Below are 57,671 nucleotides of genomic sequence, written 5' to 3'. Positions count from 1 at the left end.
CGGTCGGGGCATGGGCGCGCGCGTCGTAGGGGGTCCTGATGAGCACGAGCCCGGCCGGATCCGGGCAGCGCCACAGCAGCCCGCGCAGCACCGTGCCGTCCCGGGCGGGGCATTCGTGGTCGAGCGGTCCGTCGGCGGTCACGGCCGTGCGCCCGTCCCGGTGTGCGGATCGAAGGGCTCGGGGTAGCCGAGGACGGTGTGCTCGGTGGCGGTTCCGGAGGCGGAGACGTACTTCCACAGGGTGGTCCGCAGCCGCGTCAGCTCGTCCGTCTCCTGCGCCCAGGCCAGCGCGGCCGTGAGCATCCGGCCGACGACCAGGGTGCGGGCGGCGGCGGGCAGCGGTGCGGGGGCGGCGGTCGCCGAGCGCTGCCAGGCGGCGAGTTCGCGCGGGACCGGGCTGGCCGCCAGGCGCCGCCGGTGCACCTGCCGGGCGGTGGGGTCCTCGGCCGTCAGGGCGATCGGGTCGACGAAGCAGGTGGCGCCCTCCCGGTAGCCGCGGAGCCAGGCGGCCCCGTGCTCGGGGAGGCGGTCGAGCGCGGCCCATCCCTCCCGCTCGGCGGGCGTCTCGGCGAACGCGACCACGAGCCGCGGCGTGCCCGGTCCCGGGTCGGCGGCGTCCTGCGCGCCGCCCGGGTGGCGCGTGACGTCGGCGCCGAGCCCGGCGAGGGCCTCGGCGAGCGCCTCGGTGACCGGGCCGCCGCCGACGAGGGCGACGTCGCGCCGGTGGGCGGGCCACCGGCGTTCGGCGTCGTCGCGCTCGCGGGCGGACATCGTCCGGGTGAGCCGGTCGACATAGGCGGACGACGCCTCGTCCCCGGCGCCCCCGGTGAGAGCGTCGAAGAGTCCGGGCGGCGGTGACTGCAGGCGGAGGAAGCGCCCTGACGCGGTGCGGACGGCCCCCGTGCCGTCGCCGTCGATGAGGACGTCCGTGCCGGTCCCGGGAAGGCGGGCGAGGCGAGGGGGCCCGGTCATGGTGGCTCTCCCTTTCTCCGTGGGGGCGCTGTGGCCGTTCGTCGGGGGTTCGTAGGGGCGGGTGGAGCCGGGACCGGGCCCGGCGATCGCGCGCGGTGGAATCACGGTGGGTCCTGGGCTCGGCCGGTCCGGGACCGGCCGGTCAGAGCAGGAACGGGCCGCACCGCCCCGGGGGTGTGCCCCTCCGATTCCGACCTGCTGGGGCGCCACGGTGCGCCGCCGGCCCGACCGGGGCGGAGAACGGCGTTCGGACCGGGCCCTGCGCCGCGGTCGCGGTGACCCGCATGGTGCATGCCCCGGCCACCCGGGCCTGCGCCGAGCGGCGACGGGTCCGGGGGCGCACCGCCGAAGAGGTCCGGCGCTGCGCCGCCGCGCTCGATGCGTGCAGGGGAGGCGACCGTCCTGCGGTACGCCTCTGTCGCCGGACGCGGGGAAGCCGGCGGGGCGCCCAGACGACTCCGTTCCGGCGCACACGGCCGGGACCGGAGGCCCGTCCGGGCGGCCGGGGCCGCCCGGACGGGGATCAGCGGCGTCTGCCGAAGCGTTCGCCGATCCGGTCAGTCGAAGGGGTTCTCGACGAGAGCGTTGGAGTGCGAGGCCGACAGGTGGGCCAGCTGCTCGGTCTCCTCGATCTCGGCGACGATCTCCTCGTTCGCGGCGAGCTCCTGGTTGTCCATGGGGGACTCCTTCCATCTCGGACGACCGCGCCGGACACGACGGCCACGCCGAACGCGTCGCGTGCACCGGACGCGCCGGACACGGGTTCGCAGGGGAGCGAACGCGGATCACCGTACTTGATAACGATTTTCATTTCCAGTACTTTTCTCGCGTGCCCCACGAACAGCTCGTCGTCGCCGATTACCGCGCCGCCCGTACCTACGCCCTCGCCGGCGGCTCCGTCCGCGAACTCGGCGGCGGCGTCCTCGCCGAACACGCCGGGTTCCTGGCGCTGCCGCCCGGCGGCGCCTCCGGCGCGCGGCACGCGCGGTGGGCCTACGCCGACGACCGCGCGGGCGCCCTGGTGGTGGGCGGGCCCGCCGGTGAGCGGCGCCACCCGATCGCCATCCCGGCCGAACACCTCGCCTGCGACCCGGCCGGCCGCCACGTCGCCGTCACCACCGGCGCCGGGGCCAACGCCGAACCGTGGAGCGACGTGGTCACCCTGGTCGACCTGGACGACGGGGAGCCCGTCCGGTTCCGCGTGCGTACCGGCGAGCCCGGCGTGATGATCGTCCCCGACCGGCGCAGCGGCGAGGCCGTCCTGCTGATCCGCCACCGGGAGCCCGGGGCGATCGAGGCGGTCCCGCTCGAGCGCGCCGCCGCGGCGGGACCGCACGTGCCCGAGGTGCGGGGCGCGACCACCCACGACATCGCCGACGACGGCCACGGGGACGTCGTCGACCAGCGCACCGGCACCGCCGCCACGGCGACCCGGCGCGGACTCGAACGCTTCGCCGTCGAGGACGGCCTGCCGCGCCCCCTGGGCGCCGTCCCCTGGCCGGTGGCCGGGCGGGCCTACTACCTGCGGTTCGATCCGGCCACGGGGTGCGCCCTCGGGGTCGTCCGTGGCCCAGGGGCGCCGGACGCATGGACCTCCTGGACCAACGCCCTGGTGGAGATCGACCTGGAAACCGGGCGGACACGGCACGCGGACCTCCCGCCGGGCCTGGCGTTCCGCTTCGCCCTCGGCGGCGGGCGGGCCGCGGTGGCGACCATCCACCCCGACGGGGACCGGCTGACCCTCATCGACCGGAGCGGGCCGCGGATGCGGCCCCTGTGGCAGACCGCGCTTCCGGCGATGTCGCACCCGCCCGCACCCGGGCGACTGCCCTGGGAGCCCGTCGGCGGCGCCCCCGCCCAGCGGCGCGCCGTGGCCCTCGACCCGTCCGGCACCACGGCCGCCGTCACACGCGGCGGGGACGGCGAGATCCACCTCGTCCGGGAGGAGGGGACCGAGACCGTCGCCCTCCCGAGCCCGCTCCACGAAGGCGGACACCTGCTCTGGCCGTCCTCCTCGCCCGACGCCGGCACCGACCCGGTCGGGCGCTGATGGCGACGAAGGCGAACGGACCGCCCCACCCGCCCTACCCGGCCTCACCGGCCGTCGACGCCGCGCTCTCCCGCTGGGAGCGGCACGCCCGCCTGGGGCTGCCCGACACCGGGTACGCGCTCGCCCGGCCCGCCGGCCGCACCCGGTACGGGATCTACCGGTTCTGTGACGGGACCGCCGTGTTCGAGCCCGACGGGCACATCCTGAAGATGGCGCCGTCCCCGGACGGGGGCCGCATCGCGGTCCAGCTCGCCGACGGAGCCGACGAGGACGCCGTGCTGGTCCTGGTCGACACCGCCACCGGTGCGTCGCACCGCCACCCGGCCGTCCGCTGCCGCTACGACGAGGTTCTGTGGCGGGAGGACTCCTCGCGCTTGGAGGTCGCCGCTGCCGGGTCGCGGCGGCTCGTCGAACTGGACGCGGAGAGCGGGAAGCGCCGGGAGTCCGACCTCCCTTCGGACATCCGCGTGCGGCTGTTCCCCGGCGGACGGCGCGGACTCGCCGCGGAGAGCCGTGCGGGCCGCCCGACCAGGCTGATCGACCGTGCCACCGGGCGCGAGCTCGGCGCCTTCCCCGGCATCGTGCGCGTCGTGGCGCCGGAGGACGCGGCCGATGAGGTCGTCGTTCAGGACGGCGGCGGCCTCCACGCCCTCGATGCGGAGAGCGGGGCCGTTCGGTGGCGCTGGTCCGACGCCGGCGTGCGCATCACCTCGTTCGCGGCGCACGGCGACCAGGTGCTGGTCGCTGGGGTGTGCGAGGGGCGCAGCGTCCTCGTCCGGCTGGACGGAGGACGACCGGCCGAGCACCGCACGGTCCATTGGGACGGTGAACCGGCGGTCGTGACGGGCGTGGCCTACGACGCCCGAGAGTTCCATGCCCTGCTGGAGGGGCCGGCACTGCCGCCGCGGCCGGTCCCCGCCGGGGACCTCCTCGGCGGCACGGAAGGCTCCGGCGCACCCGCGCCTGTTCAGCGCACCGCCGCCGCGCGCACGGAGCACGTCACCATCACCGCCGACGACCGCGCGGACATCACGGTCGTCCTCACCTCCCCGGAGGACGCCGACGGTCCGGCGCCGCTCATCCTCACCTGCTACGGAGGGTTCGGGGTGCCGAGCCTGCCGGTGTTCGAGCCCACCGTGCCCGCCTGGACCGAACAGGGCGGCCGGTACGCGGTCGCGCAGATCCGCGGGGGAGGGGAGCACGGGAGCGCCTGGCGCGAGGCGGGCCGCGGGCGCAACAAGCAGCGCGGCATCGCCGACCTCGCCGCCGCGGCGCGCGGCCTCGTCGATGCCGGTCTCACCCGCCCCGACCTGCTCGTCCTCGCGGGCGCCTCGCACGGGGGCGTGGTCGTCACCGCCTGCGCGCTCGCCGAACCCGGGCTGTGCGCCGGCGTCGTCAGCACCGCGGCGCCCCTCGACCTGCTCGACCTCGACGCCCACCCGTTGGGCCGCCGGTGGGTCGGCGAGTTCGGCGATCCCCGAACCGCCGAGGGGCGCGCGCAGCTCGAGGCGGTCTCGCCCCTGCGTCGCGCGGAGGAGCTCGCCCACGCCGCCGACCACCCCGCCTTCCTCGGGATCGTGCTCGACGAGGACTCCCGGGTCGCCGCCGACGACACGGTCCGGATGGTCGCCGCCCTGCGCCGCAAGGGCGTTTCCGCCGAGCTCTGGCGCGCCCCCGGGACCGGGCACGGCGGCAACCACCTGGACCGCCTGCACCGGTTGGGCGCGGCCGTCCTCGGCTTCGCCGAACACGCCACCAGGGCGGGCCTCCCCCGCCCGGCACCCGCGGCAAGCACCGGCCCTGCCGGCCCACCTGGAGCACACGGACCACCCGAACCATCCGGACCACCTCGCGCGGACGAGACGAAGCGGACATGACACCCACACACGACACGCCCCCTGCCCGATCGAACGGGCACGCCGGCGGGAGCACCGCCACGGCGACCCGCACACCCCCGGAACCGGACGCGGCCCCCGGGCGCGCTCGGAGGACGCCCACCCGGCGCCGCGGACGCCGCGGAGCGCTCGCGGCCCGCGTGCTCGTGCCGGCGCTCACGGCCGCGCTGCTCACCGTCCTCCTGCTGTCCGCGAGCACCGGCACCATCGCGGTCTCCACGGCCGACGCGCTGAAGATCGTCCTGGGCCACCTGCTGCCGGGCATGCCCTGGATGTCGGACGGCTCGCTCACCACGGTGCAGGACAACGCGGTCTGGCAGTTCCGGCTGCCCCGCGCCCTGCTCGCCGCGCTGGCGGGCGCCGGGCTCGCGCTCGCCGGGGCGCTGATGCAGGCGGTGGTCCACAACTCCCTCGCCGAGCCCTACATCCTCGGCGTCTCCGCCGGAGCGGGGGTCGGCGCGGTCTCCTTCATCGTGCTCGGGATCGGAGCCGGCTCCCTGGGGATCGGGGCCGCGGCCTTCGCGGGCGCGCTCGCGGCGACGGCCGCCGTGTACCTGCTCGCCCGCAAGAACGGGCGGATCGCACCTCAGCGGCTCATCCTGGCCGGGGTCGCCCTCGGCGCCCTCTTCAGCGCCGTGACCAGCTACCTCACGATCACCACCGACGCACAGAACGTCTTCAGCATCATGTTCTTCCTGCTCGGCTCCGTCTCCGCCGCCACGCCCGGGCACCTCGCGCTGCCCGCCGCCGCCCTGCTGGCCGCCGGGATCTTCACGGCGTTCCGGGCGCGGGCGCTCAACGCGCTCCTCGTCGGCGACGACGCGGCCGCCACGCTCGGCGTCAACGTGAACCGGCTGCGCAGCAGCATCCTGGTCACCGCCGCCCTGCTGACCGGGGCGGTCGTGGCGGTCTCGGGCGGCATCGGGTTCGTCGGGCTGATCATCCCCCACATCGCCCGCATCACCGTCGGGTCGGACCACCGCAGGATGCTGCCGGTGGCGGTCCTCGGCGGCGCCGTCTTCCTCGCCCTGTGCGACCTCCTGGCGCGCACGCTCGCCGCGCCCGCGGAGATCCCGCTCGGCGTGCTGACCGCGATGGTGGGGGCGCCCTTCTTCCTGTGGCTGTTGCGGCGGGACCGCGCCGAGAGCACGGGGGGCCGGCGATGAGGGTCGACATCGACGGGCTCGACGTGCACCGGGGCGGTCGGCGGGTGGTCGCCGACGTGAGCATCGCGGTGCCCTCGGGCACGGTCCTGGGGCTGCTCGGGCCCAACGGGAGCGGCAAGTCCACGCTGCTGCGCGCCGTGTCGGGCATCGCGGCCCCGTCCGCGGGACGGGTGCGCATCGACGGCACTGACACCGCCTCCTTGAGCCGCAGGGAGCTGGCCCGGCGCGTGGCGGTCATGGCCCAGGAGCACAGCGAGGAGTTCGAGATCCCCGTGCTCGACCTCGTCCTGCTCGGGCGCATTCCGCACGGCAAGGGGTTCGGCCGCGACTCCGACCACGACATCGCCGTCGCGGAGGACGCCCTCGACCGGGTGGGCGCGGGGCACCTGGCCGACCGCTCCTTCTCCGCCCTGTCGGGAGGGGAGCGCCAGCGCGTGCTGTTCGCCCGCGCGCTGACCCAGGACACACCCGTCCTCGTCCTGGACGAGCCCACCAACCACCTCGACATCGCCCACCAGCTGGAACTCGTCGACCTCGTCAGGGGCACCGGCCGCACGGCCATGGTCGCGCTGCACGACCTCAACCTGGCCGCGCGCTACTGCGACGCGGTCGGGGTGCTGGACGGCGGGCGGCTGCGCACCCTCGGGCCGCCGGAGGACGTCCTGGGCACGGACCTGATCCGCTCGGTGTTCGGGGTGGAGTCGACCGCCGTGGCCCATCCGGGGTCCGGCCGCCGGCACTTCGTCTTCGACGCCCGCACCCCCTCCGACACCCCGGACCCGAGCACCCCCGCTCCCGATACCGACCACCCGGTCCCGACCGAGGAAGGAATCTCCACCCCGTGAACAGCAATCCCCTCCGCACCCCCGCCCGCCCCCTCCGAAAGCGACCGCTGCCGCCGGCCGGCCCGCGCAGGCCCGCCTCCGTCCTCGCGGCGCTGAGCGCGATCCCCCTCGCCCTGACGGCCTGCGGCACGGGGGTCACCGGCGGTCCGGACGGTTCCTCGGCCGCCGACGGCGCGGAAGAGACCGTGAACGTCACGAACTGCGGACGGGAGCTCACCTTCGACGCCACCCCGGCGAACGTCGTCGGCATGATGCCGTCGCAGACCGAGATGCTCATCCGGCTCGGCCTCCAGGACTCCCTGGTGGGCCAGGCGCAGACCGAGGTCTCGGCGCTGCCGGACGACATCGCCGACGCGGCCGAGGACGTCCCCGAGCTCAGCACCGACGCGCCGCCGGCGCGCGAAGACCTCCTCGCCGCCGGACCCGACCTCGTGGTCTCGCCCACGGAGTACGAGTTCACCGCGGAGCAAGGGTTCGCCGGCATCGACCAGCTGAAGGAGAACGGGGCCCAGGCCTACGTCGCGACGGGAGGGTGCGCGGACCGCCGCAACACCGCCGAAGTCACCGACGTCGTGACCGACATCGAGAACCTCGGCGTGATCATGCGCGTCCCGGACGAGGCCGAGAAGCTGTCGGCGGACGCCGAGGAGCGGCTGGCGGCCGTCGAGGAGGCGATCGAGGGGGAGGAGCGCCCGACCGTCGCCCAGGTCTTCGTCGAGGGCGAGTCCCTCACGGCGATCGGCGCCGGCGTGGAGGCCGACATCATCGCCACGGCAGGGGGAGAGAACGTCTTCGACCCGGACGCCCCGGAGTTCGAGGACTTCTTCGCGGCCGAGATCAACCCTGAGGAGATCATCAGCCGCGACCCCGAGGCCATCGTCTTCGGAGTCTCGGGCCCGGACCAGGCGGAGAAGACCCGGGAGTACATCCAGAGCACGTTCCCGGACGTCGCCGCCGTAGAGAACGACACCCTCATCGCCGTCCCCCAAGCCGACCTCCACCCCGGAACCCTCGGCAACATCGACGCCGTGGAGAGGATCGCGAAGGCCCTCTACCCCGACGCGTTCTAAAAGCGCCCCGACAAGGGTGCCCGGTCGGCACGACCGGGGCCGACCGGGCACCCGCCCCCGCGACACCAACCCGCGCACCCGCCCCGCACAGGGGCGGGTGCGCTGTTCGTATCCGGCCGTAGCGGCGCCGAGCTTGCGAAAAGGACCGCAGGACGGGGACAAAGTGGCTGCCGTGCGGGAGGCGGCGGTCAGGGACGAAGAACTTTTTCGCCGGCCACCAATCCGGCCGTGCCGGGGCGCCGAACCCCTGGTGTGAAAGGCACGGGAGAAGCAGACGCAAGGCGGGGCCCTCGCTTCGCCGCGACCGGGGCAGCCACCGGGATCCTCGCGGCGGGCGCGGCCCTGGGGGCCGGGGAGCTGGCCGCCGGTGTGCTGGGGACGGCCTCCCCGGTCATCGTCGTGGGCGACGCCCTGGTGGACAACAGCCCCGCCTGGGCCAAAGAGTTCGCCATCGCGGTGTTCGGGGTCTACGACAAGATCGCGCTGCTGGCCGGGATGTACGCCGCGATCGTTCTCCTCGCGGCCGTGCTCGGTCTCCTCGCGCTGCGCCGCCCCGTCATCGGTTACATCGGACTCGCCGTCTTCGCGGTGGTCGGAGCCGTGGCCGTGGCGGCGCGCCGCGCCGATGAGCCGCTGGCTCTCGTGCCCGTCGTCGTCGGCGCGCTGGCCGGTGAGGCGGCCCTGCTGCTGCTCCTGCGCGCGGCCCGGCGTCCGGGCCCTGCCCGGCCCGAAGCGGGCGCTTCCGGTGAGCCCGGCGACGCCGACGCACAGAGCGTCTCTGCGGACGCGGCGGCCGGCGGACCGCGGAGGGGGCGGTCCGCCGGTATCCCGCAGGCCGCCTCCTCCCGGCGGAGCTTCCTCGTCGCCGGCGCCGGTGTGCTGGCGTTCGCGGGTGCGGCCGGCGGCCTCGGGCGCTACCTGGCCTCCGGCGTCGGCATCGCCGAGAAGCGGGCCGCGCTCCGGCTGCCCCCGGCGGCCGATCCGCTGCCGTCCCTGCCGCGCGGTGCCGACCTGGGCATCCGCGGGCTGCCGCCCTTCACCACCCCCAACCGGGACTTCTACCGCATCGACACCGCCCTGTCGGTCCCCCGGGTCGACCCCGACCGGTGGCTGCTGCGCATCCACGGCCTGGTCGACCGGCCCCTCGAACTCGACTACGACGCCCTGCTGCGGCGCCGCCTGGTCGAGTCCGACACCACCCTGACCTGCGTGTCCAACCAGGTCGGCGGCGACCTGGTCGGCAACACCCGCTGGCTCGGCGTGCGCCTGGACGACCTGCTGCGCGAAGCCGGGGTGCACAGCGGGGCCGACCAGATCCTGAGCACCTCCCAGGACGGCTGGACCTGCGGCACCCCGACCGAGGCGGTCCTGGACGGGCGCGACGCCCTCCTGGCGATCGCCATGGACGGCGAGCCGCTCCCCTTCGCGCACGGCTTCCCGGTGCGCATGGTGGTGCCCGGCCTCTACGGGTTCGTCAGCGCCACCAAATGGGTCACCGACATCCGCCTCACCCGCTTCTCCGACGCCCGCGCCTACTGGGCGCAGCGCGGCTGGGCGGTCAAGGCCCCGATCAAGACCATGTCCCGCATCGACGTTCCCGGGCCGCTGGCCGAGGTCGACGCCGGGCCCACCACCGTCGCCGGCGCGGCCTGGGCGCAGCGCCGCGGGATCGAGGCGGTGGAGGTGCGCGCCGACGGCGGCCCCTGGCGCGAGGCCGACCTCGCCGACGTGCCCGGGATCGACACCTGGGTGCAGTGGAGCGCGGAGTTCGACCTGGAGCCCGGGCGGCACACCTTCGAGGTCCGGGCCACCGACAACAGCGGATACACGCAGACCGAAGAACGTGCCGAGCCCATCCCCGACGGGGCCACGGGCTGGCATTCGGTGCAGATCACCACGGTGTGAGCACGGCGCGCCGCGCCGCTCGGGCCCTGGTCCGCACCCCCACCAGAGCACAACGGAACACGAGCGAAAGATCAGAAGGAAGAAGAGGATGACCATGAGCACCGACTACATCCGCAGGTTCGGGATCGCCTCCGCCGCCGCCGTGCTCGCCTTCGGGCTCGCCGCCTGCGGCGACATGTCCGGCGGCGGCGAGGAGGAGTCCGGGGGCAACGGCGGTGACGCCGGTGCCACCGAGGAGCAGACCGAGAACGGGGGGACCGACATGGCGATGGACGAGCCGTTCGGCCCGGCCTGCGCCGACGTCCCCGAGGACGGGGCCGGCAGCTTCTCCGGCATGGCCGAGGACCCCGTCGCCACCGCCGCGTCCAACAACCCGGCGCTGTCCACCCTGGTCGAGGCCGTGACCCAGGCCGAACTGGGCGACACGCTCAACGGCGCCGAGGACATCACCGTCTTCGCGCCGGCCAACGCGGCCTTCGACAAGATCCCGGAGGAGGACCTGAACGCCCTGCTGGAGGACAAGGACCAGCTCACCGACGTGCTGACCTACCACGTCGTCGAGGGCAAGCAGGCGCCCTCGGACCTGGAGGAGGGCTCCTTCACCTCGCTGCAGGGCGAGAAGGTGGAGACCTCCGGCTCCGGGGAGGAGTACACGGTCAACGGAGACGCCAACGTGGTCTGCGGAAACGTGCAGACCTCCAACGCCACGGTCTACATCATCGACGGCGTGCTGATGCCCCAGGGCTAGGCGCCGCAGGCCGAGGTGTTCAGGCGCCCGGGCGGGTCGGCGGTGGACAGGGCCCGCCCGGGTTCGGCCTTGGGACAGGAACGAGGACGATGAACGAGGACTCCGCACGGCACCTGGCCGGCGTCCCCGAAGGCGGCGCGGCGCCCCAGGAGGACCTGACCGGTCTCCTGCACCGCGTCGCCCGCGGCGACGAGCGCGCCTTCGAGCAGGTGTACGACCGCATGAGCCCGTCGGTGTACGGGCTGGTCCGGCGCATCCTGCGCGACCCCGCCCAATCGGAGGAGGTCGCCCAGGAGGTGATGGTCGAGGTGTGGCGCTCGGCTTGCCGCTACGACGAGCACCGGGGCAGCCCGCAGGCGTGGATGATGACGCTCGCCCACCGGCGCGCCGTCGACCGGGTCCGCAGCGACCAGGCCGGACGCGACCGTGAGGCGCGCGCCGCGACGGTGGGCGACGGTCCCCCGTTCGACGAGGTGGAGGAGGAGGCGACGGGCCGGCTGGAACGCGAGCGCGTCCGCCGGTGCCTGGAGACGCTGACCGAGCTGCAGCGCCAGGCGGTGCGTCTGGCCTACTACGGCGGATACACCTATCGCGAGGTGGCGAAGCTGCTGTCCTCGCCGCTCGGCACGGTCAAGACGAGGATGCGCGACGGCCTGATCCGCCTGCGCGACTGCCTGGGGGTGGAATGGTGATGCCCCGACTTCGCCAGGATCTGCACACGCTCGCCGGAGCCTACGCCCTCAACGCCCTTCCCGAGGAGGATCTGCGCCGCTTCGAGGAGCACCTCGCGCGCTGCGAGTCCTGCGTCCAGGAAGTGCGCGGGATGACGGAGACGGCGGCCCTGATGGGGCAGGCAGCCGCTCACACGCCGCCGGAGCGGATGCGCGCCCGCGTACTGGAGGAGGTCGCCCGCACCCGGCAGCTCGCCCCGGCCGAGACCCGCATGGCCTCACCGCGCTCCTGGTGGTCCCGCTGGGGCGGGGCATGGGCGCTCGCCGCATGCCTGGCCGTGGTGCTGGTGCTGGGCGGGGCCGTGGCCTGGCAGCAGAACCGGATCAACGAGCTGGAGGAGAACGAGCGGCAGATCGCCGCGGTGCTCTCGGCGCCCGACGCCGAGGTGGCCGGGGCCCAGCCGACCGAAGGGGTGGCGGTGACGGCCGTCTCCTCGCAGAGCCGCGAAGCCCTCGTCTTCAGCGCTCAAGGACTGGAACCGCTCAGCGGAGAGGACTACCAGCTCTGGCTGGCCGACCCGGACGGCTCGGTGCGCTCGGCCGGACTGCTGCAGGTCGCCGCCGACGGCGAGGTCGATCCGGTCCTGGCCGGCGGCATCGGGGACGCGGAGGGCATCGCGGTCACCGTCGAGCCCGAAGGGGGATCCGACCAGCCCACGAGCGAGCCCATGATGGAGATGCCGCTGGAGGGCTGACCCTCCCCCGCATCTCTCCCCGGTCCGGGGGCGGCGCCTGGGGAAGCCGCCCCCGGACCTTCTCGTGATCGGTGCCGCAGGGCGCCTCGAGAACGGACCAATCCACCCCGCCGTCGTGCACCGAACCCCTGACGAGGCTCCGGAGAACCCGGACGCCGACAGGACGGACAAGGGGAGCGACGACCCATGGCCCATTCGCCCGGACGGGAACCGGAGCGCCGGATCGCCGTTGTGGGAAGCGGGGTCAGCGGCCTCACCGCCGCCTACCTTCTGCAGCGCGGCGGCGCGCAGGTCACCCTCTTCGAGGCGGACGACCGCCTCGGCGGGCACGCCCACACCCACGACGTCCCCGCCCCCGAGGGCGCCCCGCTCGCCGTCGACAGCGGGTTCATCGTGCACAACCGCCGGACCTACCCGGAACTGACGGCGCTCTTCGACGAGCTGGGCGTCGCCACCCGGCCCACCGGGATGAGCCTGTCCGTCCAGTGCCGCGGCTGCGGCCTGGAGTACGCCGGCTCCCGCGGGCTGCGCGGCCTGGCGCCGGGGCCCGGCGTGCTCGCGCGCCCCCGGTACCTGCGCATGCTCACCGAGGTGCCGCGCTTCCACCGGGCCGCACGCGCCCTGCTCGACCGCGGGCCCGCCGGCGCCCCGGACGACGAACCCACCCTCGCCGGCTTCGCCCGAGGGGCGGGGCACTCGTCCTACTTCGTCGCGCACTACCTCGTCCCCCTGGTGTCGGCGGTGTGGTCCTGCCCCGCGGGCACCGCCCTGGAGTACCCCGCGCGCTACCTGTTCGCGTTCCTGGACCACCACGGCATGCTCTCCTTCGGAGGCGCGCCCCAGTGGCGGACGGTCGTCGGGGGGTCCCGGACCTACGTCGAGCGCATCGCCAAGCCGCTGGCCTCCGTGCGGACCTCCACCCCCGTGCGCGCGGTCGTGCGCACCGGCGGCGGCGTCGAGGTGCACACCGACGACGGCGACGCCGCCCGCTTCGACGGGTGCGTCGTGGCCGCCCACGCCGACCAGGCTCTTGCCCTGCTGGACCGGCCCACCCGCGAGGAGCGCGCCGTGCTGGGCGCCTTCGGGTACTCCCGCAACCGCGTGCGTCTGCACACCGACACCGCGCTCATGCCGCGCCGCAAAGGGGCTTGGGCCGCGTGGAACCACCGCCTGGAGTCCTGCCTGCCCGGCCGCTCCCCGGTGCGGGTGACCTACCACATGAACCGCCTGCAGGGGCTGGGAGCCGGGTCCGACTACCTGGTCAGCCTCAACGCCGACGGCGCGGTCGCGCCCGAGAGGGTCATCGCGGAGACGGTCTACGAGCACCCCGTGTACACCGGCGAGTCCGTGGCCGCACAGGCACGGCTCGACGGCCTCGGCGACGACCGCCTCGTCTTCGCCGGCGCCTACCACGGCTGGGGCTTCCACGAGGACGGATGCCGCTCCGGGGTGCGGGCGGCCGAACGCCTGGGGGCGCGGCGATGACCGGCCTGACCACGGCACCGGCGCTCTACGAGGCGACGGTGCGCCACACGCGCACCGAGCCCCTCCACCACGCCTTCGCCTACCGCGGCTACTACTGGCTGGTGGACCTGGACGCGCCGCCCCGCCTGCCCGCCCCGCTCCGTCCCCTGGCACGCTTCCGCGCGCAGGACCACTGCGGCGACCCCTCCGGCACCCTGCGCGGGAACGTCGACGCCTACCTGGCCGAGCACGGCATCGACCTGCAGGGCGGCCGCGTGCTGATGCTCGCCCACGCCCGCGTCCTGGGCCACGTGTTCAACCCGCTCACCGTCTACTGGTGCCACGGCGCCGACGGCGGCCCCGTGTGCGTGGTCGCCGAAGTGCACAACACCTACCGGCAGCGGCACCGCTACCTGCTCCGCACCGACCGGCAGGGCCGGGCCCGAACGGACAAGGCGTTCTACGTCTCTCCGTTCAACCCGGTCGACGGCCACTACCGGATCAGCGTTCCCGAGCCGGACCGCGCGCTCCGGCTGGCGATCAGCCTGGTCCGCGGCGGACGCACCGTCTTCGCCGCCTCCCTGCGCGGCGAGCGCCGCCCGGCGACCCCCCGCTCCGTGCTGCGCCTGGCCCTGCGCCACCCCGTGACCCCCCTCATGGGGGCCCTGCGCATCCGGGCCCAGGGCATCCGGCTCCTGCTGCGCGGGCTGCGCATCGTCCCGCGCCCCGCAGCGCACCCCCCGACCGAACCCGCGACGGAACAGACAGACCACACAGAACAGGCAGTGGAACAGCGATGAGCACCATCCGTCCTCCCCAGCAGGAGCGCTCCGAAGGGCGGCCCGATCCGGCCGTCGGCCCCGGGGCCCCGGTCGACCCGGTGCGCTGGCCGGACGTGGCCCGCGTGCCGCGCGCCCCCGTACGGGGGCGGGCCGCGCGGCTCCTGGCCGAGCACGCCTTCGCGCGGCTCCCGATCCGCGTCCGGACACCGGCCGGCCCCCTGCCCGCCGGGGGCGGGCCGGAGGCCCCGCTGCTCGACCTGCACCGGCCCGCGGACTTCTACGCCAGGCTCGGGGCCGCGGGGCTGATCGGGTTCGGTGAGTCCCGCATGGCCGGGGACTGGTCCTCACCGGAACCGGTGCGCTTGCTCACGGTCCTCGCCGAGCACTACTCCGACCTGGCCCCGCGCCCCCTGCTCCCGCTCCGCCACGCGGTGCTGCCGCGCCGGTCCGGGCGCGACGACAACACCCGGGACGGGGCACGGCGCAACATCCGGCACCACTACGACCGGTCCAACGAGCTCTTCGCGCTGTTCCTCGACGCGACCATGACCTACTCCGCCGCGCTGTTCGACGACGGTTCCGGAGCCGCCGGAGGCCGCGCCGCCCAGGCCGGCCCCGCGGAACTGGCCGAGGCCCAGCGCCGCAAGATCGACCGCCTGCTGGACCGCACCCGGGTGGGCGAGGGCACCCGCGTGCTGGAGATCGGGACCGGCTGGGGGGAACTGGCCGTGCGCGCGGCCCGGCGTGGTGCGCAGGTCACCTCGGTCACCCTGTCGGCGGAGCAGCGGGCCTGGGCGGCCCAGCGGGCCCTGCGCGCCGGGGTGGCCGACCGAACCGACATCCGGCTGTGCGACTACCGCCAGGTCACCGGCTCCTATGACGCCGTGCTGAGCGTGGAGATGATCGAGGCGGTGGGGGAGCGGTACTGGCCGGTCTACGCCACCGCCCTCGACCGGCTCACCGCCCCCGGCGGGCGGGTCGGCCTCCAGGCCATCACCATGGAGGACTCCCTGATGCGGGCCTCGCGCGGCTCCTACACCTGGATGCACAAGTACATCTTCCCCGGCGGGCTCATCCCATCGGTGCCCGCGATCGAGGAGCAGCTGCGCACCCGCACGGCGCTGCGCATCACCGACCGCCACGCCTTCGGCGGCGACTACGCCGAGACCCTGCGCATCTGGCGCGCGAGCTTCGAGGCCGCCGATGCGCAGGTGGCCGAACTCGGCTTCGACCCCGTCTTCCGCACCATGTGGTCCTTCTACCTGGCCTACTGCGAAGCGGGGTTCCGCGCCGGAATGATCGACGTCGAACAGATCACCATGGAGCGTGACTGAACATGGCCGTACCGACCGCCACCCCCGCACCGCCCGTGACCCGCATCGCCCACGGTGTCCGCCCCGACCGCCCCTTCCTCGGCCCCCGAGGGGCCGCGCACATGATCGTGTCGGCCGTGGAGGGCCTGTTCGGCGGGGAGTCTCCCGTCCGCGTCCGCGCCTGGGACGGCAGCGAGGCCGGGCCCGACGGCGCGGCCGCCCTCGTGCTGCACGACCCGGCCGCACTGCGGCGCGTCATAGCGCGGCCGGACGAGCTGGGATTCGCACGGGCCTATGTCGCCGGGGAGATCGACGCCGAGGGCGACCTCACAGATGCACTTCGCCGCGTCTTCGCTGCGCTGGCGGACCGCGGCCCGTTCCGTCCCTCGCCCCTGGCCGTCGCGCGGGCTGTGCACACGGCGGTGGTGCTGGGCGCCGTGGGGCCGGTGCCCCCACCGCCCGAGGCCGAGGCGCGGATGAGCGGGCGCCTGCACAGCCGCCGGCGCGACTCGGCGGCCATCGCCCACCACTACGACGCGGGCAACGACCTCTACCGGATGCTGCTCGATCCTTCGATGGCCTACTCCTGCGCCTACTGGACCACTGACGCCGAGGACCTCGCACAGGCGCAGCACGCCAAACTCGACCTGGTCTGCCGCAAGCTCGCGCTGCGCCCCGGGGCCCGGCTGCTCGACCTGGGCTGCGGCTGGGGCTCCCTTGCCCTGTACGCGGCCGAGCACCACGGGGCCCACGTCACCGCCCTCACCCTCTCCACCGAGCAGGCCGGCTTCGTCCGCTCCCGCGTCGCCGAACGCGGGCTGGAGGACCTGGTCGAGGTCCGGCTCGGCCACTACCGCGACCTCCGGGCCGATGACGCCGGCGCCCCCGGCGGGTTCGACGCCGTCGCCGTGGTCGAGATGGGCGAGCACGTCGGCCGCCGCGAGTACGGCCCGTTCGCCGAGCGCCTGCGGGCGCTGCTCGCCCCGGAGGGCCGACTCCTCGTCCAGCAGATGTCCCGGCGCGGGCGCCATCCCGGGGGAGGGCCGTTCATCGAGACCTACATCGCCCCCGATATGCACATGCGCCCCCTGGGGCGGACCATCGAGCACCTGGAGAGCGCGGGTCTGGAGGTGCGCGACGTGCACGCCATGCGCGAGCACTACGTGCGCACCGCCCGCGCGTGGTCGGCCGAGCTCGAACGGCGCTGGGACGAGATCACCGCCCTCATGGGCGTGGAGACGGTCCGTGTATGGCGCCTCTACCTGGCCGGCGGGGCCCTCGCCTTCGAGGAGGGGCGCATGGGCGTCGACCAGATCGTGGCCGTACGCCCAGCAGGTGCAGGCGTCCGTGCCGATGTCCGCGCCGGCACGGAGAGGGTGCGCTGACCGGTGTCCCCTCTCCTCCCCTTCTCCAACAGCGCATCGGCCGCCTTCGGCGCCAACCTGGCGATCACCGTCGCGGCGGTGGCGCTGCTCATGGGCGTGACGTTCCTGCTCGCGCGCCGCCAAGGGCGCCACGACCTGGTCGACGTGGCCTGGGGATCGGGCTTCGCCCTGGTCGCCCTGGTGTCGGCGGTGCTGTCCACGGGCCACGGCGACCCGCTCAGGACCTGGGCCGCTGCGGTCCTCACGGTGGTCTGGGGCCTGCGCCTGTCCCTGCACATCGGCCGCCGTGGCCGGGGAGCCGCAGAGGACCCCCGCTACACCGACCTGCTCTCCGGCGACCAGGGAGGACGCGACGCCCGCGCACTGCGCATGGTGTACCTGCCTCAGGGGGCGCTGGTCTGGGCGATCTCCCTCCCGGTCCAGGCCGCCGCCTACACGCCCGGCCCCGCCGGAGGACTGCTCTTCGCGGGGGTCGCCGTGTGGCTGACCGGGTTCCTGTTCGAGGCGATCGGCGACGCCCAGCTGTCACGCTTCAAGGCCGACCCCGCCAACCGGGGCCGCATCATGGACCGCGGCCTCTGGTCCTGGACGCGTCACCCCAACTACTTCGGAGACGCGTGCGTGTGGTGGGGCCTTTACCTCATCGCCGCCGACACCTGGCAGGGGGCGCTCACCCTGCCGGCGCCGGTGGCGATGACCCTTCTGCTGACCGTGGGATCCGGAAAGCGCCTCCTGGAGAACCGCATGAGCACCCGCCCAGACTGGGACGCCTACGCCCGCCGCACGAGCGGCTTCCTGCCCCTGCCGCCCCGACGCTGAACCGTCAGGAGTCGAAGCACGGGGAACGCGCACCCGGGCATCCGGCCCGCCAGAGCAGGTGACGCCGGCGGCGGTGAGTCCGACGGCGTCGGCGGTGCCGACCGGGAGGGGCCGCCCGGCGCCGAGGCATCCGCACGGTGCGCGTCCGCGGCGCCGTCCCGTGCCGCCACAGACGGCCGGGGCCGGATCGTCGTACCGCCCCGCCGGTCACCCATCCGTCGGGAGCCGGCGGGGCGGTATGCCCGTCATCGGGTCATCTGCGTCGATCGCCCCGCCTCAGGCGAGCGCACCGCAGGCGGCCGGATGGGTGGCCTCCATGGGCAGGTTCGGGTCCAGCTCGCTGGCGCCCAGGGCGTCCCCATAGGTGCCGTCGTCGTCGTAGTCGATCCCGTGGACCACGACCACGGCATTGCCCTCCCGGACGGCGTCCGCCGCGGCCTGGGACAGTTCGAAGGTGCGGTCGTAGTCGACCATGCCGTCCGGGGCGGTCGGGAACCTGTCGACCGCCAGGGTGCTGTCGGCCGAGGTGTCGCCCTCGGTCGTCAGGGAGGTCTCCACACCACCGTAGGCGTCCAGGCCGTCCAGAGTGCTCAGGGCGGGCATGCCGTTGTGCTCTCCCGCCTCGTAGTCGGTGGGGCACTCCCCGCGGCCTCCGATGTGGATGTGCTGGGCGTGCGGGTGGTCCGCCAGGAGGCCGTCCACAGTGATGCGGACGTGGGCCTCGTTTCCGTCCAGCAAGACGGTGGCGGTGCCCGCGGCCTGCGACCGGTTGACGGTGATGGGCCGGAGGTCGGCGGTGTACTCCTCGACCCCCGGGTAGCCGGGGACGTCGGCGGCGTGGGCACTCACAGCGCTCAGCGGGGTGAGGGCGAAGGCCGTCAGGGCGGCACAGGCGAAGCCACTGCGGATCTGCATGGGTACTTCCTCCGAAGGATGCGGGCAGGGCCGATCATGTGATTACCAATTGTAATCACTTTGAAACCCTGTGTGGTCACCCGGGGGTGGCCGTTCGGCTGCCGGGTGTCCGCCCGCTCCGCCTTCGAACCGCCGTTCGCCGGGCGCGTCTCCCGTGGCATCCGAGGCGCCCCCTGCTCCGGGGTGATGTCGGCGCTGAGTCGCCCGAGCCGGTCATGGGGCTGGTGCACAGGTCTTCGTTGTTCCTGTGCGGGCAGCCCCCGGTTCCAGCGTCTCCGCCGAGGCGCACCGCATTGCTCGGGCCGTGCGGCGTGCGGCGCCGGACCAGAAGGGCGGGGCGGACGTGGGCCGACAGGTCCCCGAACCTCGGGCCGGTACTGCAGGCGCCGCAACGATCGTCGAGCCACCCGTGTCGGACGGCCGGTGCCGGTCACGGCCAGGGTCGCCGACCCGCCGAGTTCGGGCCCCTGTGCTCCGTGTGCGGACCGACCGGCTTCGTCGTGGCGGTGGCCGAAGGCGGGCGCCCCCCCCGCACAAGGGGACGGGCGCTCGGCGGCTCCCCGCCGGTCGTCGGGTGCTGCTGCTCCTGATGGGCGCGGTCTCTGGGCCGAGTCGGCCTTCCTCCTGTTCGGGCCGCCTCTGCGAGTGATTTCGAAGATCGGCGAAACGTGGGGGCGCGCCGGTGTTCTCCTGTGATGCTTCCTGCTGTGCGCAACCGGGGCACCGACCCGTCCCGGAAGCGCCGAACGGTTCGACGGGGGAAGCGGGGGCGCCGGGTCGGAGACGGAGACCGGGCGCGGCGACGGCTCCGCGGCAACGCGGACGTCCTCGGGCGCGCGGTTCCGGCCGGTGCCCGTCCCCATGAAGAAGGAAGGAAGAGGCCATGCCTGCGAACGACCTGCTGCGCGTCAGCTTCACCGATTCCGACTCCGGGCACCCGATCGGCCCGGTGGAGCTGGGGGACGAGGAGCTGACCGCCGCCCAAGGGGGCAGCCCCACCCTGGGACCGATCTGCACGGTGATCATGTCCGAGTTCTGCGGGATCACCAGCACCGGCCCGGCCACGGCCGACACCTGCCAGAACACCATCTGCAACTGCGCCTGAGCGCGGACGCGGAACCCCGGGCCGGGCGTGCCCCGGCCCGGGGCCCGGTCACCGCCGTCCGGCCCGGCCGCGTCGGCCGTCCTCGATCACCCCGGGAGGAAACGCCCATGCCCCGCGTGCGCGCGCTCATGCAGACGTCACCGCGCGACTGCGGCGCCGTCTGCCTGTCCATGGTGCTGCGGGCCCGCGGGATCCCCGCCTTCCCGTTCGCCGTCGCCGCCGTACTGCCCAGCCGCACCCGGGGAGCCAGCGCCTACGACCTCGTCCAGGCCGCCCGCCGGTCCGGTGCCGCCGCCCGCGGCTTCCGGGCCTCCGCGGCGCAGCTGGGCGCTCTGCCGCTTCCGCTGATCGCGCACTACGGCAGCGGACACTACGTCGTGGTCGAGTCGGTCTCTCCACGGCGCGGGCGCCTCACGGTGGTCGACCCCTCGTCGGGGCGCAGGAGGCTCTCCACCGCCGAGTTCGAGCGGGAGTTCAGCGGGGTGGTGATCGGTGTCGAGCCGCCGGGGGCGCCGCTGCCCCGACGCGCCGCCCTCCTGCGCGACCAGCACCGGCTCCTGTTCGACGCGGGGGACGGGACGGCCGGCCCCTGGCGCCGGCTTCTGCCGGTGCTGCTGCTCGCAGCCGCCGCCGTCTTCCTCCCGGCCGCGGCGACCCAGTACTTCTACCGCCGGCTGATGGCCGACGCCCCGATCGCCGACGGCGTCCTGGTCGCTGCGGGACTGCTCCTCGCGATCGGGCTGTTCGCGGCGTTCACGGTCGTCCGCGAGTCGGCCGCCAGGCGTGCGCAGGACCGGGCCCAGGCCGGGCGGATCGCCTACCTCTCCGGTCTGCTGCGCACTCTGGACCCCTTCTACCTGTCCCAGCGCTCACCGCACGAGGTGTCGCACGAACTCGTGGAGGGCCCCGCAGCGCACGAGGCCGCCACCACCGCCGCCCTGTCGGCGATCGGCTCCTTCATGACCGCGGGGCTGGGCCTCGGCTTCCTGCTCGCGTTCGAGCCCGCGTACTTCTCGGCCGCCGCGGTGATGTCCGTGCTCGCGTTCCTCTCGGCGGTAGGGGTGGGGCGGCGCCAGTCCGACGCCTCGCAGGGAGAGATGGAGGAGTTCCGGGCCTTCGGCGCGCAGACCGGTGTGGTGGTCGAGTCGCTGGAGGACCACCGGGGGATCGGGGCGGACGCCTGGCTCCTGGAGCGGTGGCGCTCCACCGGCACCGACTGGCTGGCCCGCGCCTCCCACCGCCGCCGGTTCACCGCCGCGGGGACCGCCGTGCAACGGGTGGCCACGCTCCTCGTCCCGTTGGTGATGCTGGCGCTGACGCACGACCGGATCACGTCCGGAGAGCTGTCGCTGCCGCTGGCCCTGGGCCTGAACATGGTCGCCATCGTCACGGTCGGGGCGTTCGTCCCGCTCGCCAACGACCTGCAGCGCTACACCGCGATGGCGCCGACCGCCGTGAAATGGGAAGCGGGCGCCCGGCTGCAGCCGCCGCCCTGGCGCCGCCACGGCGGCGCGACCAGGCAGACCTCCGACCACGCGGCCCGGGGAGCGGCCGTCGAGGCCCGGGGGCTGGCCTGCGCGCCGCCCGGTGCGGCGGGCCCCGTGGTCGGCCCCCTCGATCTGCGCGTCGAACCCGGCGAGCTGATCGCGGTCACCGGTCCGTCCGGGTGCGGCAAGACCACGCTGCTGCGCACCTTGGCGGGGCTGGTCCCGCCCGCCACCGGCTCGGTGGTCCACGGTTCCGTGCCAGAGGACGCGGACGCCACCGCATTCGTCTCCCAGGAGCCGGTCCTGCCGGGTGGGCCCCTGGGTGCGATGGTCGCCGCCGGCCTTCCGCTCGGCGACGGCGAGATCCGGGAGGCCTTCGCCGCCCTCGGCGCCGAGGACATCATCGACGGGCTGCCCGACGGCCTCGCGTCCGCCCTGTCCCCCCGCTGCCCCGAGCTCTCCGCCGGACAGAGGCGCAGGGTCGCGCTGGCGCGGGCGCTGCTGCGGCGGTCGGCCGTGCTTCTCCTGGACGAGCCCACGGCCGGGCTCGACCGGGATTCCGCCGCCGCCGTGGTGGACCGGCTGCGGTCGCACCCAGGGGCCGTCGTCGTCGCCACGCATGACGAACGCCTCGCGGAGGAGGCCGACCGGGTGGTCGACCTGAGCCGGGCCCCGCTCACCACCCGGTCGGCCTGACCGGCCGACCACGCCATCGAACTCGGAGGTCCGACCATGCCACCGCTTCGCCGTTCCGAAACGGACACGGCCCTGGAGGCCGCCGCGCCGGCACTCGCCACCCTCGCCCGGACCCCGGACGCCTTCGCCGCGCCCGAGCGGATCGCCGGGCTCTCCCTCGCCGACCTGACCTGGTTCGCCGACCGGATCGAGGCCGAGGAGTGGGCGGACGCGATCCTGAGCACGGCCCCGCCCGCGTCCGGACCGGCGGCCCCCGCACCCGCCGCCTCCCGCGTGCCCGCCGCGTCGGCGGCGGCCCCGGCGGAGCTCCCGCAGCTCACCGACGTCGCTCTCACTCCGGAGACCGCTCTGCTGCCGTGGTTCCTCACGCTGGCACTCGGAGACCGCCCGCTCGGCGACCTGGTGCCGGCGGGTGCACCGGAACACGAACCCCTGGCCGAGGCCACCCGGCTCTGCGCCGAGGCGACGTCGCGCGCCGTGGTGCTCCACGTGCACCTGCGGCTGCGCGAGGTGGAGGAGGCCCAGTGCCCCGCGCGGCAGGCGGAGATCCTCTCCGGACTGCGGACGCCCGAGGGCATCGCCGCCCTGCTCGCGGAGTACCCGCGCCTGGAGCCCTACTGCAGGACACTGGCGGCCGACTGGGCGGACGCCCGAGCGGAGCTGCTCGACCGGCTGGCCGCCGACCGCGGACTGCTGTCCGACACCTTCTCCCTGGCCCCGGACACCCGTGTGGCATCGCTGACCGGGGCGCTCGGCGACCGGCACGGCGGCGGCCGCACCACGCACCGGGTCGCGTTCGCCGACGGCACCGTCCTGATGTACAAGCCGCGCCCCGCCGGCATCGACCAGTGGTGGGCCGAGCTGTGCTCCCTGCTGGGAGAACACGGCGTCGCCGACATCCGCTGCGCCCTGACGCTGGACCGCGGCGAGTACGGGTGGCAGGAGTTCCTCGCCAACGACCAGGAGGCCGACCCGGTCCGCTACTACCGGAACCTGGGCGCCCTGGCCGCCGTGACGACGCTGATCTGCTCCATCGACCTGCACTACGAGAACATCGTGGCGGTCGGCGACCGGCCGGCCGTCATCGACTGCGAGACCCTGCTGACGGGCGCCCTGATGCCGCCGGCGACCGAGGGCGGACCGGAGGGCGGCCACCCTCCCGATGCGGCGGCCGTCCGCGACTCGGTCGCGAACCTGCTGATCCTGCCCGGTGTCGACCCGGGGGCGCGCGCCGTCGAGATCAGCGCCCTGACCGGTGGGATCGAGTCCGCGAGCATGCGCGCACGGCGGCTGGTGGACGACGGCAGGGGGCCACGCTACGAGATGCGCGACCTCGACCTGCCGGCGCACGGCGCCAACGCCCCGAAGGGGACCCGGGACCGGGGGGCGGTGCTGGCGTACGAGGACGACTTCACCGACGGGTACCGCACCGCCTACCGGGGCATGCTCACGCTCTGGCGCACCGGCCGCCTTTCCCACCTGCTCGAGCGCGCCGAGACGGTGACCCTGCGGTACGTCCCGCGCCCGACCCGCACCTACGGCGCCAAGCTGAGCGGAAGCACCCACCCCAACGTCCTGCGGGACCCGCTCGGGCCGGACGTCGTCCTCTCCAGCCTGTGGACGATGGCGAAGACCTACCCCGCCCTCGCCCGGCTGATGGCGCACGAACACGGCGACCTGCTGCGCGGAGACATCCCCTACTTCCAGCACACCGGGGGCGGCCGAGACGTGCGCGCCGCGAACGGGGCGGTGGTCGCCGACTACTTCGCGGACGACGCCGTCAGCCGGATCCGGCGCCGGATGGAGCGCGCCGGTGACGCGGACCTGGAGTTCCAGTGCACCGTCATCGGCCTCTCCTTCGCCTGCGACCGGGCGCGCGGCACCACCGCGAGCACGCCGGTCAACGGCTATGCCGCGCCCCCGTCCCGGGCGGACGAGCCCGCGGCCGCGGCGGCGGAGGGGCGCGAACCGGGGACGGCGACCCCCGCGGCCCCGCTGACATGGTCCGCGGCCGCGGAGCGGCGCCTGGCCCTGCGGCTCGCCGAGCACGTCCGCCGCGGCGTCCACGCCCGGGAGGGCGAGTTCATCACCTTCGGCGTCACGACACGCGACCCGCTGCGCTGGATCATGCACACGCAGGGACCGGCGCTGTACGACGGACTCTCCGGGATCGCCGTCGCCCTGGCCGAGCTCGGTGCCGCGTTCGACCTCCCGGAGCACCGTGCGTTCGCCGCGGAGGTCCACGCCTCGGCGGTGCGGCAGGTGCTGCGCTACGGGACGCCCTCGCACGGCGCGCACGGGGGCATCGCGGGCGTGCTGTGGGCGGGTGCGGTTCTGGCGGCGCGCCACGGGGCGGACTTCGGCGCCTCGTCCGCGCAGCGGCTGCTCGACCTGGTCGAGCGCGCCCAGGACGCGCCGATGGACGTGGTCGGCGGAGCCGCGGGCACGGTGCTGGCGGCGACCGGCGCGCTGGAGCTGGTGCCCGGAGCCCCCTGGGCGCCGCGCCTGCGGGCCGTCGCTGGCGCCGCGGTCGGCACCCTGAGGGCGCGGGCGCAGGAGACCGGAGGGGGAGTCCACTGGCCGATGGCCGATGGGGAGCCCTCCCTGCTCGGCTTCGCCCACGGTTCGGCCGGTGCGCTCTACGCCCTGGCGCGCGCCGGTGAGCACGGCCTGGCCGGCGCGCCGGGCGGGCCAGGAGGGGGCGGGGGCGGCGGCACCGACGCGGACCTCGCCGCGGCCACGTTCCGCTGGGACGACGCCCGCCGCCGCGGTGGCGTCTGGCCCGACCTGCGGGCCGAGGAGGACGAGGCCGCCGCAACGATGTCGGCCTGGTGCCACGGCGCCCCGGGCATCGCGCTCGCCCGCGCCGCGTGGCGGTCCGTGGACGGCGGCGCGGGCCTCGAAGCCGCGCTCGGCCTGATGGAACGGAGCGCGCCCGGCGCCTCGCTGAACCTCTGCCACGGCCTGCTGGGCAATGCACAGGTCGCCGAGCGCCTCCGGCGCCGGGGGGCGGCGTCCGACGGACAGGCACGCGAGGCACGCGACCGCGTGCACCGCCTGGTCAGTGGCCTTGGGGGCCCGGACGCACTCCTGCTCGGCCCGCGGCCGGAGTTCGAGACCGGCATGGCGCCTTCGGCCCCGCTGCCCGGTCTGATGACCGGTCTCGGGGGCTTCGCGCACTGGCTCGCCGCCGTGCGCGACCCCTCGGTTCCCGACGTGCTGACCCTGGAGGCCTGAACGGGGCCGGCCGACGCGCGCCGTCGGCCGACCCCTGTGAGCGGTCTCTGTGCGGTTCGGGCCCTGCGGAGTTCGGGCTCAGAGGGCCACCGAATAGGTGTCGAGGAGCGAATCGCCCCGTGAACTGCGTGCGATGTTCACGATGCGGCCCCGCTGGCGCCGCTCGATCAGCCCCGCCTTGACGAGTTGGGCGCAGTGGTAGGTGGCGGTCGCCGGGCTGCACATCAGAAGGCTCGCCACCTCATGCATCGGTAGTTCGCGGTCCAAACGGCGCAGCAACCGCGCCCGGACCGGCGTCAATAGGGCGTCGAGGGCGGCGGAGGCTCCGGAGGCTCCGCCGTCGCCGAGGGCACGGGGCAGGGGGTAGCCGAACCACAGCGTGTCGGGGGCGTCCAGGTTGCACACGGACGTGTGCGGGCTGCCGATCATCGGCGTCAGCACGACGCATCGGCCGGCGGCATCGAGCTCGACCGGCTCAGCGTCGGGAAAGACCAGGCAGGTGCCGCTCAGGTGCCCTCGCGGATGGGAGAGCGCGAGCGCGACGTCGGTGGCGCCGCGGGCCACCGCGGTACCGATGCGCTGGGCTTCCTGCTCACGCTGTGCGGCGCTGCGCCGCCACGCCCGCTCGAGGTGGCGGCCGATCTGGTCGAAGGCGGCCACCACCCCGTCGACCCACTCGCGGGGAGAGGCCCAGACCGGTTTCCAGTGAGCGGGCAGCCCCGTTTCGGCGAAGGTCCGTTCGAGGTCGGCGCGCACGTCGTCGCCGCTCAGCGAGCCGAGGCGGTCGAGCTCCTCGGCCAGGGTGGCGTCGCGGCCCGGGTCGCCGGGGCTGAGGCAGTCGGGGGAGAGGGAGTGCCCGGGGGCCACGATCGGCCATAGGGCGCGGTGCGCCTTGGCGGGCAGGCAGGCGGCCAGCTCGGCCGCGTAGCCGGAACCCCGTTGTGTCCGGGCCCTCGCGGCATCGCAGGCCAAAGCGAACGTGCCGGCGTAGTGGCTGAAGGTCACCCGGACGCGGATATCGGCGGCGGAACCGAAGTCGACACGGGTACGGCCGACCGGTGATGCCATGATGACGGCCTCCTGTGGCGCTCGGGCTCTGGCGACGGCGTGCGGCAGCGCTCCGGCGTCGGACGGGAGCAGGGCCGGCGCATGAGAACAGCGGGACCGCTGCGGCGAACCGTGTTCCGGGTGATCGGCTCCATGATCACGTTCTGAGGCTGCAATGGGGTTGTGACCTGGTTGGATCCCGTTCGTGAGACCGAGGGGGCAAAAGCCCCCGGCGCACTGCGGCGACGTCGCGGACGGCGCCGCGTTCCGCCCGGACCGGTTCACCACCGTCGCGAAGGGAGAGGACCTGTGGGCCAGTGGAACATCGACGTCTACGGCGTCTCTGCTGCCCTGACCAATTTCGGGGACAAGCTCGGTCTCGAGGGTGGTGGATTTTCATCGGACATCGACTCCACCGCCGCCTGCATCGAAACAGCTCTGAACAATGCCAAGAGCCCTCCGGCAGAGGCGGCGCTGGGGGCCTCCTCGACCACTTCACCGGCGAGGCCGACGCCATGTTCACCCGCAGGCTGCCCTGTCTCCTGGGCTCGAACAACGCCACCCTTTCCTACAGCCGGGGCCAGGAGGGGAGGGCGGCCGAATCCCAGAAGTAGGCAGGCAGCGGAGACAACCTTGGCCTGTGACCTGGCGCCCCTGGAAGGCTCCTGGTGAGTTTCGAACCCACCCAACTCCAGCTCGGCGTGGATCCGAACATGTTCACGCTGATCGGCCCAGACGCCATCCCCTACCGCCTCACCGACGTGGAGTCGCTCACCTCCGCGGTGGAGACACTGCGCAATGGCGGTGAGGATCTCCTCGACGGGGCTGAGGACCTGTGCTCGACCTGGCAGGGCTTGGAGGTCCAATACGAGGCTCCCTGAGAGCGGAACGCTCTTTTCCAATATGGACCCGGTCGCGACCCGGGGCCAGGACATCGAGAGCGATCTGTCCACTTCGGCCCCCTTCTTGCCCCGGTCGCCAGGCTTCGGGCCCGTTGGCTCCCCTTTTTCAGTGCCCGCATGTTGACCGGGTCTATCGCGCACCGCGACCGGTCCGGCTCGCCGTGCGAGCCGGACCCGTCCAGGATCAGGCGGTGCATCTTGGCCCATGCGCGTGCCCGGTTCCATTCGGTGAAGCGGCGGTGTTCGGTCGAACCTGAGGGGGCGAAGACCGGCGGGAGCCGGCCCCGAGTGCAACCCGTGGTCGCCTCGAAGACGATCGCGGTACCAGCCGCGCGGCCGCCGCCCTGAGGGCGGACGGGCGCCTCGGGCACCATCTGCTGGAGCAGCTCTCGCACTTCGTCCGGGACCAGGCGCGCGACGATCGAAACGCCGCCGGGCTACCGAGAAGCCAATGAATCGAGCTCTAACTCCGTACGCCGACACCAGGTCATAGGGGGAGTAATTCGCGACCTGGTCGACGCTGCGGAGCAAGTAGCGGTGTAGGGCGGGTGCCGGGCACGCAGGGCACACCGGATAGCGCCCCGCAGGCTGCATCATGTGGACAAGTGTCCCTCCCACTCCGATTAGCCATTCACAAAAGCGCAAGCTTTCAACTCGTTCACACATCTGGAGACGAGAATCCCTTTCTCCGGGCCGCACCGAGGGGTCCCATAGAAGAAGCGGCTGGTACGGGCCCGCCCCGTCTCGGCACATGTCTGGATAGCAGGAGAGAGGTGTGTGATGGCGGGATCGGCGCCGGTCGTGCAGTCACTGGAGCAAACGGGGCGCGGACTACTGGAGCAGGCCCAGGCCCGGGTGCGGCCCCGGCTGCGGCACCATGTCGAAGCGCGGCTGCTCCAGAACCGGCAGGAGGTCGGGTACCACTTGGGCTGGCTGGACGAGCAGGGCCGCCCCTCCGCAGCCGGGGCGGGGAAGGCCGTGCGCCCGGCGCTGTGCTTCGCTGCGGCCCAAGCCGTTGGCAGCACCGCCGAGGTGGCGGGCGCCGCCGCCGCGGCAGTGCAAATGGTGCACGATTTCTCCCTGGCGCATGACGACATCATCGACGGTGACCGAACGCGGCGTCACCGCCCGGCGGTGTGGGCCGCGTTCGGCACACCGGCCGGGGTGTTGGCCGGGGACGCGCTGCTGGGGCTGGCTTTCACCACCCTGGCCGACGCGGGCTACGACCCCGCGGCCCTGGCCCAGCTGGCGAAGACGGTGGTGGAGCTGATCGAAGGCGAGGCACAGGATGTGGCCTTCGAACGGCGCGAGACCGTGCAACCGGGTGAGTACACCGCGATGGCCACGTCCAAGACCGGGGCGCTGATGGAGTGTGCCTGCGCGCTGGGTGCACTGGCCGGCGGCGCCGATGACTCTCGCGCCCGGCTGTTGGGAGCCTTCGGCCGGCATCTGGGGGTGGCCTTCCAGATCACCGATGACCTGCTCGGTATCTACGGCCGGGAAGAGGTGACCGGTAAGCCCGTGGGCAGCGACATCGCTACCCGCAAGAAGACGCTGCCCGTCCTCGCCGCCCTCGCCTCCGCAACACCGGCAGGCCGGGAACTGGCCGCCCTCTACTCCTGGACGGGCGGGTTGACGCCGACCGAAGTAGAGCGTGCGGCGGAGCTGGTTGCGCAGGCCGGCGGGGCGCATGCGGCCCGCCGGGCAGTGGAGGAGGAGCTGGAGTTGGCGCACGCCGCCCTGGCCGAAGCCGCCCCCAGCCCGGTCGGGCACCGCGAACTGCTCGCGCTGGCCCACCTGCTCACCCACCGCGAGCACTGATCAAGGAGCTGACGATGTCTCCCGCACACATACGGCGAGCCCCGTCCCCACGCGGGCCCCAGCAAGAGCACGACGCTACGGGCGCAGAAGGAGCCGTCCGCTCCCGCCGGGTGCTGCTGGCCTCCCCGCGCTCCTTCTGCGCCGGAGTGGAGCGGGCGATCGAGGTGGTCGAGCGGCTGTTGGCGCAGCGTGGCAGCCCGGTCTACGTACGCAAGCAGATCGTCCACAACGCCCATGTCGTGCGAGGGCTGGAACAGCGCGGGGCCGTCTTCGTCAACGAGCTGGACCAGGTTCCGGAGGGGAGTCTGGTGGTCTTCTCCGCGCACGGTGTCTCTCCCGCCGTGCGCAGAGAAGCCGCCGAGCGCGGCCTTGAGGTGGTGGATGCGACCTGTCCGCTGGTGACCAAGGTGCATTCCGAGGCGCGGCGGTTCGCCGCCCGTGGGGAGACGGTGGTGCTGATCGGCCACGTTGGGCACGAGGAGGTCGAGGGCACCTTCGGCGAGGCACCTGAGTCCACGGTCGTCGTCGAGACGGCCATGGATGTGGCCGAGCTGGAGGTGGCGGACCCCGCACGGGTGTCGTACCTGACCCAGACCACGCTGGCAGTGCAGGAGACCCGTGACGTCATCGAGGCGCTGCGCGCACGGTTTCCAGCGCTGAAGGACCCGCCGTCGGAGGACATCTGTTACGCGACCACCAACCGGCAGCTGTCGCTGGAAGCCGTCGCCGGGCAAGCCGACTTCGTACTCGTCGTCGGCTCGGACAACTCCTCCAATTCGGTGCGGTTGGTGGAGGTCTGCCGCCGTCTGGGCACCCCGGCGCACCTGATCGAGGACGCCGGCGCCATCCGCCCCGAGTGGCTGCGCGAGGCGGAGACGATCGGACTGACCGCCGGAGCCTCCGCCCCCGAAGGACTGGTCGAGGAAGTCGTCGAGCATCTTCGCACCTTCGGTCCGCTTGCCGTCACCGAGCACGCCACCACCGTCGAGGACGTCTACTTCGCCCCGCCCGCCGCTGTGAGGAACCGACGATGACCACGACCACCGACGCCCGCCGACTTTTGGACGAGGCCGCTGATCCCAAGGCACTGCGGGAGCTGTCCGGTGAGGAGCTGGACGCGTTGGCGCAACAGATCAGGGGGTTCCTGATCGAGAAGGTGTCCGCCGTGGGCGGCCACCTGGGCCCCAACCTGGGGGTGGTGGAGCTGACACTGGCGCTGCACCGGATCTTCGACTCCCCGCACGACACGCTGCTCTTCGACATCGGCCACCAGGCGTACGTGCACAAGCTGCTCACCGGCCGCGTCGAAGATTTCGGCACCCTGCGCCAGAAGGACGGCCTGTCGGGCTACCCCTCGCGAGCCGAGTCCGAACACGACGTGATCGAGAATTCGCACGCCTCGACCGCCTTGGCCTATGCGGACGGCCTGGCCAAAGCCCGACAGCTGAGCGGCGAGCACGACCGCGCGGTGGTGGCGGTGATCGGGGACGGCGCCATGAGCGGCGGCATGGCCTGGGAGGCCCTCAACAACCTCGGCGGCGCTCCGGAACGGCCCGTGATCGTGGTCCTCAACGACAACGAGCGCTCCTACGCACCCACCATCGGCGGCCTCGCCGACCACCTGCAACAGCTGCGCGGGCAGAGCGACGACCACATCGACTGGCTGGTGAAGACCGGTCCCCGCGCCGGCGCCGACGAGGGAACCGGCGGACCGCTGCCGGTCGCTCAGAACCTCTTCGAACTGCTCGGCTTCGCCTACTTCGGTCCCGTCGACGGCCACCACCGCCCCTCGCTGGAGGAAGCGTTCCGCTTGGCGCGAGAACTGGAGCGGCCGGTGGTGGTACACGCGGTCACCGCCAAAGGCAGGGGATACGAGCCGGCAGAGAGTGAGCCGGATGACCGGATGCACACCTGCGGCGTCCTCGACCCGGCCACCGGAGCGCCCGCCAAGAAGGCCTCCGCGCCCAGTTGGACCAGTGTCTTCGCCGACGAAATGTGTGCGTTGGGGGACGAGCACAAGGAACTGGTCGCGCTCACGGCCGCCATGCCGGGCCCCACGGGACTGGCGAAATTCGGTGAGCGCTTCCCCGATCGGTTCTTCGATGTCGGCATCGCCGAACAGCACGCCGTCACCAGCGCAGCCGGCCTGGCGACCGGAGGGCTGCATCCGGTGGTGGGCGTATACGCCACCTTCCTGGGCCGCGCCTTCGACCAGGTCCTGATGGACGCGGCCCTCCACCGGCTGCCGGTGACCTTCGTCTTGGACCGGGCGGGCATCACCGGCCCCGACGGCCCCTCCCACCACGGTATGTGGGACCTGACACTGCTGGGGGCCGTCCCCGGCATGCACGTATCGGCCCCACGTGACGCCGCGCAGCTGCGCGAGCTGCTGGCCGAAGCCGTCGCCTACGACGGCGGTCCCACCGCTCTGCGCTTTCCCAAAGCGAGTGCCGGGGAGGACATTCCGGCTCTGGAACGTATCGGCCCGGTCGATGTCCTGCACCGTTCCGGTATCGCCGACGTCCTCATCGTCGCCGCCGGGCCGCTGGCCGCCCCCGCCATCGAGGCCGCCGAAGCCCTCCAGGCGCAAGGCATCGGGGTCACCGTCGCCGACCCGCGCTGGGCACTTCCCATCTCGCCTGAGCTGACCCGACTCGCCGCACGCCACCAACTGGTGGTCACCGTCGAGGACAACACCCGCCACGGAGGCCTCGGCGCCGCCCTGACCCGCGCCCTCGCCGATACCGGCAACGCCACGCCTCTGCGGGCCCTGGGCCTGCCCGGACGCTTCATCTCCCACGGCAATCGCAACGACCTGCTCTCCCAAGCCGGTCTCGACGCCGAAGGCATCACCCAGGCCATCCTGCGTGCCCGTGCCCAAGAGCCCTTCCAGCCCGCCAAGGAGCGCTGAGAGATGACCACCACAGACCTCGGCATGCCCTCTCCCGGCGCCCCGGGCACGGCCCGGGCCCCGCAACTTCCGGTGCGCCGCCGCACACGAAAGCTGATGGTCGGCGATGTCCCCGTGGGCGGCGACGCGCCGGTCTCCGTACAGACGATGACCACCACCAGGACCGCCGACGTGGACGCCACGCTGCAGCAGATCGCCGAAGTCACCGCTGCGGGCTGCGACATCATCCGTGTCGCCGTGCCCACCAACGACGATGCGGCGGCCATGCCCGCCATCGCCGCCAAGTCGCCGGTCCCGGTCATCGCGGACATCCACTTCCAGCCCCGCTACGTCTTCGCCGCCCTGGAGGCCGGGTGCGCCGCCGTGCGCGTCAACCCCGGCAACATCAAGCAGTTCGACGACCGTGTCGGTGACATCGCCTCCGCCGCCTCGGCTGTCGGTGTGCCGATCCGGATCGGCGTGAACGCCGGTTCCCTCGACAAGCGGCTGCTGGCCAAACACGGCGGCCCCACCCCCGAAGCCCTCGCCGAGTCCGCCCTGTGGGAAGCCTCCCTGTTCGAAGAACACGGCTTCCGGGACCTGAAGATCGCGGTCAAACACCACGACCCGCTCACCGTGGTCGCCGCCAACCGCCTCCTTGCCGAACGCTGCGATTACCCTCTCCACCTGGGAGTGACCGAGGCCGGCCCCGCCTTCCAGGGCTCCATCAAATCCGCCACCGCCTTCAGCATCCTTCTGGGCGAGGGCATCGGCGACACCATCCGCGTCTCCCTCTCCGCCCCGCCCGTCGAGCAGATCAAGGCCGGCTGCCACATCCTCTCCTCACTGAATCTGCGCCCCCGCAAGCTGGAGATCGTCTCCTGCCCCGGCTGCGGCCGCCTCCAGGTCGACATCCACAAACTCGCCGGCCAGGTCGAGGCCGCCTTCGACGGCTTCCCCCACCCCCTGCGCATCGCGGTAATGGGCTGCGTCGTCAACGGCCCAGGCGAAGCCAAAGAGGCCGACCTCGGCGTCTCCTGCGGCAACGGAAAAGGGCAGATATTCCACAAGGGCCACGTCATCAAGACCGTCCCCGAATCGAAAATCGTCGAAGCCCTCCTCGACGAGGCCCAGTCGCTGGTGGAAACGACCGACCCGACCGAGGAGACGCAGTCATGACGGGAGAAACGATGACCGCGACGGCCCTGCTCCACGCAGTCTCATTCCCTGCATTCAGCAATCCGCATACTCCCGTGCTCTCCCTGCCCCAGGAGAGCTGGCTGCGCCGATGGGTTCCCGGCCAATGTTGGGGCGGCGTCTCAACTCTCCGTCCGCCGCACCGTGCTGCCCCTCGTGGCGCCCAGCCGCACCATGCTGAGGGAGACCATGCACCCCTCATGACTATCGTCCTTTCTGCATTGCAGTCCGAACAGCGCCTGCAACCACCGAAATTCGACAGCGATGAAGGATCAATCAGTGCGTACAGGTAGGAAAAGCAGTCCGACCAGTACGCGCCTCCCCGAGGGAAGCGCCCGGATATTCGGATAGGAGTCCATCGATGTTCGTGAACAATACCTCCCCCGACCTCCGGGGCGTCCCGAATACCGACTACCGGTCCATGGTCGGAGATGTCATCCGCTCCGGCCTCTTCGGTGAGGCCGCTGAAATGGGTCGGCAGTATACACCTCAGGTGAACAGTGTGCAGATCGCCCGGGAGGTAGAAGTCCTCAGTGCCGAGTTCCGGGCGTACGAAATCAATGTACCCATGGCGCTGATCAAGGACCTCGTCCTCATGCGCGGTATACAGCTTCCCGCCTCTGATGATGAGCTGGCACTGGCACTGAGCCGGGCCTACGTATTTGGAACGTACGCTGACGACATCTGCTGCCGGAGTCGGAACGACTCTTTCGCTCTTCTTTGGGGAAGCGGCGCCAGGGATCCGGGCGAGACATCGAAGCTCGGCGCTTACGCGGATATGATGCTGAATGAGCTGGGGGAATTCGGTGACAATGAATTCATGGGCGCCTTCGGGGTATTCTTTCGCATGGGAGTGCTCGGATGTGTTGTTGAGAACGAGTTCGCCGAGGATGCGACCGACGACATCGACACCCAGTACGTCCGCAGCCTCACAGGGTTCTGTGAGATGTGGTTCACCTCGCTCCAGTTCCTGGATCCATGCCTTTCCTTCACCGGTAACATGGGGTTCTGGGCTCCGGCGCTTTCATCCATGGTCAAGTTTCTGAATGACTTCAACGACCTTCTGTCGTTCTACAAAGAGGCAATCGACGAGCATGACTTCGCCGTAAGCCGGATCTACCGGAACGCCGTCCGCCACGGGGAACCGTATGTCGATTGTTACAGGAGTACGCTCGATTCCGGGATCGACGCCTACCGCCGCATCATGGATCTCGGCGACGAGAGGCAGCGGCCTTTCCTGGAGAATTACATGCGAGGATTCATCTACTGGCATCTCCATGTGAAGCGATACCGTTGGTGGGAAGTCTATCCAGATATTTACCCGGTTACAGACATAGTCGAGAAGGCTCTTCGGCAGTAGGTGGCACTGGCGCGGGTGGTCTCCGGTAACAGGGCGGCCATCCGGTATCGGAGCGAGCGGGTGAACGCGCCCGTGTGGCCCGGGCCTTGGGGCGCACGGTGTGGCTTTCCGCTGTCCACGACCACGCCTCACGTGGTGCTGGCATTGTTGATCGCTCGGGGGGCTGGCTCAACTTCTGTGATGCGCCCACTCTGAGCCCTTTCGATCGTGACCGGATCGGGGATGGGGCAGCCCGTGATGGACGGCATGCTCGTGCCGGCCTGGCCACGAAGGCCAGCCCGGCGCCGGTCTACAGCGGCAGGCACGATGACCACGGCGTGAACGTCCAGGGCCTGACCGCCGCCCGTGCCGACGGCATCGTCGATCCGTCACCTGTGCCGAGATGGAGACCAGCGCAGACTCCGGCTACCAGGGTGCCGACGGCACCGTGCGCCCCCGTCAAGCGCCCGGGGGGCGGACGCCGAGTGGGTGGCACTCCGCTGTCCGAGCCGTTTCCGTAAGGATGCCGTGCGGGAATCACAAGTGCACAACCGTTCAACGCGTTCACGCACCTCCCGTATCTGCGCTATTCCTTTTCTGGGCTTGGCGTGGTCGAGTGGGAGAGCGTTGACCGGGACGTCGGTCGACCCGGTGACGCTAGGGACGCCCGGCAGCGATTGCGGCGGGAGTCCGTCCGTGCGGCCCCTTCCGGGAGATCACCACCATGAGTGAACCGAAGACGCGGCAGCCCCCGTTCGTCCCTGATGCGCTTCCTGTTGTGGGCCACGCGGTACAGATCCTCCGGGACCCCCTGGGGTTTCTGGCCTCCCTCCCCGAACATGGCGACCTGGTTCGGATCAAGATCGGACGGCAGCAAGCATACGTCGTGTGCCATCCCGAGTTGGTGGAACAGGTCCTGCTCGATGACCGGAGCTTCGATAAAGGTGGGGCATTTATCGAGAAGGCCCGTGAATTCCTAGGAAACGGACTGGTCGCCTGCCCTCACCGAGAACACCGGCGGCAGCGGCGCCTCGTCCAGCCAGCTTTTCATCGTGGCCGCCTTCCCGCGTATGCAGCGGTGATGAGCGAGCATACCGATGCGATGACCTCCTCATGGCGCAACGGTCAGGAGATCTTTCCTGCCGAGGAAATGTACAGGGTGACTGTCAACGTCGCCGCTGCCACCTTGTTCGGTACCAGAATGACCGATGCGGAAGTAACCGAGATTCGCCGGTCCATCGGCGTACTCGTAACGAACGGGTTCCGGCAGATGCTCACTCCGGGTCCGCTTGCCAAACTCCCCACTCCGGCGAATCAGCGATACGTGCACGCGAAGAGGACTCTGTCCGCCGCGGTTCGCCGCATCATCGAAAGGCAGCGGAATGCGAGGAACGACGGCAGTATTCTGGCCACGCTCCTTGCGACCCGAGACGAAGATGACGCTCTGCGTGAAACCGAAATATACGATCAGGTCCTCTCCCTGCTCGTGGCCGGCGTTGAGACCACGGCGTCTGCCCTTGCCTGGTCCTGCCTGCTGCTCGCGCACCATCCCCAATGCCAGGAGCGCCTGCACGTGGAGTCCCGCGCCGTCCTCGGCGGGAGGGCGGCTACGTGGGAAGACCTGCCCCGGCTGAAATCAGCGGACCGGGTTCTGACCGAGGCACTGCGCATACGCCCGCCGGGATGGCTGCTCACCCGAACGGTCACCAGAGACACGAGGCTTGCCGGACATCTCATCCCCTCCGGCTCCACCATCGTCTTCAGCCAGCAGATCATCCATCAACGGGCCGATCTGTTCGCCCATCCCGAGGACTTCGCCCCTGACCGGTGGCTGGACCCCTCTACGCCCCGCCGCCCTCGCGATGGATTCCTCCCGTTCAGCGGAGGCGCACGTCAATGTATTGGGAATGACTTCGCCTTCACCGAGGCCACGCTTGTACTGGCGACCATAGCCGATCGCTGGCATCTGCAGGACTGTGATCCGCAGAGCCCGGTCCGCCCTGTCGCCAGAATGGCTCTGGCTCCGTCCAAGCGGCCACTGCGCGTCCTTCGGCGCCCCGGTATCGGGGTTTCGGGGCGCCACAGCCCAGACGACTCCATAACATGACCGACACCTGGAGAGACGACACGAAACGCCCGAGCTCAGACTCTCATTCTCCTCATTGAGTCTGTTCCACCGTGATGCGCGGTTCTGTAGGGCCAGTACAGCCCGGGCGTCCTCTCGTTCCTATGGCGGCCTTCGCCAGTGACGCCGGGGCGGCCTGTGATCGTCGGCGTCTCTGAGCCCACGCTCGCCCTCCGCTCCGATGCCATGGAGCACGTTGCCACCAGCCGCACTCGCGCTGTGATCCCGGTTCACCCGCACGGCCACACGGCGCACATGCCCGGCATCAACCGGATCGCCCGTCGGTACGTCCTCGCGGTCATCGAGGACTGCGCCCAGGCCCACCAGGCCGGCCTGAACGGCGAGGGTCGGCACACGCACCACATGCGAGGTCACCGTGCCCGTCTCGGTGAGGCCAACCGGTATCGTCACCACGCAATTCGCACTGCTGCCGACCCGGGCCGGGCGCCACGTCTCCGCCCAACCTGCGGGAGCCAGGCACCGGCTTGTGCCTTCAGGCCCATCCGCAGCTCACCGACACCGAGGTCGAGCAGGTCGTGCGGGTGGTGAAAGCGTGCTCTGCCGACAGGTAGGACGCCCCCACCCCTCAGGGCCGGGCCTCGGGCGCAGGCCTTGAGGAGGCAGGACCGCTGCTGATGGTGAACGAGCATGACCGGCTTCAGCCCGCTCTTTCTCCCAGGACCGCGAGGCCGGTAGGGCCGCTTGTTCCAGGGCCCCGGCGTGGGGATCCCTGCATGCGGAACGTCGCTTATTCACAGAGGGCGCGACACGCCGATGCTCCGAACATTTCCGCAGGGGAGCGGCACGTTAAACTCGTGGCATGGACGATCCCTTTGCGTTTGAAAAGCTTCTTCCGCTTTCCGAACTGCCCGAACTTCCTTTGGGCAGTCATGCAGAGGCGCAGCCCTCTGATGGCGAGGCCGAGACGCGAGTGCGGAACGAAGCGGCTCCCCCTGCTGACGCTCGACAATCTCGTTCCTGACAGCTCGAATGGCTGGCGCCACCGCCACCAGAGGCTCCCGGTGTGCAAAACTGTGCACACCTGTCCGTGTACAGGATCACGCTGGCACGTCATATTCTCTTGTGGCTGATTTGCCTGCTTCCAGGACAGCGGCGGCCTGTGGGTGGGAGGCGAAGGGAAAGAGGGAGTTGTGGAGACGAGCCAATGAGTGGTCCACAACTCCGGAAAGTAAATGTGGATAATGGCTGAGGAAGGCGGTCCAGTGTCGGCAGGAGTCTTCTAACAAACCGTCCCGCAGGAAGCTTTCGGCGAGGCGGCTGTGAGTGAGGGCGTTCGGCCTGTGGTGGTGGTCAGGGCGACCGGACAGCGAGATGGTCAGCGCCCGCCGCGCATCCGCTCGTCGCCCGAGCGCCAGCAGGGCCTCTCCGCGCAGATAGTCCAGGCCGGCACGAGGGTAGATGCCGAACGGGTCGTGTCCTGTACGGTCAAGAGGCAGGCGCTCCTCGGCATCCTTCAACGCGGCAAGGGCCCCGTCTTCGTCGTTGCTCCGCGCCTGTATCAGGGCGTACTGCGCGAACAGGTAGGCGAGTTGCACCGGGGCGGCGTTCGAGGGAGCGGTTTCGAGAGCGGTGGCGGCCAGTCGTTGGGCGAGTCGGAAGTGCTCCAGCCCCAGAGCCTGACTGCTCATTGCTCGCAGGGTGACCGCATACTGGCCTTGGTCGCCGCTTCGCCGGGACATGCCCAGAGCCGTATGGAAATAGCGCTCGGCCAACCCCGCGTAGCCTGCATCCGCGCTCATGGTGGCGAGAACGTGGACCAGGCGCGCCGCTTCGGCGAGGACGGTGCGCCGCACGGTGGAGGAGAGTGGCATGGCGAGCAGTCGCCCGACATCGTCGGCGATGAAGCCGGCCAGCGCAGAACGGGCATATTTGCCGCCTCGGCATCGGAAGAGCGAGGCGTAGAGCCGTGTCATCTCGCGCACCATCGCGGGCTCGGGTGCCGTTGAGGGAGCGCTGTCCACGGGCGGTGCGGTGTCGGCCTGCCATGCCGACAGCTCCAGGGCTGCGGCGCTATAGACGAGGCCGGTGAGCGAGGGTCGGGTGGATCTGTCTAGGTCCTGGCGGCACAGGGCGATCAAGGACTCTTCGGTCCCTGCCTCCCCGGCTGCCACCGTGTGGGGGAACTGTGCGGCGGGCGTCGAGGGCACGAGCCCCGTTTCCGAGGGAGGGACCAGCCGCTGCAGCCGTCGGCTCAGTGCGGCGGCGGCGAGGGACGGCAACGGGTGCCGCGGGCGAGAGCCGGACAGCCAGTGGGCGACCGAGGTGCGGTCGCACCGCACGGCCCTTCCCTGGCCCCTGACCTGTGAGTTCACGGCTCGTGCCAGCTCACTGCGACTCCAATCCGCCTCCTCGAGCAGTGCGGCCAGCCGGTGGTTCGGTTCCCGGCCCACTATGCCTCCTCCGGTACATCGCGAGCGCACGACCTGTCCGGGCGTGCACGCCTCCGGCGCACCCAGGGTTTCTCATTCTCGGTGAAATGAGCATTGGTGGATATATCCCCTCTCGTGGGCGAGGCCAATACCAGAAACTGGATCCGTGTTCTGCTTGAGGCGTTGACGAACATGCATGCCGCACTTTTCGGATGTGTTCGCGCACGTCGCGCGACCGGTGCCTCTTTGGGGAAATCCGAATGCCCTGGATTGGTCGTGTCCTGAATCGTTTGATCGCGAGTGAAGCCCATCTCGACAAGCCCGGGGTAGGTGATGATAAGCAACATACCAAGACATTGTGGATCTTCAACGTATTTCAGATGGTGTATTGCCGTCCCCGCTGTCCGAGGACATGCGTTCAGGGTCATACAGTGCTGTGCACGGGTGTACTCGGGCCGCGGAGGTGAGATTCGGGATGCGGCTCGGTGGGTGGGCCACCACTTGGTGGAACGGGGTCTGTGGATCGGCTGGATACCCGGCCTGGTCGGCGAGGCGTTGCTAGGCAGCGCCAAGAGCGCTGCGGAGTTCGGCCCAGGGGCAGCTTGGAAAGTCCCCCTCCGGACTCTGTATGGTGGCGCCCCATGCCCCATATGGCCTGATCAGCGCGCCTTCGGTGTGCCCTGGTTCCGTCGCGGCGCCGCCGGTGAAATGCCTTTGGTGGCGGGGCCCTGCTCGGCCGCTCCTCGCGACCCTCCCCCGGACAGTCCCAGACGGCGGAGTTCACACCCGCAGGTATGGTGACGTTTTGGTTGCTTTTGTCTACGAACAGTGACCTGCCTCGGGGTGCGTCCCTGGGGCCCCTCCCATCGTCCCTACCTCCATGAGGAGAGCCGTTGAGCTACGACGTGGTGGCCTTGGTCGCTGGGATGCCCGACGAGCGGTCGATCGCCGAAGCCCTCGACGGTGTGGATCCCGACCTGTGGCTGTACCGGCACGGCGACACCGACGTCCTGCAGATCCGCGACGGCGATGGTCGTCTGCTGGCCACGCTCGAACCCGGGCAGCGGGTAGAGCACGCGGACGCCGTCACCGGCCTGCTCGGCGAGGAGGTCGTGGCCGGTCTGCCGGACTGCTTCTGGTGGGTGGAGTCACGCGCCCGTCCCGATGCGCTGGGCCGCAAGGTCGCGCACCGGTTCGCGGACGGGCTCGCACTGCGGCTCGGGGGAGCGGTGTGGACATCGGGGCAGGCGGACTTCGGGCTGTGGAAGGAGCCAGAGCACCCGGCGGTGGAGCTCACCGCGGATAGGGCGCTCCTGGTCGCCCAGGACCGGGACGTGGTCCCCTTTTCGTCCTGGTTCAGTGACGCGGTCGCCACCCATGGGAGCGAGAGGATGCTCCAACTGCTCACCCCGCCTGGCGCGCGGTTGACCTACGCGATGCGCACCTTCGCGGCCGGCTCGCTGGGGCGCTGGGTCGTGCAGGGGTTCGACGGCGGCTACTTCGATGGCATCACCGGCCTGCCCGTGTACTGGGACGACGAGTACGGGTTCCGCGCCGAGGACGAACCTGTCGGGCAGGCCTGGGCGGAGGGCAAGCCGAACGCCGAGCCGGTCCCGGGCTTCCTCGCGGACTTCGCCGAGGAGAGCGGGACGCAGTTGGTGGTGGAAGCCTCTGTGCTCCACTCCGACCCGTTCGTTGTGGAGCCGGGACGCGCAGCGGAGATCGTCGCCGAGCACCTGGCGGGGACAACGCTCTCCTCGTGGGGGCCGCACGAACCCGCGCTCAGGCCCTGGGACCGCGACCGGATGGGCAGATTCGTCCGCGAGCGCGCGCCCAAGCCCTCGATCCTGTACCTGTCCGGCCCCTTGGGGAAGGGAAGTGGGTTCTCCGGGCAGATCCATATGGCCCGACGCGGCCCCCGGTTCCTGGAGCGGGTGTCGATGGCGATCGGGTACGCGGGCGAGGACGCAGCGCCCTTCAGTGCGCTGCCCGACCTGGTGAAGGCGCTGGCAGCGGAAGGCGGGCTGGAAGCGCTGCGGGTGCGCCGCATCCCGGGCCGCAGGGACGTGACCTACATGCCCGTGTGGGCGGGGCCGGCGGTCCCCGTCGGGCTGGCGATCGGGCCGGAGCGCCTGCGGCGGATCGGGGCCGACCGAGCCCAAGCGGGACCGATCGCCGGCACGCTCCTCGGCCATGGCGGCGACCAGGCCGTCTGGTACCCGGTGATGGGGGAGGCCGATGCTCCCCTGCGGGCACTGGAGCTCCTGCATCGGCACATCGAATATCTGGCCGCGGCGTCCGCGAGGTGAAATGGCCGGTTCCGGTCCGCCGGGGCCGGGCCTTCCTCGTACCGAAAAGTGGCACACGCCACCGCTGTAGCTCTGGCCTGCGGCTTTCCGCTCGTCACCCTCGGAACTGTTGCCCTGATTCCGCATGCGGTCGGCCCTGTCGGCGAACCGAAACCATTCGCGAAATGTCACCCCGTATGCGCATGCTGCTACAACTGTGCCGCGAACGTGTGCGGAGTAGACGAAACCGATCGGGAGGTGCCGCCGGTGAAGTTCGAGAGGGTCGATCCTCCAGGCGAGACCGCCGACGCGGGGCCCCGTCCCGCTGTACCCGCCGGTGATGGGAATGCGGGGGAGGGTGCGTCCAGTACAGGCGCACCGGACCAGGCAGCGGCCCGCCCCGTGGGCGAGCGTATGGCCACGACCCTCGACGGGGTTCGTGCCTCGTTGAACCTGCTCGCGGCCCAGGCCGCCGAGCGGTGTGCGGCCGAGGCCGACCGCCTGGCCGATGCCGGCACGCCGGCCGCCTCCGAGGCGGTGTTCCGCCCCGACCGCTTCTCCGCCGCGAAGGGGGAGCGCCGGTGAGCCGATGGAACATCGACGTCTACGGCGTCTCGGTGGTCCTGACCAATCTCGGGGACAAGCTCGGTATCGAGGGCGGGGGGCTCTCTTCCACCATCGATTCGGCGGCCGACGGCATCGAGACGGCGTTGAACAACGCCAAGAGCCCGCCGGTGGAGGGCGCCCTGGGGGGCTTCTTCGACCACTTCTTCGATGAGACCGACGCCATGTTCGTCCGCAGCATGTCCTGCCTCCAGGGCGCCAGCGACGCCACCCTCGCCTACAACCAGGGCCAGGAGGAGATGGCGGCCCAGGCCCAAAAGGAGGCGGGCAGCGGCGAAAACCTCGACCTGTGACCTGCCCCACCCCCACGGAAGGCCTCTGGTGAGTTTCGAACCCACCCAGCCCCAGAGCGGCGTGGATCCGAACATGTACACGCTCATCGATCCCGACGCCATCCCCTACCCCCTGACCGATGTGGAGTCGCTGGCCTCCGCGGCCGAGACGCTTCGGACCAAGGGGCAGGACCTGCTCGACGGGGCCGAGGACCTGCGCTCGACCTGGAAGGGCTTGGACGCCCACTACGAGGCGCCGGAGAGCGAGAAGCTCTTCTCCAAGATGGATCCCGTGGCGACCCGGGGCGAGGACCTCCAAAGCGACCTGTCCACCGTCGCCGACGCGCTGGAGGAGCTGGCCGAAGCCGCCAAGACCGCGCGCCGGTCGCTCAACAACCTGCGGATCGACGCTCAGGGGCTGTGGAACCGCAACCACGACAAGGCGATCTGGTGGCTCACCAAGGACGAGCAGACCGACGAGTGGGCCCTGCTGGAGAACATCCGCATCAAGGACGCGGTCAACAGCGCCTGGTCCACCTTCAACCAGGCCGAGAACGACTGCGCCAACAAGATCTCGGCGCTCTTCGGCGGCCCCACCTATGTCTCGCCCGGTGAGGGCGGCGGAAAGGACGTACGCGTCTACGGGCTGGCCCCCGATGCCGGTGAGCGCGACCTGTCCCTGGACCACGCCCTGAGCTTCGAGGGCATCAACGGCAGGTTCAACGACTTCGCCGGGTGGGCGGGGAACAAGATCGACCCCTCCAACGTGGAGTGGGGCAACGACGCCGGGCAGGCGGTCTGGGACGTCGTGGTCACCGACACCCTGTGGGGTGCGGCGGTGGGGCTGACCACCAAGCTGGGGTACTGGGGCCCCAAGAGCGGGTGGCGGTTCGACCTCTCGGGGCGCTGGGAGAACTTCAAGGCGGCGTGGAAGGGCGCGGCGCTGGACACGGCGGCCCTGGTCGGTGTCCACGACGAGCACGGGTGGCTGTGGGAGCCCGGCGAGGGCGGCCGCGAGGGCTGGGGCGCCGGGTGGGACCGGTGGCTGGGCAATGTGGAGGCCAGCAAGGACGAACTGGTCGAGGGCTACACCGCCTGGTCCACACGCGAGGACGGCACGAGCTACTCCAACACCACCATGATCGCCAATGCGGCGATGTTCACGGGCGGGCTGCCTCTCAAGGCCGCCAAGCTCGTGCTCGGAGCGGGCGTGGACGCCCCGAACGGGAAACACTCCTCCGAGTCCCCCGATTCTGAGGAGGAAGGCGGCTCCGACAAGTCCGCCGCGCACGGGGGCCCGGGGACCAACGGGTGGCCCAGCAGCCCGCTGCCCCAGCGCCCTGGGGGCGGCGCCCCGACCACCGAACGCTTCGAACACTCGCTCAAGACGGTACGGGAGTCGCTGCTGGACCCCAACCGGCTCCGCCCTGCCCCTTCGGGGCGGCCGGACCGGCCCAATCCCGCTCCCACTCCCGACTCCGGGAGTGACAGCCCCTCCCAGCAGCCGGGCACGCCGCAGCGCGGTGGCACCCCAAATGATCAAGAGGGCCGTACTCCACCCGCTCGCCCAGGCGACAAGGGCGCCCAAGAACGCCCGGAAAAGGAAGAAAAGGAAGACGCCGGCCTACCGGGACGAGCCGGTGAGAAGCCCGGTGCCCCCGCACCTCCCGGGCGCCCGGCGAGTGAGTCCCCGCGCGTCCGCGAGAACGGCCAGGACGACGGCCCGGTTCAGCACCGAGACGACGACCAGGAAGAGGCCGGCAAGCCCGGTGAGGAGCCGAAGAGACCCGACCCCGCCGCCGCAGGCGGTGCGGGAGGCGATGCCGACGATCCCCCGAAGGACCGCACGACCACCGGAGGCGGCGACGACGAAGGAGCGGACGATCGCTCAGATCCCGAAAGTGCGCAACACTATGTGCCTCCTGCAATCGGAACTCCTGAATTTGAAGCGCGATTTGACGAGCTCAAAATCGACCCGGCGAAGGGCGGCGCTCCCACAAAACCGAGTGCCGCGTACAAGGCAAGGGTTGAAGTTGAGGTCGGAATCTCTGCTGAACGCCAAGGGATTGTAGAGCCCCCGGTTCGACGTCCTACGAGTGCGGATCTCGGAGGCAAGGACGATGTCGGAGACTTCATCGACGCGAACGGGCAGCGGTGGGATGTGAAATCACCTACCGAATACTTCCCGCCGACGGCGGGCAAGAAAGCCGATCAGTTCATGCCGCCCGGCCTCCCCGGTCGGCATACAATGAGCGATCTGGTTGTGAAAATTGACGACGAAATCAGCAAGAGAGAGAATGTGCTCCTTGATTTGCGGCGATTGACCCCGGAATCCAGACAGGAAGTGATAGAGTACATCGCCACCAGGCAGGACTGGGCGAGCCATGTCTATGTGGTCGATGTCTGATACGGAGGAAGTATGAGGAGTGTTCCAGGGGCCTGGCCGTCTGACCCTGAGTCGTGCCAGGCATTGGAAGAGTATATCGAATGGCTCGATTCATCTGGAGAAGCCGGAGCAGAATTGGTCGGTGACGTCGATCTCAGGGGGGCCGGGGTCCGCGGGATCGATTTCACAGATCTATGGCTGCTCGGCGCCAATATGGCTGGAATCGACGCTACGAAAGCCGACTTCTCGCGAGCCAATTTGAGCGGCGCAATACTGGAAAACGGAATATTTGCCGGGGCATCGTTTGTGCGGACTGAATTCACGCAGGCAAGAGGTGCTGGCGCGGTGTTTCGCGACGCAACGTTCTCTGCCGTGCAGGTGGTGTCGTCGGATTTCCGCGGGGCTGATTTTTCGCGTGTAAGCTTCAAGGAAGCTGGTCTGCTTAAAACTGATGCAACTGGTGCAGATTTCTCTGGTTCATGGTTCGGCGGTGAAGACGTGTGCGCGAGATTCAACAGACTGGTTATTGATGGTTGTACGTTCCGTGGCGCGAGCGGTGTCATCCGCGGAACGGCGCGCGTTCAGCGAGGCGGCTATGAGCATATCCTGTCCGCTGAATCCCTCGAAGAATTCATTAATGCGCGCGGTGCCGATGTTCGTGTAATTAAATAGGGTGGGGGTTGAAATTCGCGAGATTGTGGCAAGTCGGGCTCTTTGTCGAACCGACCGGATCGACTGTGTCGGACGGGAACTGTTGGAGGCCTACGCTAGGCACGGCTGATTCATTCTCGGGGGGCGAGCGTTATTGCTGGTCATCGGAGCGCGATCAGGTCGAGCGGGCGCTTGAAGCACTCGTGGGACACCCAGCGCAGCGCGTCGGGGACCGTGGTCCGGCCGAGTGCGCGCAGGAGGAGGGCGGCCAGGCTGCGCAGCGCGGCCAGGTTCGCCGGCGCGTGCCCGGTGCGGACCTTGCAGGCGTCCTCGCCGAAGGTGGCGTCTCTGACGTGGTGCAGTGCCTCGATCCCCCAGTGCCCGCGGACCAGGGAGGCGATCTCGGCGGCCCCGGCACGCTCGGCCGTAAGGCTGGCCACGACATACGCGCAGGTCCATGAGCTCTTCTTCGTGCGCAGATCGGTGATGTGGCGGCGGATGCGCACCGCCTGGACCGCGTGCGGGAAGCAGAGCCCGTCCAGGCTGAGCGCCTTGGCGGTCCGCGTCTCGCTCCGGCTGTGGGCGCGGTGCCGCGGGGTGGCGCCTGTGGGCGCCTGCCCCCACGGGAGGCGTTTGACCTGGTCGAAAAGGGCGGGCTGGTTGGCTTTGACGGTCAGGATGTAGTCCGCGCCGAACTGCTCGGCGATCAGGCGGGAACTGGCGGGCTGGGTGTGCAGCGCGTCGGCCGTCACCACGGCCCCGGCGATGTCCAGCGGGCCCAGCAGGTCTTGGAGGGCGGCGATCTCGCTGCTCTTGGCCGGGACGGTCAGCTGCGCGGCGATGCGGCCGCCCGGGGCCATGGCGGCCATCACGTGGACGGCGGCCTGCTCGGCTGTGGCGGTGCCGCGCAGGGTCTTGCCGTCCACGGCCAGGACCCCGATCTCCTCCGGGCGGGCCAGGGCGGCCAGGGCCGCCGGGGCGCACATGGTGAGCGCGCGGCGGATGGTCGAAGGACTCGGAGCGGAGCGTATTCCCAGTTCAGCGCTGGTTAGCCGGGCATCGAGGCGGGCCAGGGCGTGCTGCGGGGCGGCCTGGGCCCACGGGCCGATCGCGCGCAGCGAGCGGGCTCCGGACGGGATGGCGCACAGCGCGACGGCCAGGATGCATCCGATGGAGTGGCGGCGGCCCCGCGTGTGGCGGGGATCGCCGATGGCGGCCAGCCGGGCGGGAAGGTCGACGATCAGCGGGGCGTGCATGGCAGACTGGGGGCGCAACGGAGTCCTCGCGGAGTCGGAGATGTGGAAGTCCCTGTTCTCCTACCGGGGCTCCGTTGTCGTATGTCGGAGGTTCCCGTCTCCCGTCATCAGCTTGTGGCCTGCGTAGACCCTCCCCAGCCGGGACTTTGAATCAGCCGTGGGTAACGGGGGTTCCGACAGTGGGGCCCTGGGCGGGCGGTGCGCGCCCGACATAGGACGACCTTCCAGAAAAGCATTACTCGTTGATTTTTCTAATACTCAAGGCCTGTTGGTATGCGCACACCAAAACATCGATATATTTCCACTCCTGTTCCAGGAGGGGTGTAAGTATATGTCGGTCTTGTTAGTTTGTCCGGCGGAGCAGGAAGGCGTCCTCGTTCGTATAGTCCAAGAATTCTTCAAGGGGGGAGGTAACTATAAATCCGCTCTCGAGGGCATGGCTTTCGCTAGTGAGCCAGTTCAGTGTTGACCTGATAGTTTCGGCATAAGTTCCGACGGGGGCGTAGCCCAAACGCATAGCAGCCGACATGTCAAGGATGATAGGAGTCGCAGTGTCCCAAGGTGTCTTTCCGAGTGGTGAAGTCTCGTCTACAAAATATAGGTCCCACTCGTGCTTGAAGTGAGCGCTGATCGTTCGAGCAATCTCTATAACACTTGGGGCGTCAGGGTCTGCACTGTTGAGGATTCTGCGACCAGGAAACTGGGCAACCCGCTGGACCAGAGCTGCGAGATTAACTGCTGCGGTCGTGTGGCCAATGGATTCACCTCGCCTGCGAAGGAAAAGTGGTTTACGTTTATCCAACACTCGTTTCACAAACATCCATTCCCGTGGTGGTGAGGCGCCAACCCCGTGCACCTTGGAGGCGCGCAGCACAGTGACAGGATGTCCACTGTCAAGGAGGACATGTTCGGCAGCGATTTTGTTTGGTCCGTATCCTTCAGCTGTATCATAATCGCCGTTCCTTGGGGCAAGGGTCGGATTCTGCTCTGTGATGGGAGTGGTGAACAACGGCTTTGTCGGGGAGTTCACGTGGTTTCCTGCATCGTCGACATAAACGGCTTTGCTGGAAACCATGACAGTGGACCCTACATCGGCCAGGAAGGGCAAGAGGCGATTTGCATCCGTAGCTGTGTAGCAGACACAGTCGACGAGAAGGTCAGCTCCTCTTGTTAGTGCGCGCCTAAGACCTTCCAAATTCCTGGCGTCAGCAACCTTGAGTACTGCTCCACTTCGGACAAGGTCGGGGGGTAGGCTGTTTGGGGTTCGTGCTACGACGACGACGTTCCAGCCTGAACGCAGAAGGCAATGGCTCACAGCTTGACCAATAGGGCCTGTGCCGCCAAGGACGATTGATGTTGGCATCCTAACATTATAGAACGACACACCGCGGGCGTCCAAGGAGGTGATTCCGGCGTTTTCTATGTGAGTCGCCCGTGCTTGAAATGGGTGAGGACGAGAGCGGCCTTCGCTATGTTGCTGATACTGCTCGGGCTGGCGTGGATGTGCTGGAGCAGGCGCCAGCGCTGTGTGAGCAGCGCGAACCCGCGTTCTCCCAGGCAGCGCAGTGAGGTGATCTCAGCGAGTTTGTTTTTCGAGTTTGTGTAGGACGAGGGCGGCCTTTACGAGATCGCCGATCCTGGAGGGGCTCTTGGTGGTGCGGCGCGGCAGGCGCCACCGCCCGACGAGCAGGGCGAACGCGCGCTCGCCGACGGGGCGCAGGCCGCGTAGCAGCAGGTTGGCGGCCTGTTGTCGGCGCTGAAGCGCTCAGGGGCCACGTCCTTGGGGCGTTTGACGGGCACGTGCACACCGGCGCCGGCCCCTTCATATCCCAGGTCGGCGAAAGCGGTCAGCCCCTGTTTCGCGGCCTGGCGCAGGAGGGGAAGGACGTGCAGGCGGGCGGCGGTGATGTCGGAGACCGGTCCGGGGTCGGCCGGGGAGGTCCACAGCGGTTCGCCTCCGTCGTCGGCCAGGAGCTGCACGTTGCCTCCGTGGTGTCCAGATCGCGTGCCACGTCCGCGACGCTGCGCCCGGCCTGGACCAGGTCCAAGACCTTGCGACGGAACTCGGTCGGGCACCCACGACGCCCCACGATGCCTCCTTGAGGTCACGTGGTCCCAGAATCCAGAAATCCGACTCCGAAGAACGCAGGACACACCAGGGGCGGGCGTGCCGTCCGGTGGCCGTTTCCGGGGCGGGTGGTGCCGCCTGGCGTCATGGGGTGGGGGACTGGGTGCTGCGGGCGGGATCCGCGCACGGGGTGCAGTGACTATGTCGATGAGAAGTAGCAGCACTTATCGATGAGTTCTGGAGGCGCTCAAGACCCTCTGCGGCGTGGTCGTGTTGATGAGTTCCGACAACGCCAGCGCCTTCCTCGTCGCCGAGTGTGGCCGCCGCTCGCCGCACCTCAAGGTCGTTCGTCCTCGCTTCGCTGCGGGCGCTCCACCTTGACCCGCGGCTTCGCAGGCGGCGGTGGGGGCGACTATCGAGGAAGGGCAAGGTGCGCCCCGTCGCACGCAGTGCTGCCAGGAGTCATCGACACGACCCTGCGACGGATGGAGGCGCTGCCGAAACTCATCGACAAACGCTGTCCGCTCTCACGAACAAACCCAGACATCTTTGCTGAGTCTTTGTCCTGCTGGGCAGGGATGTGGTGAGGTTGGCCATATGAGGACAGATGGCAGCGACCGGTGAACGATGGGGCGTACTGTGCGTCTTTGGAAGCGCGTGCCTGAAGGATCAGGGCCGCTACGAACCTCACGGCCCATCCTTCCTCTCAGCCGGGCCGGCGCCAGCCCCCTCACGCGAGCAGGCGGACGTTCGCGTATGGAACTGTTCCGGGAGCCGATCGCACACCCAGTAGACCTAGATGAAGCTCTCACCGAGGCCCGTGGATCGCTCGCGCAAGGCGCCGTAGATGTCCAGGGGCCGTCAGCCTCGATCCGGGCGGGGGTGCCGACCGTGTCATGGCGGGCCGCGGGCCCACCCCTGGCTGAGCCGGCTGGTCTTATCGTCGGCCGCCGCGCCCACGGGCTACCACCGCTCCGGGACCACCGTGCCGTCCGCAAGGACGTGCTTGACGTCATCCCTTCCCGGGGAGGTGCCGTGAGGATCGTCGTGAGCGGCGGGCGCGGGCGCTTCAGGTGGTCAGTGCGCGCAGCAGGAACTCACCCCGCGTCAGCACACTCAGCCCCGCGATCTGCCCCAACAGGATGAACAGGTTCGCCGCCAGCGGCGGCAGCACACCACGCACCGGTGTGCTGAACCCGGCAGCAGCGCTCAGCAGCCCGACCGGTACCAGCGCCATCGCCCAGTGCGGCATGTACCACGCGCCCTCGTACACGCCGTAGGTGGCCAGGGACCAGATGTGCATCAACGCGGCGCCGATAGCGCACGCCCAGGACACGACGATGCCGGTGACGACCAGCCGCCGCTTCCATGCGGGAAACCGCCGTTCGACTAGCAGGGGAGTGGGGGATGCCATGGGGGTGAGGCTACCGGGCCGGGTCCCCCGCCATCTGGCCCACCCACAGCCGCGCCGCGGGAACGCAGTTTCGGTCCGGGCAGCGTGCGGCCGGGGCGGTGGTTTTAGAAGTTTTGTGCAACCGGCAGGCCCGGGTTTGCGCACTTTCGGCGTACTTCGATGCTGTCGACCCTCGGAGGTCGCCTGCTGCTGCCTCCCACGGGCGAGGCCCTCGTTCCTGAGAACCTCGACCAGGGGTATTTTCTAGGAGGCGACTTTTGGATCCGCCAGGAAGTGGATAAGGAGTGGCGTGTCGGGGGATTCTTCTTGATTTCTCTGGTTGGGAACGAGATTCATCGTTTGTAAAATCGCGTCACCCGCCCAACCGATCAAGCCCTAAAATGGTTACAGTGGAGAAGTCGTACACATCGGCGGGTCCGCATCGCCTTGCTTCGGGTGCGGACTTCACGGCCTATCGTCGCTGTATTAGGGCCTAACAGGCCAGATGGCCCTCCTGGAAGTTCGCGGAGATCAAGATTGTCGTGGCTGCCGCGACCGAATTGGGGTTAATTGCGCAAATGCTTTCTGGCGGTCGAAAGTAGTCGCTCTGCGCTCATTGGGGGGCGTTAGAACGGCGTTCGTCCCTTTCCCCACATCCGCGCCCAGTCACAACGCGCTCCGGTGACATCCGGCCCTCCCAGCTCCACGTTGGTGAACGGTTCCGCCAGGTAGCGCACCTCGTCGTACTCCGAGCCCCGCGGGTCCACCCGCACCAGGGCGAGGCGGTAGCGGGGCGCGGCGTTCTTGCCGGTCACCACCTCGTTGTGGGTGACGAAGAAGTCTTCTGCACCGGCGAGGCGGGCTTTGACCTCGATGCGGATCGGGTCGCCGTCGGCCACCTCGGACAGCACGTCGAAGCCGGGGTTGTTGAACGCCTGCTCGCTCGGCTCGCGTCCGAGGCGGCGCTCTGTGGCCAGCACCAGCTCCACGCCGCGCCGCTCGACCTCCTTGGTCTCCACGGTGTGCATCGGCGCCGAAGCCGGGATCTCCTCCTCCACCCAGTGCAGCGGTAGGACCAGCGCTGAGGTGGCGATTTCCGGGGGCTTGGTGGACATCTGCTCCTGGCGGTCCAGCTCGACGCGCCGCCGCTCCAGCCGGGCCTCCAAGTCCTCGGCCTTGCGGTCGAGGCTCTCCGACGACTCCTTGGGCTTCTTCCCGACGTCCTCCTTGGCACGGGCTTCCAGCGCCTCAGCGGCGAGCCGCTTCATCTCGTCGTTAAGCCTCTGCGTCGCCTTCTCCCGGGTGCGCTGGATCTCCACCGCCCGTCGGCGCCGGACCTCTTCCAGGTAGTCCGGGAGCCGGTGGGTGACGATCCAGCTCGCCGCCTTGGACTCCGCATCGCCCAGCCATGGCAGCGCGCGGGCGCGCCGGACCTCCTCGGTCTCGGGCGCGGCGATGCAGTCCAGGTACGGTGCGGGCCCGGCCGGGGTGACGGCGCCGGTCTCCTTCACGAAGGCGTAGCCGAACCGGCGGGCCACTCGGGCGCCGGTGGCGTCGGTGACCTCTTCGATTACCCCGACCAGCACCTTCGGCTCGTCCACTTGCGCGGACACCAGCACGGTTCCGCGGTTCAGGGCTCCGGAGAACCGTTCGATCGTCAGCTCGGTGACCGCGTCGTGCAGCGGGTGCCCGGGGGCGAGCAGGTTCGCCCGCGGGTGGCCGTCGGGTTCGATGTGCGCGAGGTCGAAGGTGACCCGGTCGTAGCGGGTCGCGATCGGCCCCCAACGTGTGATCTGGCGGACCGCGGCCGGGACGTGGCTGATCTCGAAGCGGCCCTTCTCCCGCTTGGGCATCCGCCCGCCGAGCCGTTGGAAGGCGTTGCGGAAGGCCCATTCGATGTAGTGCGGTTGCAGGCGGCGGGTGCGCGCCTCGTCCATCTGTCGACGCAGCTGTGCCAGGTCGGCCTCGTCCAGCGCGTCCTGCGTCAGAGCCCGCTCCTGCAATAGGTCCTTGAGGCCTTCGGCGACCCGCTCGTCGATGACCTCCTCCATCCGCGCCTGTACCTCCGGGCGCTCGCCCTCGCGGATGGCCTCGATGAGCAGCTTGCGCAGCGGCGTCTCCTCGAACGCGGCGCCGAGGACGTCGAAGACCTTGCCGCCGTAGGCGTTGCGCTGCTGTTCGACCTTCTCCAGCAGCCGTTCGAAGACCGCGCCCTCGCGGGTGTTGCTGGCGACCAGGTTCCACAGCCGGCACACCTCGCTCTGCCCGATCCGGTGGATCCGGCCGAACCGCTGCTCGATGCGGTTGGGGTTCCACGGCAGGTCGTAGTTCACCATCAGGTGCGCCACCTGCAGGTTGAGCCCTTCCCCCGCGGCGTCCGTGGCCAGCAGAACCTGGCAGTCGGAGTTGCGTGTGAACTCCTCGGTGATCCGCCGCCGGTCGGGGCGACGCACACCGCCGTGGATGGCCTGCACCGCGTTCGGTTTGCCCAGCAGCGCACCGATCCGGGTGCTCAGGTAGTTGAGCGTGTCGCGATGCTCGGTGAAGATGATCAGTTTGCGCGGCTTGTCTTCCGCTCTGCGCACCACGGCATTGTCTTCCAGGATGGTGCGCAGCTCCGCCCACTTGCGGTCGGTGCCGCTGTCCCGGACGCGCTGGGCCAGCCGGATCAGCTCCTCCAGGTGCCGGATTTCGGCGTCGAACTCTGCGATGGTCTGCGCGGCGGTCGCCGAGTCGAGAAGCTCCTCTTCCAGCTTCTCGATCTCCTCGGCGTTGTGCTCGTCGACATCGTCGAGCGCATCCGGGTCCACGGACGACTGACGATCTTCGTGGTGCCGGCCGGCGAGCAGGTCGTCCTTTCGGCGCTCCAGCCGCTCGGCCCGACGCCACAGGGACCGGAAGATCGCCTCCGGGCTGGAGGCCAGCCTGCGCTGCAGTACGGTCAGCGCGAAGCCGACGGTGTTGCGCCGCTTGCCGTCCAGCTTCTCGGCCCGGTTCATCCCCTCGCGCACGTAATCGGTGACCTGTTCGTACAGCTCGTTCTCTAGCTCGGTCAGCGCGTAGGGCACCGTCTGAGCGACCCGCTCAGGGAATAGCCGCTTGCCCTCGAAGGTGAGCAGGTCCTCTTTGACCATGCGGCGCATGACGCCTTTGGTGTCTTCGGCGCGCACGCCTTGTTTGGAGCTCCCGGCGAAGCGGTCCCGGTCCAGCAGGGTCAGGAAGTGCCGGAAGTCCTCCTCTTTTCCGGAGTGTGGGGTGGCGGTCATCAGCAGCAGGTGGCGGGTGCGTTCCCCGAGCAGCTCGCCGAGCTGGAACCGCTTGGTCTTGTCCAGCTTGCCGCCGAAGTGGCGTGCCCCCATTCGGTGGGCCTCATCGACGATGACCAGATCCCACTCTGAGTCCCGGAGCCGGTCCAGCAGCTCGTCGTTGCGGGCGAGCTGGTCCATGCGGGCGATGAGCAGCGGATAACGCTCGAACACCGAGGAGCCTACGGTGGCGTCTACCAGTTGCGCAGTGAGCAGCTCGAAGTGCAGGCCGAACTTGAAGTACAGCTCGTCCTGCCACTGTTCCACCAGGCCGCCGGGTACGACGACCAGACAGCGCTGCACGTCGCTGCGCAGCAGCAGCTCCTTGATGTAGAGCCCGGCCATGATCGTTTTGCCGGCGCCCGGGTCGTCGGCGAGCAGGAACCGCAGGGGCGTCCGCGGCAGGAGCTCGCCGTAGACAGCGCGGATCTGGTGCGGAAGCGGCTGCACGTCGCTCGTGGCCACCGCGAGCATCGGATCGAACAACCCCGCGAGGGAGATCCGCTTCGCCTCGGCGGCGAGCTTGAAGTCCGACGCGGGGGCGTCGAAGGCGCGGCCACCGCTGTGCGCTATCGAGAGCTCCGCCTCGCCCTTGCGGTAAACGAGTCGTTGCCCGAGGTCACCAGTGCTCGTCTTGTAGGTCAACTCCAGTGCGTCGGCCCCGTGCCACTGCACCCCGAGAAGAATGACCGCCTCGCCGGGGATGATCCCGTCGATCCGCAGCCCGCTCTGGAGTTCCTCAAGCCGCATCCTCGCCCTCCCGGCAATTGCCCACCAGCACTCGTCGGCCCGGCCTTCGGGTGCCGGACGTCGGTGCCCGCCGTTACCATTCCAACACCCTTACACGGATTGGACCCATGGCACGAAACGAACGACGGGAATCCCGCGCGATCGCCGACGAAGTCCGGGCATGGGCCCGCCAGGCCCGCTCCGTCCTCGACCGCCGCGCGAAGATCGACGCGGCCGCCGACCGTGCCATCGCGCAACTGCGCCGCGGGGTCGTCGAGGTGGACCGCGACGGAACGGTGGCGTGGCGAGTGCTCCCGCTGCGCCCCAAAGACAGCAGGCTCCTCGCCTCCATCGCCCGCCAGGCGCAGCTCCCCAGGTTCACCGAGGAGGAGAGCGCTACGCTCACCCGGCTGACCACCGAGGTCGCGACTGCGGCCCGGGACGTCCGTGCCGTCGTCGGTGTGCGCAGGTTTGTGAGCGGCGCCGCCAAGAAAGAGGCGGGACGCTTGGCGGCCGATTTCCTGGCCCGGTTCCGGTCATGGGGCGTCGCCTCCGGCGTGCCCGAGTGGCTGTCCCGGGTCGCTGAGCCCGAGGATTCCGACATCGGCGAGGTCCGCGTCGCCGACGCGCTGTCGGACCGGGTGGGCTTGTGGCCGCGCGTGGCCGACCTGGGGGCGTCCCCGGAGGTCATCGCCGTCGCCGAATCCGCCGAACTCGCCGAACTCCCGGGGGCGATCCAGACGCTCGACCACGCGGCTCGGGACGAGGCCCGCTTCCGGGCTGCCGCGGTCGCCGCCGGGAACGAGGTCCGCAGCAGCGAGGCCCGCAAGCTGGTCGCGGAAATGCCGGTCGAGAAGCTGAAGGAGGCGACCCGGGAACGGCTGCGCATCGGCCCGCTCACCGACGCGGGAATCACCACCGTCCTGGAGGTCCTCCAGCGGGGGGACCGCCTCCAAGACCTGCCGGGCATCGGCGCGACCACCGCCACACGGTTGCACGGCGCGGCGGAGACCTTGAGGCAGACGACCTACGACGAGATGCCCGCGCGCATCGACATCAAGAACCCGACCGCCCAGACGACCACGCTCCTGCGGCGGCTCGCCGCCTGGGACGCGGCGCGCAAGGCCCAGGGCGCATCGGCCGATCTCGCACGCGCCGAGGAACTCAAGCCGGTCGCCGGGGCCCTCGGCCGCGCGGTGAGTCATGTGGTCGTCTTCGAAATGCCGGGGCGTTCGGTGGCCGAGTTCCGCGAAACCGTCGATGCGGTGGTCCAGCGCGCCCGCCGACTCTCGGGCGGCTCCAGCGCAGCGGGGAGCGGCGACCCATGGGAGGACTTCCGGTCCCGGCCCGCTGAATACTTTGCCATGCTGTCCGAACTGGGGTTCCTTACCGAGGACGAAAAGAAGACCCATGGCGACCTCCCTGAGGAGATCGTTGAAGCGGTCCGCTCCCTCACCCTGGACACGCAGCACCTCAAGGTCTCGCTGCGTGGTTACCAGAGTTTCGGCGCGCGGTTCGCCCTGGTGCAGGAAAAGGTGATCATCGGCGACGAGATGGGGCTCGGCAAGACCATCGAGGCCCTCGCGGTGCTGGCCCATCTGCAGGCCAAAGGCGGGCGGCATTCCGTGGTGATCTGCCCCGCGAGCGTGGTCACCAACTGGGTGCGCGAGGTCGCCGCCAAGTCCTCCCTGCACGCTTGCCGCGTTCACGGCCCGGAGCGCAAGTCCGCGGCCCGCGACTGGAAGCGCAATGGCGGGGTCGCGGTGACCACCTTCGAGACCCTCGCGTGGTTTGAGGACCAGATCACGGCGGTGCGTGACCTCGCTTGTGTCGTGGTGGACGAAGCGCACTACATCAAGAACCCAGCCGCCCGTCGGACCGAGCGCGCGACAAGGGTCCTGGACTCCTGCGAGCGGGCCGTGCTGCTGACCGGAACACCGCTGGAGAACCGCACCGAGGAGTTCCGCAACCTCGTCGACTACCTGCGGCCCGACCTTGTGGTCGATGCCGGCGATCTCACCCCGCGGCGGTTCCGACAGCAGGTCGCTCCGGCCTACCTGCGCCGCAACCAGGAGGACGTGCTCACCGAGCTGCCGGAGCTGGTCGAGGTTGAAGAGTGGGTCCCGATGTCCGGCGACGATGCCGCTGCCTACCGCCAAGCGGTGGAGGACGGGAACTTCATGGCGATGCGCCAGGCGGCCATGTCCCAGGGCGCCAAGTCGGAGAAGATGCAGCGGCTCATCGACATCGTCGGGGAGGCCGAGGAGAACGAGTGGCGGGTGGTGGTGTTCTCCTACTTTCGCAGCGTGCTGGACGATGTCGCGTGCTCTTTGCCCGGGGAGGTATTCGGACCGCTCACCGGCTCGGTCTCCGCCGCCAAACGGCAGGCGATGGTGGACCAGTTCTCTCAGGCCGGGCACGGTGCCGTGCTCGTCGCCCAGATCCAAGCCGGCGGCGTCGGCCTGAACATCCAAGCGGCGTCCGTGGTCGTGATCTGCGAGCCGCAGCTCAAGCCGACCACGGAATGGCAGGCGATCGCCCGGGCCCACCGCATGGGCCAGCTCGAGTCCGTGCAGGCGCACCGCCTGCTCTCGGATGAGGGAGTGGACCAGCGGATCATCGAAATCCTCAGGCACAAGCGCGAGCTGTTCGAGGACTTCGCACGGATCAGCGAGGCCGCCGGGAGCGCTCCCGAGGCCTACGACATCTCCGAGGCCGACCTGGCCCGCGACGTGGTCGCCGCGGAACGCGAGCGCCTGTTCTCGCAGGGGCAGAAGGATTCGTGAGGGCCCGGAGTCGATGGGCGCACAGCCGTACCGCGGCCGAGTTCCGCGGGCCGCCCCGGCGTCGTCGAAGGCCCGATAGCCATAGGCCTCAGCCGAGGCAGCCCCGTCCACGAGTCCACCACGGTCCTCGTCGTCGCAGCGGCGGCCCCCGTGGCGCCGCTGCGACGACCAGTGGTGCCCGACGGCCACCTCCTCCTGGAGGCACACCGCGCCCACGCGTGGGCCCGCCGTGGACACCCCGGAGGTGGCCGTCGGCGGCTCGGTGAGGAGTTCCCGTTCGCTTCGCGCCTATGGGCACCCCGCATCGCTTGCCCCCTGGCCAGCCCTGCCACTCGGAGATGGCGTCGCGGGGCGGAGGAAGTGGCCGCGGTGGCTGAGTAGTTCCTGGCCTTATTGGCGGTATCGGCGCTGGTGATTATGACTCCGGGGCGGGGTACGGCGCTGAGCATCGGGGGAGCGCTGGCTGCCGGGAAGGCCTTCCGGCCCGCCGTCCCGAGCGATCCCTTCCGGCGTGTGCCGGAACAATCTCCCACTCACCCGTCCCCTCAGGTCCTCAAAGCAGACTGGGACCGGAGGTGGTCGCGATGTTGGGGTCCGGGTCGGTGTTCAAGCGGTGCGGGTGCCGGGTGGGCGGTACTTCGAGGAAGCTGGGGAGCACTTGTCCGCGGTTGCGCTCGCGCGGGCACGGGAGCTGGTACTTCTCGCTGGAATCGGATCAACCCGGTGGCCGGTCCCGGGTGCGGCGGGGCGGGTTCGCCTCCCGCGAGGCCGCCCGCGCGGCGCTGCACAGAGCCCGGGGCGACGCCCCGGGGACGGGCGGACCGTTGGTGTTGACGGTGGGCGCGTGGCTCCAGCACTGGCTGGACACGCGGACCTGAGCTGAACCGGGTTTTGTAGAGTCAGTTGTCCTTGTTTCAGGCCG

The 57,671-nt window shown here is 70.6% G+C and carries 43 protein-coding genes (1 of these 43 running past the window's edge); 32 read left to right on the top strand and 11 right to left on the bottom strand.

Going from position 1 to position 57,671, the window contains the following annotated elements; all coding sequences use genetic code 11:
- The 3 genes from C892_RS0120180 to amiA form a co-directional block, all read right to left on the bottom strand.
- Positions 1 to 142 carry the start of a CocE/NonD family hydrolase gene (locus C892_RS0120180; protein WP_017558653.1) on the bottom strand. Its footprint begins 884 nt before the window's first position, so 142 of the gene's 1,026 nt are visible here — the first part of the coding sequence; it begins with the start codon at positions 140 to 142; the stop codon falls past the left edge of the window.
- Positions 139 to 972 (bottom strand): hypothetical protein, encoded by an 834-nt coding sequence (locus tag C892_RS0120175; protein WP_017558652.1) that lies wholly within the window; start codon positions 970 to 972, stop codon positions 139 to 141. Before C892_RS0120175 ends, C892_RS0120180 begins: the two co-directional genes overlap by 4 nt.
- A 557-nt stretch (positions 973 to 1,529) precedes the next feature.
- The gene (gene amiA / locus C892_RS32655; RefSeq protein ID WP_017539016.1) at positions 1,530 to 1,649 is read right to left on the bottom strand and encodes a streptamidine family RiPP; all 120 of its coding nucleotides are present in this window, start codon (positions 1,647 to 1,649) and stop codon (positions 1,530 to 1,532) included.
- Positions 1,650 to 1,801: 152 nt separating this feature from the next.
- On the opposite strand from amiA, the gene C892_RS0120165 reads away from it, so the two are divergent.
- The 14 genes from C892_RS0120165 (at position 1,802) to C892_RS0120100 (ending at position 17,840) form a co-directional block, all read left to right on the top strand.
- Positions 1,802 to 3,022, top strand: coding sequence for a hypothetical protein (locus C892_RS0120165; protein ID WP_017558651.1), 1,221 nt, complete (start codon positions 1,802 to 1,804; stop codon positions 3,020 to 3,022).
- Complete coding sequence (locus C892_RS0120160; protein WP_017558650.1) at positions 3,022 to 4,899, top strand: prolyl oligopeptidase family serine peptidase; 1,878 nt, start codon at positions 3,022 to 3,024, stop codon at positions 4,897 to 4,899. Before C892_RS0120165 ends, C892_RS0120160 begins: the two co-directional genes overlap by 1 nt.
- A 158-nt stretch (positions 4,900 to 5,057) precedes the next feature.
- The gene (locus C892_RS0120155) at positions 5,058 to 6,083 is read left to right on the top strand and encodes a FecCD family ABC transporter permease (RefSeq protein ID WP_017558649.1); all 1,026 of its coding nucleotides are present in this window, start codon (positions 5,058 to 5,060) and stop codon (positions 6,081 to 6,083) included.
- Entirely contained in the window at positions 6,080 to 6,928 is an 849-nt protein-coding gene (locus tag C892_RS0120150; RefSeq protein WP_017558648.1) for an ABC transporter ATP-binding protein, read from the top strand. The genes C892_RS0120155 and C892_RS0120150 overlap by 4 nt, the downstream gene beginning before the upstream one ends.
- Positions 6,925 to 7,998 (top strand): ABC transporter substrate-binding protein, encoded by a 1,074-nt coding sequence (locus tag C892_RS0120145; RefSeq protein WP_017558647.1) that lies wholly within the window; start codon positions 6,925 to 6,927, stop codon positions 7,996 to 7,998. The genes C892_RS0120150 and C892_RS0120145 overlap by 4 nt, the downstream gene beginning before the upstream one ends.
- A gap of 369 nt (positions 7,999 to 8,367) precedes the next feature.
- Entirely contained in the window at positions 8,368 to 9,903 is a 1,536-nt protein-coding gene (locus tag C892_RS0120140) for a molybdopterin-dependent oxidoreductase (RefSeq protein ID WP_017558646.1), read from the top strand.
- A gap of 88 nt (positions 9,904 to 9,991) precedes the next feature.
- Positions 9,992 to 10,651, top strand: a complete 660-nt coding sequence (locus C892_RS0120135; RefSeq protein ID WP_017558645.1) for a fasciclin domain-containing protein — start codon at positions 9,992 to 9,994, stop codon at positions 10,649 to 10,651.
- Between the two features lie 89 nt (positions 10,652 to 10,740).
- Positions 10,741 to 11,343, top strand: coding sequence for a sigma-70 family RNA polymerase sigma factor (locus C892_RS0120130; protein ID WP_017539025.1), 603 nt, complete (start codon positions 10,741 to 10,743; stop codon positions 11,341 to 11,343).
- Entirely contained in the window at positions 11,343 to 12,077 is a 735-nt protein-coding gene (locus tag C892_RS0120125) for an anti-sigma factor (RefSeq protein ID WP_017558644.1), read from the top strand. The genes C892_RS0120130 and C892_RS0120125 overlap by 1 nt, the downstream gene beginning before the upstream one ends.
- A 186-nt stretch (positions 12,078 to 12,263) precedes the next feature.
- Positions 12,264 to 13,562: an NAD(P)/FAD-dependent oxidoreductase gene (locus C892_RS0120120; protein ID WP_040685524.1), complete on the top strand. Its 1,299-nt coding sequence runs from the start codon at positions 12,264 to 12,266 to the stop codon at positions 13,560 to 13,562.
- Complete coding sequence (locus C892_RS0120115) at positions 13,559 to 14,341, top strand: DUF1365 domain-containing protein (RefSeq protein WP_017558642.1); 783 nt, start codon at positions 13,559 to 13,561, stop codon at positions 14,339 to 14,341. Before C892_RS0120120 ends, C892_RS0120115 begins: the two co-directional genes overlap by 4 nt.
- Positions 14,338 to 15,657, top strand: coding sequence for an SAM-dependent methyltransferase (locus C892_RS0120110; protein WP_017558641.1), 1,320 nt, complete (start codon positions 14,338 to 14,340; stop codon positions 15,655 to 15,657). The genes C892_RS0120115 and C892_RS0120110 overlap by 4 nt, the downstream gene beginning before the upstream one ends.
- 2 nt (positions 15,658 to 15,659) lie before the next feature.
- Entirely contained in the window at positions 15,660 to 17,021 is a 1,362-nt protein-coding gene (locus C892_RS0120105; protein WP_017558640.1) for a class I SAM-dependent methyltransferase, read from the top strand.
- Between the two features lie 3 nt (positions 17,022 to 17,024).
- Positions 17,025 to 17,840 (top strand): DUF1295 domain-containing protein, encoded by an 816-nt coding sequence (locus tag C892_RS0120100; protein ID WP_017558639.1) that lies wholly within the window; start codon positions 17,025 to 17,027, stop codon positions 17,838 to 17,840.
- A 276-nt stretch (positions 17,841 to 18,116) separates the two neighbouring features.
- On the opposite strand, the gene C892_RS0120095 is transcribed toward C892_RS0120100, so the two are convergent.
- Positions 18,117 to 18,755, bottom strand: coding sequence for a CHRD domain-containing protein (locus tag C892_RS0120095; protein WP_017558638.1), 639 nt, complete (start codon positions 18,753 to 18,755; stop codon positions 18,117 to 18,119).
- A gap of 883 nt (positions 18,756 to 19,638) precedes the next feature.
- Between C892_RS0120095 and C892_RS0120090 the strand changes: the two genes are divergently transcribed.
- The 3 genes from C892_RS0120090 (at position 19,639) to C892_RS0120080 (ending at position 25,280) form a co-directional block, all read left to right on the top strand.
- Complete coding sequence (locus C892_RS0120090) at positions 19,639 to 19,860, top strand: hypothetical protein (protein ID WP_017539033.1); 222 nt, start codon at positions 19,639 to 19,641, stop codon at positions 19,858 to 19,860.
- A 107-nt stretch (positions 19,861 to 19,967) separates the two neighbouring features.
- On the top strand, positions 19,968 to 22,043 hold the full coding sequence (locus tag C892_RS0120085; protein ID WP_017558637.1) for a cysteine peptidase family C39 domain-containing protein: 2,076 nt from the start codon (positions 19,968 to 19,970) through the stop codon (positions 22,041 to 22,043).
- A 36-nt stretch (positions 22,044 to 22,079) separates the two neighbouring features.
- Positions 22,080 to 25,280 (top strand): type 2 lanthipeptide synthetase LanM family protein, encoded by a 3,201-nt coding sequence (locus C892_RS0120080; protein WP_017558636.1) that lies wholly within the window; start codon positions 22,080 to 22,082, stop codon positions 25,278 to 25,280.
- A 78-nt stretch (positions 25,281 to 25,358) separates the two neighbouring features.
- Here the strand turns inward: C892_RS0120080 and C892_RS0120075 are convergent, their stop codons facing one another.
- On the bottom strand, positions 25,359 to 26,348 hold the full coding sequence (locus C892_RS0120075; protein WP_017558635.1) for a winged helix-turn-helix domain-containing protein: 990 nt from the start codon (positions 26,346 to 26,348) through the stop codon (positions 25,359 to 25,361).
- A gap of 647 nt (positions 26,349 to 26,995) precedes the next feature.
- Here C892_RS0120075 and C892_RS31635 point away from each other — a divergent pair.
- The 9 genes from C892_RS31635 to C892_RS31630 all read left to right on the top strand — a co-directional run bounded on the left by C892_RS31635 (position 26,996) and on the right by C892_RS31630 (position 37,583).
- Entirely contained in the window at positions 26,996 to 27,208 is a 213-nt protein-coding gene (locus C892_RS31635; protein WP_017558634.1) for a hypothetical protein, read from the top strand.
- Positions 27,209 to 28,009: 801 nt separating this feature from the next.
- Complete coding sequence (locus tag C892_RS0120065; protein ID WP_040685529.1) at positions 28,010 to 29,050, top strand: polyprenyl synthetase family protein; 1,041 nt, start codon at positions 28,010 to 28,012, stop codon at positions 29,048 to 29,050.
- A gap of 110 nt (positions 29,051 to 29,160) precedes the next feature.
- Complete coding sequence (gene ispH, locus C892_RS0120060; RefSeq protein WP_017558632.1) at positions 29,161 to 30,084, top strand: 4-hydroxy-3-methylbut-2-enyl diphosphate reductase; 924 nt, start codon at positions 29,161 to 29,163, stop codon at positions 30,082 to 30,084.
- Positions 30,081 to 31,961, top strand: coding sequence for a 1-deoxy-D-xylulose-5-phosphate synthase (dxs, locus tag C892_RS0120055; RefSeq protein WP_017558631.1), 1,881 nt, complete (start codon positions 30,081 to 30,083; stop codon positions 31,959 to 31,961). The genes ispH and dxs overlap by 4 nt, the downstream gene beginning before the upstream one ends.
- A gap of 3 nt (positions 31,962 to 31,964) precedes the next feature.
- Positions 31,965 to 33,119 (top strand): flavodoxin-dependent (E)-4-hydroxy-3-methylbut-2-enyl-diphosphate synthase, encoded by a 1,155-nt coding sequence (ispG, locus tag C892_RS0120050; protein ID WP_017558630.1) that lies wholly within the window; start codon positions 31,965 to 31,967, stop codon positions 33,117 to 33,119.
- Between the two features lie 379 nt (positions 33,120 to 33,498).
- Entirely contained in the window at positions 33,499 to 34,497 is a 999-nt protein-coding gene (locus C892_RS29300; RefSeq protein ID WP_017558629.1) for an isoprenoid biosynthesis enzyme family protein, read from the top strand.
- Between the two features lie 703 nt (positions 34,498 to 35,200).
- Positions 35,201 to 36,583 carry a cytochrome P450 gene (locus C892_RS0120040; protein WP_017558628.1) on the top strand — a complete coding sequence of 461 codons (1,383 nt, stop codon included), beginning with the start codon at positions 35,201 to 35,203 and terminating at the stop codon, positions 36,581 to 36,583.
- A gap of 138 nt (positions 36,584 to 36,721) precedes the next feature.
- A complete protein-coding gene (locus C892_RS32755) occupies positions 36,722 to 37,150 on the top strand; it encodes a DegT/DnrJ/EryC1/StrS family aminotransferase (protein ID WP_083934433.1) in 429 nt (142 codons plus the stop codon).
- A gap of 271 nt (positions 37,151 to 37,421) precedes the next feature.
- A complete protein-coding gene (locus C892_RS31630; protein WP_161631995.1) occupies positions 37,422 to 37,583 on the top strand; it encodes a hypothetical protein in 162 nt (53 codons plus the stop codon).
- A 76-nt stretch (positions 37,584 to 37,659) separates the two neighbouring features.
- On the opposite strand, the gene C892_RS29295 is transcribed toward C892_RS31630, so the two are convergent.
- Complete coding sequence (locus C892_RS29295; RefSeq protein ID WP_152513440.1) at positions 37,660 to 38,700, bottom strand: tetratricopeptide repeat protein; 1,041 nt, start codon at positions 38,698 to 38,700, stop codon at positions 37,660 to 37,662.
- A 1,184-nt stretch (positions 38,701 to 39,884) separates the two neighbouring features.
- On the opposite strand from C892_RS29295, the gene C892_RS0120030 reads away from it, so the two are divergent.
- The 5 genes from C892_RS0120030 (at position 39,885) to C892_RS30770 (ending at position 45,233) form a co-directional block, all read left to right on the top strand.
- Positions 39,885 to 41,300, top strand: coding sequence for a DUF6177 family protein (locus C892_RS0120030; RefSeq protein ID WP_017558626.1), 1,416 nt, complete (start codon positions 39,885 to 39,887; stop codon positions 41,298 to 41,300).
- A gap of 393 nt (positions 41,301 to 41,693) precedes the next feature.
- A complete protein-coding gene (locus C892_RS31865) occupies positions 41,694 to 41,864 on the top strand; it encodes a hypothetical protein (protein WP_017558625.1) in 171 nt (56 codons plus the stop codon).
- Complete coding sequence (locus C892_RS0120020) at positions 41,861 to 42,196, top strand: DUF6507 family protein (protein ID WP_017558624.1); 336 nt, start codon at positions 41,861 to 41,863, stop codon at positions 42,194 to 42,196. The genes C892_RS31865 and C892_RS0120020 overlap by 4 nt, the downstream gene beginning before the upstream one ends.
- A gap of 28 nt (positions 42,197 to 42,224) precedes the next feature.
- The gene (locus tag C892_RS0120015; RefSeq protein WP_017558623.1) at positions 42,225 to 44,582 is read left to right on the top strand and encodes a hypothetical protein; all 2,358 of its coding nucleotides are present in this window, start codon (positions 42,225 to 42,227) and stop codon (positions 44,580 to 44,582) included.
- A gap of 63 nt (positions 44,583 to 44,645) precedes the next feature.
- Positions 44,646 to 45,233: a pentapeptide repeat-containing protein gene (locus C892_RS30770; RefSeq protein WP_161631994.1), complete on the top strand. Its 588-nt coding sequence runs from the start codon at positions 44,646 to 44,648 to the stop codon at positions 45,231 to 45,233.
- A 140-nt stretch (positions 45,234 to 45,373) separates the two neighbouring features.
- Here C892_RS30770 and C892_RS0120010 read toward each other — a convergent pair whose 3' ends face one another.
- The 5 genes from C892_RS0120010 to C892_RS0119995 form a co-directional block, all read right to left on the bottom strand.
- Positions 45,374 to 46,486: an ISAs1 family transposase gene (locus C892_RS0120010; RefSeq protein WP_026124507.1), complete on the bottom strand. Its 1,113-nt coding sequence runs from the start codon at positions 46,484 to 46,486 to the stop codon at positions 45,374 to 45,376.
- A 325-nt stretch (positions 46,487 to 46,811) separates the two neighbouring features.
- Positions 46,812 to 47,831, bottom strand: coding sequence for an NAD-dependent epimerase/dehydratase family protein (locus C892_RS30765; RefSeq protein ID WP_338040872.1), 1,020 nt, complete (start codon positions 47,829 to 47,831; stop codon positions 46,812 to 46,814).
- A 257-nt stretch (positions 47,832 to 48,088) separates the two neighbouring features.
- Positions 48,089 to 48,544, bottom strand: coding sequence for a transposase family protein (locus C892_RS31625; protein ID WP_338040871.1), 456 nt, complete (start codon positions 48,542 to 48,544; stop codon positions 48,089 to 48,091).
- A gap of 1,061 nt (positions 48,545 to 49,605) precedes the next feature.
- A complete protein-coding gene (locus C892_RS0120000) occupies positions 49,606 to 49,950 on the bottom strand; it encodes a hypothetical protein (RefSeq protein WP_083934430.1) in 345 nt (114 codons plus the stop codon).
- A 605-nt stretch (positions 49,951 to 50,555) separates the two neighbouring features.
- Positions 50,556 to 53,984, bottom strand: a complete 3,429-nt coding sequence (locus tag C892_RS0119995) for a helicase-related protein (protein WP_017558619.1) — start codon at positions 53,982 to 53,984, stop codon at positions 50,556 to 50,558.
- Between the two features lie 107 nt (positions 53,985 to 54,091).
- Here C892_RS0119995 and C892_RS0119990 point away from each other — a divergent pair, with 107 nt between their 5' ends.
- Complete coding sequence (locus C892_RS0119990) at positions 54,092 to 56,749, top strand: DEAD/DEAH box helicase (RefSeq protein ID WP_017558618.1); 2,658 nt, start codon at positions 54,092 to 54,094, stop codon at positions 56,747 to 56,749.
- Positions 56,750 to 57,671: the final 922 nt, after the last annotated feature.

Origin of the sequence: Nocardiopsis baichengensis YIM 90130, from assembly GCF_000341205.1 — a bacterium.
GTDB lineage: Bacteria > Actinomycetota > Actinomycetes > Streptosporangiales > Streptosporangiaceae > Nocardiopsis_A > Nocardiopsis_A halophila.
The sequence above is the reverse complement of the archived record's forward strand: the minus strand, read 5'-3'. Positions and strand labels throughout refer to the sequence as shown.

Bases quoted from the DNA above. Each gene is read 5' to 3' on its own strand.
- C892_RS31865 (WP_017558625.1), top strand. From the start codon at position 41,694: ATGGCCACGACCCTCGACGGGGTTCGTGCCTCGTTGAACCTGCTCGCG.
- C892_RS0120075 (WP_017558635.1), bottom strand. From the start codon at position 26,348: ATGGCATCACCGGTCGGCCGTACCCGTGTCGACTTCGGTTCCGCCGCC.
- C892_RS29300 (WP_017558629.1), top strand. From the start codon at position 33,499: ATGTTCGTGAACAATACCTCCCCCGACCTCCGGGGCGTCCCGAATACC.
- C892_RS0120085 (WP_017558637.1), top strand. From the start codon at position 19,968: ATGCCCCGCGTGCGCGCGCTCATGCAGACGTCACCGCGCGACTGCGGC.
- C892_RS0119995 (WP_017558619.1), bottom strand. From the start codon at position 53,984: ATGCGGCTTGAGGAACTCCAGAGCGGGCTGCGGATCGACGGGATCATC.
- C892_RS31630 (WP_161631995.1), top strand. From the start codon at position 37,422: ATGGACGATCCCTTTGCGTTTGAAAAGCTTCTTCCGCTTTCCGAACTG.
- C892_RS0120130 (WP_017539025.1), top strand. From the start codon at position 10,741: ATGAACGAGGACTCCGCACGGCACCTGGCCGGCGTCCCCGAAGGCGGC.
- C892_RS0120150 (WP_017558648.1), top strand. From the start codon at position 6,080: ATGAGGGTCGACATCGACGGGCTCGACGTGCACCGGGGCGGTCGGCGG.
- C892_RS0120080 (WP_017558636.1), top strand. From the start codon at position 22,080: ATGCCACCGCTTCGCCGTTCCGAAACGGACACGGCCCTGGAGGCCGCC.
- dxs (WP_017558631.1), top strand. From the start codon at position 30,081: ATGACCACGACCACCGACGCCCGCCGACTTTTGGACGAGGCCGCTGAT.
- ispG (WP_017558630.1), top strand. From the start codon at position 31,965: ATGACCACCACAGACCTCGGCATGCCCTCTCCCGGCGCCCCGGGCACG.
- amiA (WP_017539016.1), bottom strand. From the start codon at position 1,649: ATGGACAACCAGGAGCTCGCCGCGAACGAGGAGATCGTCGCCGAGATC.
- C892_RS30765 (WP_338040872.1), bottom strand. From the start codon at position 47,831: ATGCCAACATCAATCGTCCTTGGCGGCACAGGCCCTATTGGTCAAGCT.
- C892_RS0120125 (WP_017558644.1), top strand. From the start codon at position 11,343: ATGCCCCGACTTCGCCAGGATCTGCACACGCTCGCCGGAGCCTACGCC.
- C892_RS0120000 (WP_083934430.1), bottom strand. From the start codon at position 49,950: ATGGCATCCCCCACTCCCCTGCTAGTCGAACGGCGGTTTCCCGCATGG.
- C892_RS0120160 (WP_017558650.1), top strand. From the start codon at position 3,022: ATGGCGACGAAGGCGAACGGACCGCCCCACCCGCCCTACCCGGCCTCA.
- C892_RS0120040 (WP_017558628.1), top strand. From the start codon at position 35,201: ATGAGTGAACCGAAGACGCGGCAGCCCCCGTTCGTCCCTGATGCGCTT.
- C892_RS0120120 (WP_040685524.1), top strand. From the start codon at position 12,264: ATGGCCCATTCGCCCGGACGGGAACCGGAGCGCCGGATCGCCGTTGTG.
- C892_RS0120065 (WP_040685529.1), top strand. From the start codon at position 28,010: ATGGCGGGATCGGCGCCGGTCGTGCAGTCACTGGAGCAAACGGGGCGC.
- C892_RS0120110 (WP_017558641.1), top strand. From the start codon at position 14,338: ATGAGCACCATCCGTCCTCCCCAGCAGGAGCGCTCCGAAGGGCGGCCC.
- C892_RS0120105 (WP_017558640.1), top strand. From the start codon at position 15,660: ATGGCCGTACCGACCGCCACCCCCGCACCGCCCGTGACCCGCATCGCC.
- C892_RS0120135 (WP_017558645.1), top strand. From the start codon at position 9,992: ATGACCATGAGCACCGACTACATCCGCAGGTTCGGGATCGCCTCCGCC.
- C892_RS0120115 (WP_017558642.1), top strand. From the start codon at position 13,559: ATGACCGGCCTGACCACGGCACCGGCGCTCTACGAGGCGACGGTGCGC.
- C892_RS0120095 (WP_017558638.1), bottom strand. From the start codon at position 18,755: ATGCAGATCCGCAGTGGCTTCGCCTGTGCCGCCCTGACGGCCTTCGCC.
- C892_RS0119990 (WP_017558618.1), top strand. From the start codon at position 54,092: ATGGCACGAAACGAACGACGGGAATCCCGCGCGATCGCCGACGAAGTC.
- C892_RS0120090 (WP_017539033.1), top strand. From the start codon at position 19,639: ATGCCTGCGAACGACCTGCTGCGCGTCAGCTTCACCGATTCCGACTCC.
- C892_RS0120175 (WP_017558652.1), bottom strand. From the start codon at position 972: ATGACCGGGCCCCCTCGCCTCGCCCGCCTTCCCGGGACCGGCACGGAC.